This is a genomic window from Planomonospora sp. ID67723 (genome assembly GCF_015711605.1).
Taxonomy (GTDB): domain Bacteria; phylum Actinomycetota; class Actinomycetes; order Streptosporangiales; family Streptosporangiaceae; genus Planomonospora_A.
The window spans coordinates 850,829-899,634 of record NZ_JABTEZ010000004.1 but is presented as its reverse complement, the minus strand read 5'-3'; the positions used below and the strand labels follow the sequence as shown (position 1 = coordinate 899,634).

Below are 48,806 nucleotides of genomic sequence, written 5' to 3'. Positions count from 1 at the left end.
GGGAGAGTAGGTCGCCGCCGGACAATCTTTCATTGAGGGCCCTCGCCTTTTGGCGGGGGCCTTCGTGTTTTCCCGGGGACGTTTCCGGGTGTGTTTCCCGGGGGGGGGTCTCCTCTCCTCCGGCGGGGTGTGGGGTTCTTGCCGGGGCGGCAACCCTGCCCTCGGGAGGGGCTGACGCCCTCCCGAGCGGTGGGAATCCTGGCTCTGACCCACACTGTGTGGAGTGGTGACGGAAGATCATCGTATGGGCAGTCGGAGATGATCCCGTTTCCGTAACGTCGTGCTCATGGGAACGGCCGCGAGGCCAAGTGTGGCGTACTGCTGGGCAGGCGCGGATGCCAGCTGCTTACATCTGTTGTTGCCCTATCTGAATATCCGTGGAGGCGGCCTGTCGAAGCTGTGAGGTGATCTCGGGGCGGGTCAATGGCCGGTATCGCCGTCGTGTTCACGATGTGGCGGCCGCTGGTCGTTGGCGTGGTGGTTGAGCTGGACGTCGCCTGTTTCGTGTGCGGCATCTCGCCGTTTTCCTACTGATCTGAGGCATGATCATCGTCCTGGCTCAGAGAAGCTCGTCCAGGAGCCGGTAGTAGTGCATCCGCTCTTCATCGATGCGATCGACGAGGGCGTAGGCAGAAAGGAATCCCTCCCAGGCCGCCGGGCCGTGGTCCTCGGACAAGTCTCTGTGGGCGATGGCGAGGTCGCGGTACCGGTCGGCCACGCCCAGTGCCGGGACATCGATGATTATGGGTTCTCCCGAGGCGGGCACCAGCACGTTGGAGGAGGTGTAGTCTCCGTGCGCGACGACGAGGTCCTCGACGCGCGGGCGCGTGGCCAGCAGTCGTTCGTAGACCACCTCAGGAGTCAGCCCGAAATGGTCGGAGTCGAAGTCGTCCGGATCCACGAGGCCGTCACGGATATTGGCGCCGGCGTGTTCGAGAACCGCCGGCAGTCGGCCGTCGAAGGGGCACTCGGTGATGGGCAACTCGTGCAGCATGCGCAGCGTCCGGCCCAGCACGGCGCCTACGTCGGCGGGTGCGGCGGCTTCCAGGGACGGAGCGCCCACGTCGGCGGGTGCGGCGGCTTCCAGGGACGGAGCGCCCACGTCGGCGGGTGCGGCGGCTTCCAGGGACGGAGCGCCCACGTCGGCAAGAACGAGAACGGGGTCTTCGAAGGCGACCACCTCAGGGACGGGAACGCGTCCATGAAGCCAGCGCAGTCGCAGGTGCTCGGCTCTGGCGAGGGGGCCGTGCTTGACACCTCAGCCCCGATCAAGTTCGATGAGCCCTCAAGACCGCCCCCTGCACCACCCAAGACCCGCCACATCACGAGCTGGATCCGCCGCTGCCCCGGCAACCTCGACCCCGACGAACTACAGAAACTCGAGAACGTCCTGGCGGCATGCCCCCACCTGGAGGCCCTCTCCGGACACGTCAAGTCCTTCGCCGAGATGATGACCGGACGCCGCGACGACCGCCTCGACCGGGTGATCCACACCCTCCAACCACGATCCACCGCACTCGGGACACGTCACCAACGGGGCCGCCGACCCGTCCTTGATCACCGCTACCCGGGTTCGCGTCCGCACCCGCCACCATCGGTGCAGCGCACGGCAGCCGTCACTGCAGAAGATCGCATCTCGCCGCATCCACCCCGGCAGAGCGTTCCCGCACGTCGGGCAGCGGCGCCCATCGGTCACCGGCACCCCGCCACCATGACCCACCACAGCACCCCGCCAGCAACATCCGGACCGCCGCTCCCTTGAGATGTCTTTTCCACCTGTCGTCGAAGCTCGCCGGGGATCGGCGGACGGCGAAGAGCGCAGGACCGCGCCGACACACCGTAGCGACGGTATAACGATGCTGTCTGAGCGCATGGCCTGAGCGTCATTACGCTGAGGTCTATGGAAGACACGGAGCACGAGTCGTCTGACGGCTCCTACCGATTCTTCGACGAACAGGAGATGTTCGACGCGCTCGACCACGGCACGCCACCGCTTCCGGCGGTTCTCCCAGCCGGCTCGGCTGCGATCGCCGCAGTCGGCCAGTGGGGCCGCTACGGATCGTTGACCGTGGTGCTTCGCGACCCCGAGGACGGCGAACTCTACAGCGACGTCTACCTGCTGACACGCTCAGCGGCCGGACAGTGGCAATACCCCTCTGGTTCCTCGGGAGGCGGCATGCCGGAATGGGTGCTGCACCGGCCGGACGCGCCGCTGCCCGATTGGCACGGCAACAACTTGGTGAACCTGTCGAGCCAGCTCGCCCGTCCCGATACCGAGTGGGTGACCGAGCTGACGGTGATGGCGACGCGACGGATAGCGGCCGTGCAGGTGCACTACGCCGACGACGTCATCGACTTGTCCGTCCCGGCCAGTGGTCTGGTCACCGTGCCGCACGCCATTCGCCATGTCGACGACCGCGCAGAGTTCCGAGGCTTCGACGACTCCGGCGAACTCATCGCCGTTGCGCACTACCAGCCGCTGACCGACGACGACCGCAGATGCAACTGGCCCGATGCCTCGGTGTGGACCGACTGACATACAGATCAGCTCGTCAAAACGATTCTGATCCTTGTCCTTCGGGCCCGCGAATCAGGATGAGAAACGCTCCTTCATCCTCCGATTACCTCACTCAAGATCAACGGTTGTTCAACACCCACTGAAGCATCTCGCCTGGTCAAGGAACCGATCCGGCTGTGGTCACTGGCCGAGCCCATGGAGGAGGGTGTAGTCGGCGGTGGTGTAGTCACCACCCTGAAGCCGATCGTCGGCGAAGTAGCCAGCCGCTTCAGGGATCCGGCCCGCGTAGGCCTCGGCGTCATCGCGGGGACGGTAACCGAGCCGGTCGTCCAACTCCCAGAACCGGCGGGTGTTGGCCGAGACTGCGTACGCGGCCATGAAGGTGACATCCGGCTGCGTCAGCGCGGCCCAGACGAACCCGGCGCAGTCGTACGGACTCAGCCAAGTGGCCAGATGCCGTGGCTGGCTCGGTTCCGGTTCGAGACTCCCGATGCGCAGGCACACCACCTGAAGGCCGAACTTGTCGGCGTACAGGCGGCCCAGAGCCTCCACGGCGACCTTGCTGACGCCGTACAGCCCGTCGGGACGCGGAGGAGTCTCGGCCGAGACCGTCTGCGCGGCCGGATAACAGCCGGTCAACCGGTTGCTGCTGGCCAGCACCACGCGCCGGGTCCCGGTGCGCCGCGCCGCCTCCAGAACGTGGTGGGCGCCCAGGACGTTGGCCTCCAGGAGGTCGGCGAGCGGCGCCTCGTCCGGCACGCCGGCCAGGTGCACGACCGCATCGGCACCTTCGAGGAGCGGTGTCACGTCCTCCACGTCGGACAGGTCGGCTTGGCGGACCTCCTCGTCCGGCCCCAGAGCGGTCAGCGGCACGCGATCAATCGAGATCAGCCCCTGCAACCGACGCCGCAGGGGCTCGCGCAGCACAGACCCGACCAGCCCGGCGGCGCCGGTGAGAACAACCGTTTCCACTGTCATACGCCGGAGCGTGCCACGCCCCACCGACGATTCGGGTATGGGGCAGGCACAGGGAGCCGGCTCCCACGACAGGGGCTGCTGTCCCCATCGAGCGACCGCGATCGTGCAGACGGTCCTCGTCCTGCAGCTCGTCGAAGAGGACCGCTGCCCAAGACGAAAAGCACTCACGCATTCAGCTGACCGTGCTCAGGGTGAGGCACCATTGCATGCCTCACCCTGGCCCTGCAGGGTGTTACTTGTTGTAGTTCTTCCCGGGGGCCTTACCGGGGATCGGCTTGGCGATGAGGGCCACGGGGATGAAGAAGCAGATCTGGCCGATCGCCAGGATGAGCGTCCAGAGGGCCTTGTCGTCGTAGTGGGTGGACGCCCTGGCGTACAACTCGTCGGGGACGCGCTCCCCGAAGGGGTTCGGGGTGAGGACGGCCTCCACGAGCTCCAGCGCGATCCGTTCGGCGGCGCTGAAATAGGGGGCGTCCTGCCATGACGCCACGGCGGAGATGCGCTCCTCTGTTTCCCCGGCCTTGCGGAGGCTGCCGGTTTGCCGGACCGTGTGGTACGTGCTGCCGACGATCTGCCCGGCGCGGAGCTGCACCAGGCTGACGGTGGTCTGCGGAATCGAACCGTTCCGGGTGGCCTTGGTCATGGCTCCGGCGATTGCTGCCACCTCGGGAAAGAACTCGGCGGGGTCGGGCAGACGCGACTGAAGGCTGTCCTGCTCGGTCGTCGTGGGTGTGGACATCGCGGGGTCTTCCTTTCTCAATTTCAGTGGTGTTTTCGAGACTTGTGACCTGGCGAGGTCGGCCCTCCATCACGAAGTGGCCGGCCGCGCGGGGCGACCACACGCTCCGACGCGGGCTTTCCGACAGCGACCCGCATCCCGGCCGGAGTCGCTGAACTCTCCCGCATGCTGGATGGTGTCTCAGGAGTCCGACGACACAACCGCTGGGAATGTGAGGCGATGCGCCCACCTCACATTCCGAGGGGTTGTCTCGTCGAACGGGCGAGGACAACTGCATCGAGGGAGCCGACGACACGATGACCACCCCATCCGAGCCAGGACACACCCGGCCCGATCCGAGCCTGAGCGTGATCATCCGTGAGCGGCGTCAGCTGATCAATCTCGCCTACCGGCTCCTCGGCTCCCTGGCCGATGCCGAGGACGTCGTACAAGAGACGTACGCCCGCTGGTACACCATGTCCCGGCAGCAGCAGGAGGCCATCGAATCCCCCGGCGGCTGGCTGACGACGGTCGCCAGTCGCATCTGCCTCGATCTGCTCGGCTCGGCACGGGCCCGGCGCGAGCGCTACGTTGGCGAGTGGATCCCTGAGCCGCTGCCCGAGCGCACGGAGTGGATCAACACGCGGTCCGGCGGCGCCGCGGTCGACCCGGCTGACCGCGTCACTCTCGACGAGTCGATCAACATGGCCTTCCTCGTCGTACTCGAATCGATGACCCCGGCCGAGCGCGTCGCGTTCGTTCTCCACGATGTCTTCCGCTACTCCTTCGCCGAAGTGGCCGAGATCGTCGGCCGTACCCCGGCGGCCTGTCGTCAGCTGGCCTCCTCGGCCCGCCGCCGCATTCGCGCCTCGCAGACTCCCGCGACTCCCACAAGCCGGCGGGCCGACATCGTCAGGGACTTCAAGCAGGCCTGGGAAGCCAAGGACATCGACGCCCTCATCGGCCTCCTCGACCCCGGCGCCACAATGATCGCCGACGGCGGCGGCCTCGCCAGCACCGTGCTCCGCCCGATCGCGGGCGGCGAGCAGATCGCGCGCTACGCCCTGGCCCTCGCCGGCAGGGCGCCCGACCTGGCGATCCTGGAGCGAACGGTCAACGGTCAGCCCGGTCTGGTGGCTCAGCAGGACGGCGTCACCACGGCGGTGATGGCGTTCGACGTGGCAGGCGACCGGATCACGCGCATCTGGGCAGTGCGCAACCCCGAGAAGCTCCGGCCCTGGACGGCGGGTCAGCGGCTCTGAGAGACCCTCCGCATGGCCGTGTTCGCAAGGTGGGCGTCGTCGAGCCTTCGCCGGCGTACAGCTTGTCCGGGCGCCTCCGACGTGGTCCGCGTCGGGATCGGAGATATGCCCGTGACCGGGGGTCGGAGCTTGGCTGTCTCAGATTGATCACTGTAGCGGGACGACTCGGTACCCTCGGCGGGTGACGACGATCGGGCAGATCTCGCTGGGCGTTACGGATGACGTACGGGCCGGGACGTTCTGGCGTCAGGCCCTCGGATACGTGCGGCGGCCACCGCGTTTCGCGGGTGACGAGTGGGAGGCAGCGCGCCGAACTGTGAGGTCGGTGCGTCACCTCACATTCCCAGCGGTTGTGTCGTCGGACTTCTGAGACACCGTCCAGCACGCAGAGGAGCGTCCTGGTCGCCGTCTTCGCCCGTCCCGCAGCCGTCGAGGAGTCATCCGTGTTCTTGCGTGTCGCGATCATCCTGCAGACCTTGGCCCTCTTCGCCGCGCCGATCACCGCCGGACTGCTGTTGTCCTCGCCCCACGGGCGGGCTTTGCACAGCGCTGCGGCGTACGGGGTGTTCGCCGTGGCGCTGCTGCACCTGGTCGCCGCGATCTTGGTGTGGCGGCCGGGCGGTGGATCACCCAGGCCCATCCTGTACGCGGTCGGGTTCCTGGGGCTCACGCTGGCGCAGACAGCACTGGGCATCGCGCAGGTGAAGACCCTGCACGTCCCATTGGGCGTGCTGTTGTTCGGCATGAGCGTCCTTCAGCTGAGCCGGGTCTCAGTCAGGCCTCGGCCGGTCGCCGCGCTCACGTGACACCCGGCCACCTTGATCGCCTATGGGTTGCGGGCGGGCATCACCGGTCGCTCACCGGAGCAGGCGCAGCAGATCCCATTCGGTCTCGCAGACGCGACGGCCGATCGCGGCCAGCTCGACCGACCGGGCGCCTGCGCTCAGATGCCGCATGGCCTGCATGACGCAGATGACGCCCCACTTGAGCACGGAGAAGGCCTCCCACCAGCGCAGCGCCTCCGGATCCACCCGGTGTCCGCCTGCCTTCTCGTAGGCCCCGACGAGCTCGGCGTACTCGCCGAACCCGCCGACCGGCGGTAGCGACCCGAACCGCCACGGCTTCGCGCACAGCCATCCGAGATCCTCCATGGGATCTCCCGCGTGGGCCAGTTCCCAGTCCAGCACCGCCCTGACGCCTTCGGGACCGATGATGAGGTTGCCGTTGCGGAAGTCGCCGTGCACGACGGTGGTCCGCCCGCTCGCGGGCCGGGAGGCGGCCAGGCGGCGGAAGGCGAGCTCGAAGACCGGGTGCGGCTGCCCGGTCAGATCCAGCAGGTCACGCCATGTCGTCAGCGGGTCGTCCGGTACGGCCTGCGGGCCCGGACCCGGGGGCAGGCAGGAGAGCGGCATGCGGTGGATCGCGGCCAGGATCTCTCCGCACCGGGCCGCCAGCCGGGGGCGTGCGGCGGCGAACGCCTCATCCCGCAGGATCTTGCGGGGGATCGTCTCCCCGGCCACCCGGGCCATCAGGACGTGCGCATCACCGGCCGACAGGATCCGGGGCACCGGAACACCCGCCGTTGCGGCGGCCCGCATCAGCGCGGCCTCCCGGGCCAGCCCGATCCCCGCCCCCGGAGGGGAGCCGGGGGAGTCGAGGCGCAGGACCAGCTCGCGGGTGACCCCGGCGGAATCCACCGCGTCGAGGGCCCAGGTCTCGCGGGACGCTCCGCCCGGCAACCGCACGCTCGCGGTGATCACCGTCCCCTCGCCGAGGGCCCCGGCGACGATGACCGCCCTGCGCGCCGCTCCGGGCCCGTCCGCCGCTCCGGCGCCGGGACCGTCCACCGTCCTGGACCCATCCGTCACCGCAGGCCGAACTCCCAGTTGCCGCCGGCGGCGTACTCGCCGAGGATCCGGCGGCCGACCGAGTCGATGTGCACCTCGTCCGGGCCGTCGTAGACACGCGCGGCGCGGGCGTGCCGGTACATCCGGTCCAGGGGGGTGTCGGGCGTCAGGCCCGCGGCGCCGTACACCTGGACGGCCCGGTCGATCACGTTGTGCAGCATGCGCGCGCCGGCCACCTTGACCGCGCCGATCTCCACCCGCGCCTGCTCCCCCCGGTCGATCGCCTGGGCGGCGTGCAGGGTCAGCAACCGGGCCGACTGGATCTCGGTGTAGGAGTCGAACACGTGCTGGCGCATCAACTGCTTGTCCGCCAGCGGCCGGCCGAAGGCGCTGCGGTCGTGCAGGCGGCGGCACATCAGGTCGAAAGCCCGCTGGGCCTGGCCGAGCCAGCGCATGCAGTGGAAGATCCGGCCCGGGCCCAGCCGCCGCTGGGCGATGACGAACCCCTGACCGCGCGGGCCGAGCAGGTTGGCGGAGGGGACGCGGACGTTGTCGTAGCGGACCTCGCAGTGGCCGCCGTCCAGGCCCAGCACCGGAGTGTCGCGGACGATCGTGTATCCGGGCGTGTCGGTCGGCACGAGGATCATCGAGAAGGCCAGGTGCGGCGGGGCGTCCGGCTCGGTTCGGCACATGACGGTGGTGTAGGCGGCCCGGTTCGCGCCGGTGGTGAACCACTTGTGGCCGTTGATCACCCACTCGTCGCCGTCCAGCACGGCCGAGGTCCGCAACTGGGTGGGGTCGCTGCCGGAGACGGCGGGCTCGGTCATCGCGAAGCTCGGCCAGATCTCCGCCCGGACCAGCGGCGCCAGGAAGCGCTCGCGCTGCTCGGGACCGGCGAACTCGTGGAGCATCAGCGAGTCCTGCAGGGTGAACGTGCCCAGCGCGAGCTGGCCGAACTCGCTGCGCCCCTGGACCTCGTTGACGTAGACGTAGTCGAGGAAGGGCAGGCCTCCGCCGCCCAGTTCGGCCGGGTGGCCCAGAGCCCACAGGCCCTCTTTCCTCGCCTCCTCCTGGAGTGCGCGCAGGACCGTCCCGGCCCCGGGGCCGCCGCGGTGCAGGACGTCCTCGGCGGGTTCGACGCGTTCGGTCACGAAGGCGTGGACGGCGTCGCGGAGCGGGCGCACGCTGTCGGGGACGGCGAAGGTCATGCAAGGATCTCACCCGACATTCGTTGCAGGGTCAACGGGTAAGGAGTTCCTTATGTCGGAGGGAAGGGCGGCGCGGGATCACCGCGGCGCGGCGCGGCGGGAGCCGGCGGGCCCGGAGGACGGCACGCCGCCGGATCCGCGGAAGGCTCTGCGCCGGGACCCTCGGGACCCGTCCCCGCCCGCCGGTCCCCACGACGTCCCGTCGGCGGCCCGGCTCGTGGCCGCGGTCCGCGACTTCCTGGAGAGCGACGTGCTCCCCGCGGTCGAGGGCCGGGTCCGCTTCCACACCCGGGTCGCGGTCAACGTGCTCGGGATGGTCGAGCGGGAGCTCGAGCTCGGGCCGGAGCAGGCCGTCGCCCACGCGGACCGCCTGAGCGGGCTCGGTTTCGCCTCCGAAGCCGAGCTCGCCGCCGCCGTCCGCGAAGGGCTGGACCACCCCGCCCTGGTCGCCGCCCTGACCGAGGCCGTGCGCGACAAGCTCGCGGTGGCCAACCCCGCCTACCTCGACGGTGGATGACCGGACGGTGGATGACCGGCGGCCCCGGGGAGGCCGCTCCCTCGCCGTTCCTCACGACGTCCGGTACGGCCCTCGCACGCCGGTACGGCTCGCGCCGCCACCGTCAGGCGCGAGCCGTACCGGAGGATCTCAGTGGGCCTTGGGGGACCCGGGGGTGAGGTCGAGGTCCTTGATGCGGGGATCGCCCTCGTCGGCGAGGTAATGGTCGGGGCGGGTGGTGTCGCCGCCGTCGGCCATCTTCAGCGCGCGGGCGGCGACCGTGCCCAGAGCGGCGACGGCCAGGTTCACGGCCAGGGCCAGGACGCCCGCGTAGATGGTCATGCTGGTGTCGAAGCCGAGGTTCTTCAGCGGGAAGGCCGATCCGGCGAAGTGCAGTTTGCCGGTGACCGGGTTGCCGATGTTGTACAGCAGGACCATGCCCGCGGTCATGCCCGCGACCCAGCCGGCGATCAGGCCGCCGCGGTGGAACCAGCGGGTGTACAGGCCCAGCGCCACGGCCGGGAGCGTCTGCAGGATGATGACGCCGCCGATGAGCTGCAGGTCGATGGAGAAACCGGTGTCCAGGAACAGGATGCAGGCCACCGCGCCGACCTTGACCAGCAGCGAGGTGATCTTCGAGACGCGGGCCTCGTCGGCGTCGCTCGCATCCCGCTTGATGTACTCCTTGTAGATGTTGCGGGTGAACAGGTTCGCCGCGGCGATCGACATGATCGCGGCGGGGACCAGCGCGCCGATGCCGACCGCGGCGTAGGCGACGCCGGTGAACCAGTCGGGGAACATCTGGTCGAACAGCCGCGGCACGATCGTGTTGTTGTCCTTGCCGATCGGCGTGGTCCCGGCCGCGATGGCCATGTAGCCCAGCAGCGCGATCAGGCCGAGCAGCAGGCTGTAGGCCGGGAGCGCGGACATGTTCCGCTTGATCACGTCGCGGTTCCTGGAGGCCAGCACGCCGGTGACGCTGTGCGGGTAGAGGAACAGCGCCAGCGCCGAGCCGAAGGCCAGCGTGATGTACTGCAGCTGGTTGTTGGCGTTGAGCAGGATGCCGTCGCCCGGGGCGGGGGTCGCGGCGAACTTCTCCTGGGCCGCGTCGAAGATCGCACCCCAGCCGCCCAGTTTCGCCGGGATGACGATGATCGCGACCAGGATCACGATGTAGATCAGCGTGTCCTTGACGAAGGCGATCAGCGCCGGGGCGCGCAGGCCCGACTGGTAGGTGTAGGCGGCCAGGATCGCGAACGCGATGATGATCGGCAGGTGGCCGGTCACGCCCATCGCCTTCAGCACGGCCTCGATGCCGACGAGCTGCAGCGCGATGTACGGCATGGTCGCCACGATGCCGGTGACCGCCACCAGCAGTGCCAGGGTCGGGGAGCCGAACCGGGCGCGGACGAAGTCGGCCGGGGTGACGAAACCGTGGACGTGCGAGACCGACCAGAGCCGGATCAGCACCAGGAACACCATCGGATAGATCACGATCGTGTACGGCACCGCGAAGAAGCCCATCGCGCCCGCCCCCCAGAGCAGGGCGGGCACGGCCACGAATGTGTAGGCGGTGTAGAGGTCGCCGCCGATCAGGAACCAGGTGATCCACGAGCCGAAGTTCCGGCCGCCCAGGCCCCACTCGTCCAGGCTGGCCAGGTCCGTCGGCCGGCGCCAGCGTGCGGCCACGAATCCCATGCCGCTGACCAGCAGGAACAGGAAGGTGAAGACGATGATCTCGGTCAGGTGCTCCTGCACGGTGTCACCGCCCCCGCTTGGTCATCTGGTAGACGACCGTGGTGCAGGCGACGCCGACCGCGATGAAGGCGAGCTGGAGCCAGTAGAACAGCGGGAAACCGAACAGGCGCGGTTCGTCGGAGTTGAACAGGAAGGGCAGCAGGGGCAGGACGATCGGCACGACGAGCAGCCAGTTCCACGGGCTGCGGTCGCTCCGGTCGCCGTTCGGCACGGTCAACACGGTCTCCCAGGTCTGCGAGAGGGCCGGCCCGGGTGGGGCCGGCCCGTTCGGGTTGACCGGCAGAGTAATCACGGGCCTGTTTCATTGCGGTCACCGAGCGCCGAGCGGGCCCGTTGGCGCGACGAACGGTCGGTCAGCCGCCCGCGAGGACGTCGTCGACGATGTCGCGGGTGCCGTACCCCTCGGGTGCGTCCACTTCGACGACCGGTTCGGGCCGGTCGTCGAATTCCAGGCGCAGTGCCCTTGACATGGTCGCGTGCATTTCGTAGAGGCAGGTGATGTAGGTGAGCTCCAGGATCTCCTCGTCGGGCAGGCGGGCCTTCAACGCCGCGAAGACCTCGTCGTGCACCCGGCCGCCATCCAGCACCAGCCCGTCGGTGTAGGCCAGCACCGCCCGCTCCAGCTCGTCGAAGTGCGGGCTGACCTGCCAGTGGGCGACCGCCTGCACCTTCTCCTCCGGTACTCCGAGCGCCCGGAGCTGCTTGCAGTGCTGGGAGAAGACGAACCGGCTGCCCCGCGCCCACCCGGCCCGGCACTGGCCCAGCTCGCGCAGGACCGGGTCGAGCCGGGCCTCGCGGTAGAGCTGGAAACCCTTCACGCAGTGCTTGAGGATCACCGGGTGCAGGGCGAAGACCGTCCACCAGTCACCGGGGGAGCCGGTCGCGGTGCCCGGTTCGGCGACCGGGTCGCGGTCGGCGCCGAAGAGGCGGTCGTAGAAGAACAAGGTCAGCGGGTCGGTGACCTGGTCGCGGGGGACCTGGCGCAGGCGCGGCATCACAGGGTCCTGTCGGCGGCGGTCTTCGGCTCGTGCCGCACGTCTCCGGGCCGGTCGAGCGCGCGCGTCCACGCGGCGAACTCCACCAGGACGCCGTCGGGGTCCTTGAAATAGATCGACCGGACGAACACGCCCTCCTGCATCCCCGGCGCGATGCCGAACTCGCTGTCGTCGTGGTTGAGGATGACCCCGACGTCCACGCCCTTGGCGATGAGCTTGTCGCGGTACTCCTCGATCTTCTCCGGCGCCACGTCGAAGGCGATGTGGTTCATCGAGCCGACCGCCGAGAGCAGCTCGCCCCGGTCGGGCAGGTTCTTCGGCGCCGAGACCCCGGGGACCGGCTCGGGGGCGTCGGGGAACCAGAAGAACGCCAGCGCGTTGCCGCCTCCGCAGTCGAAGAAGAAGTGCTGGCCCCAGCCCATCGGCAGCTCGATCGTCTTGATCAGCGGCATGCCCAGGACGCCGGAGTAGAAGTCGACGGTCTGTTTCATGTCCGAGCACACCAGCGCGACGTGGTTGACCCCGCGCAGCTCGAACTCGCTGTTGTCGCCCATGGTCTCCTCGCTCCTCGAAGTAATGAACTACTTATCACACGGCGGCGGCTGCGGGGATGGGCCGTGACGGCTGATGCGGGTTCGGAGCTTCGGAAAACATGACATGAGGTGTCCTGTTTCCCCGGCAGCATCATGGCCATGGATACGACGCTGAAGGGAAAGATCGCCCTGGTCGCCGGGGCGACGCGCGGAACGGGACGGGCCATCGCCGTGGAGCTGGGCGCGGCCGGGGCGACGGTCTACTGCACCGGCCGCAGCACGCGCGAGGGGCGCTCGGAGATGGACCGGCCGGAGACCGTCGAGGAGACCGCCGAGCGGGTGACGGAGGCCGGCGGCGAGGGCATCGCCGTCCGGGTGGACCACCTGGACCCCGAGCAGGTCAGGACGCTGGTGGAGCGGATCGACCGCGAGCACGGGCGGCTCGACGTCCTGGTCAACGACATCTGGGGAGGCGACCATCTCACGGCCTGGAACACACCGATCTGGGAGCACCCCCTCGACGACGGCCTGCGCATGCTCCGCCTGGGGATCGACACCCACCTCATCACCAGCCACCACGCCCTGCCCCTGCTGATCAGGAACCCGGGCGGCCTGCTCGTCGAGATCACCGACGGCACCGTGGAGTACAACTCCGCCAACTACCGGCTGTGCACCTTCTTCGACCTGGCCAAGGTCGCGGTGAACCGGCTGGGCTTCTCGATGGCCCACGAACTGCGCCCGCACGGCTGCACCGCGCTCTCCCTCACCCCGGGATGGCTGCGCTCGGAGGCGATGCTGGAAGGCTTCGGCGTCACCGAGGAGAACTGGCGCGACGCCATCGCCAAGCAGCCGGACTTCGTGATCTCGGAGTCGCCCGCCTTCACCGGGCGCGCGGTGGCCGCCCTGGCCGCCGATCCGGAGCGGGAGCGCTGGTCGGGGCAGTCGCTCTCCAGCGGACAGCTCGCCCGGGAGTACGGCTTCACCGACATCGACGGCAGCCGCCCGGACGCCTGGGGCTACATCACGGCGAAGGAGTCCGGAGAGGGGCCCGTCGACGCCGCCGGCTACCGCTGACACCGGGCGGCCGCCCAGCCGTACGGGGAGGTCAGCCGTACAGGGAGTGCATGCGGACGGCGGCCTCGGCCAGGAGGGCGCGCAGCTCGGGCGGGTCCAGGACCTCCGCGTCCGGGCCGAAGCGCAGCACCTGGCCGTAGGCGACCTCACGGGACTCGACGGGCAGGCGGACCGTGACCCGGCCCTGCCCGTCGGGCGGCTGCGCGGAGGCCAGGGCCTCTTCCAGGGCGGCGGGGTCGGCGACGAAACGCAGCAGGCGCTGCCCGTACGGGCTGAGCCGCAGGGTGACGTGCTCCCTCAGCAGGGAGCGGGTGAACTCCACGGCCCGCTCGGCCCAGAAGGCCGCCAGGTCGAAGTCCCGGTCACGCTCGAAGCGCCGGTCGGGATGGGGGACGACGTCGCCGAAGCGGTCCACCCGGTAGATCGCCGTGCGGGTGGCTAGGTACCAGATCCCGCCCTTGAGCACCAGCCCGTACGGCTCCAGCGTGCGCTCGGCCTCACGGTAGCGGGCGGTCACAGGGTGGTCGCCCCACACCGCCCTGGCCAGCGGGGCCAGGGCCGGCGGCGGAGGGCGCTCGCTGGCGAACCAGCCGGGGGCGTCGAGGTGGAAGCGCTGCGCGGCCGTCGCGGGGGCGTCGCGCAGGCTGGGGGAGAGCGCCGCGGCGGCCTTCAGCCTGGCGGTGGCCGCGACCTCGCCCAGCCCCATCTCGCGCATCGCCCCGGGCACTCCGGACAGGAACAGCGCCTCGGCCTCGGCCCGGTCCAGGCCGGTCAGACGCGTGCGGTAGCCCTCCAGCAGCCGGTAGCCGCCGCCGCGCCCCCGCTCGGCGTAGACCGGGACGCCCGCCTCCGACAGGGCGAGCACGTCCCGGTGCACGGTCCGCTCCGAGACCTCCAGCTCCCGGGCCAGCGCGGCGGCGGTCATGCCGCCGCGCGACTGCAGCAGCAGGACCAACGACATCAACCTCGCCGCCCGCACCGGACGACCTTAACGCCCGGCCGGCCGGTAGCCTCTGACGTAGTCCACGGTGAACCGCTTGGGGTAGGGACGCCCGCGCTCGGGCGACCCGTCCTCCTCGGGGAACTCGTAGATGTTGAGCATGAGCTGCATGGGATAGGCGGGCGACTGGCGTACCGTCCTGACGTGCCGCCCGTCGACGAAGAAGGCGACATGGCGGGGGGTCCACTCGGCGGTGTAGACGTGGAACTCCCGGGCGTCGATGGGGAGGGTCTCCACCGTGAAGTCATCGGTGATCGCCGGGTCGTCGAAGGGGTGGACGCCCATGCCGATCCGGGCGCTGTCCGGGCCGACGTCGCGGCCGAAGATCTCGCAGACGCAGATCTCCGCCGAGCGCTCCGGCTCGTCCTCGTAACCGATCATCCACAGGGCGACCATGGACCGCGGGTCGTCGGTCGCCCTGGCGCGCAGCTCGACCAGGCCGTACTGGGGGGTGTAGAGCCGGACGTTGCGCTGCGCCTCGCGGACGACCGCCTCGGGGCTGCGCCCGTGCTGCCCGATGGAGCTGCCCACGGGCCCGGCGAAGACACCGGTCTGCAGGGACGAGACACGCAGCCCCCCGTCGAGCTCGGGGCACCAGGGTGCCTGGTCCTCCTCGATGAGCAGGTGCAGCAGGCCGTCGCCGATCTCGTACCGGGCGGCGGAGGCGGCACGGCTGCTCCACTGGGGCAGGTAGTGGGGGATCCAGCGGGTCTCGTCGAGCCGGTCGCCGTCGAAGCGGTCCTCGAACTCGAGCTCGTAGCCGGCCTTCGTGACCGGATCGAGCCCGTCCGCCCGGTCCTCTTCCGTCGCCGTCACGATCGGCCCGCCTCTCGTCCGCCCGGACCCATCCGCGTCCCGGCCCCGTCCACGTCACCCGGTCCGCTCACCCGCGGCCGCACGGGCACGCGGAGCCTTCGCCCTCCGGGAACGCCGATCCTCTCATGAGTCCTGAAAGTCATGAAAAGTAATGAATGGGGGAGGGGGACGACCCCGGTACGGCTCAGCGGGGGACGAGGGGCAGCACGACGGCCGAGGGGCGGGACGGGTCGTGGAAGATCTCCTGGTCGGCGGCGACCATGGCGCGGCCGGTGCCGAGCGGGTCGCCGGTGCCGAGGTTGCGGGCGATGCGGGGATAGGCTCCGCTCGTCACGTGGACCCGGATCCGGTGGCCGAGGCGGAAGCGGTGGCCGATCGGCCAGAGCTCCACCTCCACCCGGCGCACCCCGTCGGCGTCGGCCACGGACGCCCCGGGGGTGAGCCGTCGCACGCCCTCGCACACGTTGAGGGACGTCCCGTCCGGATGCACGTCGCAGACCCGCACGACCACGTCGGTGTGGCCGGTGCTGGAGCGCAGATAGATCTCGGCGGACACCGGGCCGACCATGTCGGTGTCCTGGCGCAGCTCGGGACCGGTGTAGACGAGCACGTCGCGCCGGGCCTCCAGCCGCCGGTTGTCGCGCGGCCGGGAGTCGCCCAGCAGCACCGGGCCGCCCAGCGCCGGGGTGGGATGCGCGGGGTCGTAGCGGTAGCGGTCCGGCTCCGACTCCACCGGGTTCTCCGGGGCGAGGGCGAAGTCCGGCCGCAGGTGCCAGCGCTGCTCCCGCATGCCGGGCACCGGCCAGTCCGGATAGTCGCGCCACTCCTCGGCGCCGGTGACGTAGAGCCGGACCGGCAGTTCCCGCAGCTTCGAGGGGTCGCCGAGCAGGTGGGCCCGGAACCAGGCCAGCGCGTCGGTGTTGGCCGCCCGCATCTGCCGCATGTCGGCGTGGTACCACGGCCCGATCGTCAGCTGCGGACGCCGTCCCGCGGCCCGCATCGCCGCATAGTCCTTCACCTGCCACGGCAGGAAGACGTCGTACCAGCCGCCGACCATGGTGACCTCGGCCTGGACCTCGCCCACCGAGGAGGAGAAGTCGCGCCTGCCCCAGTAGGCGGCAGGATCGGCGTGGTGGGCCAGCAGGTCCTGGAAGAACGGCATGCCCCGCCCCGCCGAGAGCACGTCCAGCTCGCCGAGGGGGCGTCCCGACAACGCCGCCCGCCGGGTCCTGCGCGGGGCCAGCAGCGCGCCGGCGCCGCCGAGCGGGCTGCCCATCGAGGCGGTCAACGTGGTCCAGATCAGTGACGACTCCAGCGCGAACGCCCCGCCCACGTAGGCGGCGTCGCGGAACTGCGAGGCGGTGACGGAGGTGGCCATGGCCTTGAGCTCCGGCCCGGCGAACGGGGCGACCGCCCACTGCGTGTAGCCGAGGTAGGAGGGGCCGTGCATGGCCAGGCTCCCGCCGTACCAAGGTTGCTCGCGCAGCCAGGCGAGGGTGGCCAGGCCGTCGTCGTGTTCGTCGCCGAGGGGGTCGAGCAGGCCTCCCGAGCCGAATCCGCCCCGGCAGCTCTGCATCACGACCTGGAAGCCCTGGCGGGCGAAGGCGCGGCCGTACATGAGCCCGAAGACCCCGCGCCTGCCGTACGGCGAGCGGACCAGGATCGTGGGCGGCCGGACCGCGCCGACCGGGATGTGGCGGTCGGCGAGCAGGACGACCCCGTCGGGCATGGGAACCGGCAGGTCGCGCTGGACCGCCACCCGGTGGGCGGTCCGCGGCCAGGTGATCGCCATGTGTCCTCCCGCGCCGGTACCTACTTACTGGTAACAGAACCGGGGTCGCTCTGGCCAGCACCCCTGGGTGTGATGAGTGTCATTTTTCCCTTTTGGTCAGGTCATATGGTCGGATTTCGCCGGTGTTCCGTTCCTGCGGAAGGCCCGGGATCGCGGGCCTACGGTCGCGTAGGGGGCGATCCGCGCGGCAGACTGTCGCGACATGTCAGTGATCACCTCGTATGTCGCTCTTGGGGACAGCTTCACCGAGGGCTTGAACGACCACCTTGACGGCGACCGCTACCGGGGCTGGGCCGACCGGCTGGCGGAAAGGCTGGCCGCCGACGCCCCGGAACTGCGCTACGCCAACCTCGCGATCCGGGGCCGCCTCATCCGGCAGATCCTGGCCGAGCAGGTGCCGCAGGCCGAGGCCCTCGCGCCCGACCTGATCTCCGTGTGCGCCGGCGGCAACGACATCCTGCGCCCGGGCAGCGACCCCGACGCGATCGCCGCGCTGCTGGATGCCGCCGTGGGCCGGCTGCGCGCCACCGGCGCCCGGGTGATGGTCTTCACCGGTTTCGACCTCCGGCAGGTGCCGGTGATGCGCCTCGTCCACCACAAGATCGCTGTCTACAACCTGCACATCCACGACATCGCCGCCCGGCACGGCTGCGCGCTCGTGGACCTGTGGGCGATGCACGTCCTGCGCGACCGCCGGGCCTGGAGCGAGGACCGTCTCCACCTGTCGGCCGACGGGCACCGCAGGATCGCGCTGCGCGCCGCCGAGGTCCTCGGGCTGGAGGCCGGGGAGGACTGGCGGGAGCCGTACCCGCCGCTGACCCCGGCCGTCTGGACCGAGGCCCGCCGGGAGGACCTGCGCTGGGCCCGGAGCTTCCTCGGGCCCTGGATCAACCGCCGTCTGCACGGCCGCTCCTCCGGCGACGGCCTGGACGCCAAGCGGCCAGATCTCGCCCCGCTGAGCTGAGGCCCGGCCGCAGCAGGACCCGTCTCGGCCTGCGCGGCCTCCTCGGCGGCCTGGCCCCGCTGACCGGGCGGGCCTGACGGCGCTCCCACCGTGCGGTGAGTCGCGTTGCACGGTCGTGCCCGGCGCCGGTACGCTGAACCACATGCGATCCTCCGATACCCTTCAGTGGTGGCGCCGCTTCTAGGCGGCGCGGGTTTCGCATACGCGAGCAGACGGACGGCCGCCCGGGGAGGCGGCCTTTTCTGCGTCCGTCCCCTGGGCATCAGGAAAACCGACAAGGGGCGAGACAGCAGTGGAGACGAGCGGATATACCACCGCCGGTGGCATCGGGGTCGAGGTCTCGACGGCCGACGTGCCGGAGACCGTGCTCGGCGACGTCGTCAGCACGCTCGGCGAGCGGCGCGGCGGCGTCCTCTCCTCCGGGATGGAATATCCCGGCCGCTACAGCCGATGGCACCTGGCCTACGTCGACCCCTGCCTGGAGATCGTGGCCAGGGGACGCAGGATCGCCGCCCGAGCGCTGAACGCCCGGGGCCGGGTCGTGCTGCCCGCCGTGACCTCCTGCCTGCTCGCCGCGGGCGAGCCCACCGCGGAGCCGACGGCCGACCACGTCGAGGTGTACGTCGCCGAGTCCGATGAGATCCTCCCGGAGGAGATGCGCAGCCGCCGCCCCACGGTCTTCACCGCGATCCGCGAGGTCATCGCCGCGTTCAAGGGCGACGACGAGCACCTGGGCCTGTACGGCGCCTTCGGCTACGACCTGGCCTTCCAGTTCGAGCCGATCCGGCAGGCGCTGACCCGGCCGGAGGACCAGCGCGACCTGCTACTGCACCTGCCCGACCGGATCATGGTGATCGACCGCAAGCGGGAGACCAGCAGGGAGTACCTCTACGAGTTCACCGTGAACGGCGTCTCCACCCGCGGCCTGCCCCGCGAGGGCGAGGTCGTCCCGCTCCCGTCGGCCCCCGCCGAGATTCCCGCCGATCCGGTCAAGGGCTCCTACGCCAAGGTCGTCGCCGCGGCCAAGGAGAAGTTCGTCCGCGGCGACCTGTTCGAGGTCGTCCCCGGCCAGGTCTTCCACGCGCCCTGCACCGACCCGGCCGCGTTCTACCGGGGCCTGCGCAAGGCCAACCCCGCTCCGTACGAGTTCCTGTTCAACCTCGGCGAGGGCGAGCACCTGGTCGGCGCCTCCCCGGAGATGTACGTCCGGGTCAGCGGCGACCGGGTGGAGACCTGCCCGATCTCCGGCACCATCGCCCGGGGCAGCAACCCGGTCGAGGACGCCGACGCCATCCGCACCCTCCTGTCCAGCGTCAAGGAGGAGTCGGAGCTGACCATGTGCACCGACGTGGACCGCAACGACAAGTCCCGCATCTGCGTGCCCGGCAGCGTCCAGGTCATCGGCCGCCGCCAGATCGAGATGTACTCGCGGCTGATCCACACCGTGGACCACATCGAGGGCCGTCTGCGCCCGGGGTTCGACGCGCTGGACGCCTTCCTCACCCACATGTGGGCCGTCACCGTCACCGGTGCGCCCAAGACCTGGGCCATGCAGTTCATCGAGGACCACGAGGACACCACCCGCCGCTGGTACGGCGGCGCGGTCGGCTACATCGGCTTCGACGGCTCGATGAACACCGGCCTGACCCTGCGCACCGCGCAGATCAAGAACGGCGTCGCCATCGTGCGGGCCGGAGCCACGCTCCTGTTCGACTCCGACCCCGACGCCGAGGAGCGGGAGACCGAGCTCAAGGCCAGCGCCCTGCTCGGCGCGCTCGCCGCCGTCGGCGCACAGGCCGCCGAGGCCGTCCCCGAGCCGGTGGCCGAGCGGCCGGGCGAGGGGATGAAGGTCCTGCTCGTCGACCACGAGGACTCCTTCGTCAACACCCTGGCCGACTACTTCCGCCAGCAGGGCGCCGAGGTCGTCACCCTCCGGCACGGCTTCCCGATCGAGCTGATCGACGAGATCGCGCCGTCGCTCGTGGTGCTCTCGCCCGGCCCCGGCTGGCCGTCGGACTTCGGCCTGCCCGCGCTGGTCGACGAGCTCTACGCCCGCGAGCTGCCGGTCTTCGGCGTCTGCCTGGGCCTGCAGGGCATGGTCGAGCAGGCGGGCGGCACGCTGGAGCTGCTGTCCTATCCCGAGCACGGCAAGCGCGGGCAGGTCAAGCGGCTGGGCGACAGCGCGCTGCTGGAGGGGCTCCCCGACGAGTTCACCGCGGCCCGGTACCACTCGCTGCACGCCAAGCAGCCGGGAGTGACCGGCTTCGCGGCCACCGCTCTCACGCCGGACGGCGCGGTCATGGCGATCGAGGACGTGGAACGGCGCCGCTTCGCCGTACAGTTCCACCCTGAGTCGATCCTCACCGCGGAGGGCGGGGCCGGGGAGAAGATCATCGCCAATGTGCTGCGGCTCTCCAAGGCGGCGGGCTGAAACGGCGGCACCATCGAAACCGCTGCCGATCGCGGGCCGGGGCACCGGCGGGGCCGGAGTGACACCGGTCCCGCCCGTCGATCCGAAACGGCGGCGTGATCACACCGGGTAGTCGTAGAGTGCTCCTGACGTGAACTGCGGGCGGGCCGGCGGACCGGCCCGCCCGCAGCCGTGTGAGAGGAGCCCGCGATGCGACCGGAAGACGTCCTGCCCGCCGAGCTGCCAGGCGGGCTGCCCGACCTGGTCATGGAGGCACTGCTGGCACCGCTCGTGGACCACCACTGCCACGGCGTGCGCCGGGACGACCTGGTCCGGGCCCAGTTCGAGCTGCTGATCACTCCGGCGGGCGCCCCGGCCCCGCCCGGCACCACCCACTTCGACACGCCCACCGGCGCCGCGATCCGCCGCTGGTGCGCCCCGGTCCTCGACCTGGAGCCGCACGCGCCTCCGACCGTCTATCTGACCCGCCGCGCCGAGCTCGGCCCGGCCGAGGTCAACCGGCGGCTGCTGCGCGAGGCCGGCGTCGTGACCTTCCTGGTCGACACCGGCTCGGGCGGCCCGGACCTGCTCTCGGCGGCCGAGTTGGGCAGGCTCGGCGGGGCGACGGCCGACGAGATCGTCCAGATCGAGCAGACCGAGGAGGAGGTCGCCGAGACCGCCGGCTCCGGCGTCGCCTACATCTCCACCCTGGAGACGGAACTCGCCGCCCGGGCGGCCAGGGCCGTCGCCCTCACGTCGGTCATCGCCCGCCGGCACGGGCTGGACTTCGACCCGGCCCGCCCGAGCAGGGGCTCGGTGATCGCGGCGGCCAACCGGCGGCTGACCGACCCCAAGGAATCGCTCACCGACCCGGTGCTCCTGCGCCACCTGCTCTGGACGGCCGTGGACGCGGCCAGGGAACGCAACCTGCCGCTGCGGTTCCACACGGGTCACGGCGGTCCCGACCTGGACCCGCACCGCGCCGACCCGGCGCTGATGACCGGCTTCATCCGGGCGCTCCAGCCGATCGGGGTGCCGGTCGTCCTGCTGCACTGCTACCCGTTCCACCGCCAGGCCGCCCATCTCGCCGCCGTCTTCCCGCACGTCTACGTGGACGTCGGCGTCGCGCTGACCGGGTCGGCCACCGTCATGGGCGAGTTGCTGGAGCTCGTCCCCTTCCACAAGCAGCTGTTCGGCTCCGGCGCCCGGGGCGTTGCCGAGACCTGCCACCTCGGCGCGCTCCACTACCGGCGCGGCCTGGCCAGGGCCCTGGCGGCACGGCTGGCGGCCGGCGAGTGGAACGCCTCCGACGCGGCCCGGGTGGCCCACATGGCGGGATCGGGCAACGCCCGCCGCGTCTATCGCGTGTGATCGCATTTCCTCCCTGAGAAGGAGGCACGGCCTGGGGGAGCGCGGGAATAATCCCGATCGATGACTGCCATCGAGATCCGAAATCTGTCCAAGACGTTCGGTCCGGTCAGAGCCGTCGACGACGTCTCCTTCTCCGTCGAATCCGGTACGGTCACCGGCTACCTGGGTCCGAACGGCGCGGGGAAGACCACGACCCTGCACTGCCTGCTCGGGCTGGTCACCGCCGACGGCGGCACCGCCCTCGTCAACGGCCGGCCGTACTCCGCCCTGGAGCGGCCGCTCGCCGAGGTGGGCGCGGTACTCGAGGCCACCAGTTTCCACCCCGGCCGCACCGCCCGCGACCACCTGCGGGTGATCTGCACCGCCGCGGGGCTGCCCGCGAGCCGCGCCGACGAGGCGCTGGAGCAGGTCGGGCTGGCGGGATCGGCGGGCAAGCGGGTGGCGGGCTTCTCACTCGGCATGCGTCAGCGCCTGGCCCTGGGCACCGCGACGCTCGGCCATCCCCGCGTGCTCATCCTCGACGAGCCGGCCAACGGGCTCGACCCCGCAGGGATCGAGTGGCTCCGCGGCTTCCTGCGCACCCTCGCGCACGAGCAGGGCGTGGCCGTGCTGGTCTCCAGCCACGTTCTGTCCGAGGTCCAGCAGACCGTGGACAACGTCGTCATCATCGCCCGGGGCAGGCTCGTCCACCAGGGCTCCCTGGAGGAGCTGACCGGCAACGGCGACCGCCCGGTGCGGGTCCACGCCGCCGATGCGGCGCGGCTGGTCCCGGCGCTGGAAGCCAGGGGCGCCCGGGTGGAGAGGCCGGCGGACGGGGTGCTGCGGGTGCACGGCGTCGGCGCCGAGGCGGTCGGCCAGGCCGTACTGGACGAAGGGGTGCTGGTCACCGAGCTCGTACGGGAGCGTTCCGACCTTCAGGAGATCTTCATGGAACTGACCAGGGAGAAGTGACCGATGGCACTGGTTCGTTCCGAGTTGCAGAAGCTGTTCACCACCCGGCTGTGGTGGATCATGCTCATCGTCATGCTTCTGTTCACCGGGCTCAACCTGGGCTTCCTGATCGGGTTCGCCGGGGTGGAGGGGACGCAGGGCGCCCCGGGGTTGCCCGGGCGGGAGACACTGGCGTTCCAGCAGTCGGCCTGGACCGCCGGCGCCGGATCGTCGATCTTCGTGATGGTCCTCGGCATCATCATGATGACCAGCGAGTACCGCTATCAGACGATCACCACCACCTTCCTGGCCACGCCCCGGCGCAGCCGGGTCGTGACGGCCAAACTGGTCGCAGGGCTGCTGGTGGGCCTGCTGTTCGGCGTCGCCGCGCTGCTGCTCACCGCCGCGGCGGTGATTCCGAGCGTGCTGATCGCCGGGGGAGAGGTCGCGCTGCTCGACGGGGGCATCCCCCGGATCATGCTCGGCGTGGTGGCCACCTCGGCGCTGTACACGCTGTTCGGCATCGGCCTCGGCGCGCTGGTCCGCAACCAGATCGCGGCCGTCGTCGGCGCGATCGTCTGGGTCTTCGTCGTCGAGTCGCTGCTCGCGGCCGTCCCCGCGCTCCAGACGGTCGGGAAGTTCACCCCCTCCGGGGCGGCGCGCAGCCTGATCGCGGTCCAGATCGACAGCGGCTTTGGCCAGGCCGACCTGCTGCCCTCCTGGGCGGGGGCGTCGGTGCTGGTGGCCTACGCCCTGATCTTCGCCCTCATCGCGTCCCTGACCACGGTCCGCCGCGACATCACCTGATCGCGGCCCGGGTCGTCACGCGGGCCGGGTCCGGTCGGCGGCGATGACCACCGCGACCCCCAGGACCGCCAGGCTCAGGTTCGCGAAGAGCTCGTAGCCGGCCAGGAAGTCCAGCCGGTTGACGATGACGCGGTTGAAGAAGTTGAGAATCGGGCCGAAGAAGGGCTGGACGATCATCCGGTCGACGGCCCCGCTGATCCCTTGGACGGCCATGACGATCCCGGCCAGTTGAATGAGCTTGCGCATGCTCCAAGGCTAGGAACCGCCGCCGCGGCGGGAATCGGCCATCGGACTCTCCTCCCCCGACCGAAGTCGAGGTTTCCGGATGTCCGGGCCGACGGAAGTGTCGGCTGCCGCGGTTCGGGCGCGTCCCGCCGTCCGTGACTCGTGCCATACCCGGAGGGTCTCCCGCCGGGACGTTGCGCGGTCGGGGAGGGGACGCGTCGGTGATCAGCGCTAGGCTTGCCCGCGGTCCCGATCCCGACACCGGAAGGTCCTTGCCGTGGACGAAAGCCAGCCGCGTTTCCTCGATGACGTGACCGTGGAGTTGGTCAAGCACAGCGCCTCGGACACCGACGTGCTCTGGGCGGCCCGGGTGTCCACCGCGGGGGAGCAGTCCCTGGACGAGATCGGCAAGGATCCCGAGCGGTCCACGGGCCTGATCAACTATCTGATGCGGGACCGGCACGGCAGCCCGTTCGAGCACAACTCGATGACCTTCTTCGTCAGCGCTCCGATCTTCGTCTTCCGTGAGTTCCACCGCCACAGGGTGGGCTGGTCGTACAACGAGGAAAGCGGGAGATATCGGGAGCTTCAGCCCAATTTCTACATCCCGGGTGTCGAGCGCAAGCTCGTCCAGGAGGGGCGGCCGGGCAAGTACGTCTTCGTCGAGGGAACCGAGGCGCAGCACAAGGTCGTCTCCGAGTCGATGGAGGCGGCCTACCGGCAGTCGTACGCCGCCTACCAGGAGATGCTGGAGGCCGGAGTCGCCCGGGAGGTGGCCAGGGCGGTGCTCCCGGTCGGGCTGTTCTCGTCGATGTACGCCACGTGCAACGCCCGCTCGCTGATGCACTTCCTGTCGCTGCGGACCAAGAGCGAGCAGGCGAGGGTGCCGTCGTTCCCGCAGCGCGAGATCGAGATGGTGGCCGAGAAGATGGAGGCCGCATGGGCGGAGCTGATGCCGCTCACCCACGCGGCCTTCGTCGCGAACGGCCGTGTCGCCCCCTGATCCGTGTCGCCTCCTGATCAGAGCGACACCGCGCGCACGGACAGCACGTCGGGCAGGTGCCGGGCGATGAGGAACCAGGTCTCCCCGTCGTCGCGGGAGCCGTACACCTCGCCGTCGCGGGTGCCGAAGAAGACGCCTGCGGGTGAGGCGCACATCGCGTCGCGCAGCACGCTGGAGTGGACCGGTCCCTCAGGCAGGCCGGTGCTCAGCTCCTGCCAGGACCCGCCCGCGTCGTCGCTGCGGAAGACCCGGCAGCGGTGGTCGACGGGAGTGCGGTCCATGTCGGCCTGGAGCGGGAAGACGTAGAGCGTGTCCGGCCTGTCGGGGTGCACGACCACGGGGAAGCCGAAGTCGGAGGGGAGCGAGTCGCCGATCGAGGTCCAGGAACCGCCGAAATCGTCGCTGCGGTAGACGCCGAAGTGGTGCTGGAGGAAGAGGCGCTCGGGACGGGCCGGATGCATGGCCACCTTGTGCACGCACTGGCCGAACTCGGGGTACTGAGAGCCCTCGGGCAGGAACGGCGCCCGGATGCCCTGGTTGGCGGCCTCCCACGAGGCGCCTCCGTCGGTGCTGCGGTAGAAGCCGCCGGTGGAGACGGCGATCGCGACGGTCTTCGGGTCGGTGGGGTGGGGCAGCACGGTGTGCAGGCAGAGCCCGCCGCCGCCCGGATGCCACTGTGCCCGGTGCGGGTGGTTCCACAGCCCTTCCACCAGGGAGAACGTGGCTCCGCGGTCTTCGGAGCGGAACAGCGCCCCCGGTTCGACCCCGGCCCAGACCACGTCGGGCTCGCTCGGGGAGGGCAGCAGCTGCCAGACGCGTTCCAGCGTGGCGCCGGTGTGCTCGGGGAAGGCAATGGGAGGCTTGTCGGCCTCCTGCCAGGTCGCGCCGAGGTCGTCCGACCACATCACAGACGGCCCGAAGTGACCGTATTCGATTCCGGCGAGGAGCCTGGGGGCCGGCCCCCGCGTGTCGATCGCGACTGAGGGGACCCCGATGGTGGAGAAGTGGACCGGTTCGACCTCGAACGGGCCGCCGCCGGTCGAACGGGCAAGGAACAGGCCTTTGCGCGTGCCGACCGCCAGGAGTGCGTCATGCATGGTCGTCTCCCTTCGATTCAGCTCCATGCTTTCACGCCGGCTCCTGATTCGCACGTGTTCCCTGATAGGCGTGTCGTCTTCGAACTGTTCTTCGGGAATCTTCGGGGGAGGGGGACCCGAAGCCCCTCAGAGCTCACCGAGTGCGATGTCCCTGTGGATGTTCGCCAGGGGCACTCCGCTCCACAGCAGCCGGCGGACCGTCTCGTTGACCATGGCGCTGGGCCCGCAGACGTAGACGTCGTGCTCGGCCCAGGAGTGGAACCGCTCGGTGACGTCCGGAACCTGCCCGCGCATCCCGCCGTAGTCGGGATCGTCGGAGACCACGGGGAGCACCCGGAGCCAGGGGAAACTCGACTCCATCCGGATCAGGTCCGGCAGGTCGTAGAGCTCGCGGGCGTGGCGGGCGCCGTACAGCAGGTGGATGTTGGGCCGCCTGCCCGAGGCGATCACGTGTTCCACGATGGCCTTGATCGGGGCCAGCCCGGTGCCCCCGGCGACGCACAGCATGTCGCGGCCCGAGTCGGAGGGGGTCATCGTGCCGACGGGGGGACCGAGCATGACGGTGTCGCCGATCCGGGTGTGGTCGACCAGCGCGGTGGAGACCCAGCCGCCCGGGACCGCCCGGACGTGCAGGCGGATGGTGTTGTCCTCGCGCGGTGCGTTGGCGATGGAGAAGGTGCGCCAGACCCGGGGCCAGCGCGCAGTCTGCACGTTGACGTACTGTCCCGGCAGGTACGGCATGCGCTGGCCGGGTCGCAGGGTGATCACCGCGATGTCCCGGGTGCGGCGCTCGTGGTCGATCACCTCGGCCAGCCACCAGGCGGGGGAGACCCCCGCGTCGGACTCGGCCGCCTCGATCATGACGTTGGCGGCGGCGGTGTAGGCGGTCACCCACGCGGCCTCGATCTCGGTGTTCCAGACCTCGGCGGCGAAGCGCCTGACCGTGGCCAGCAACGCGTTGCCGACGGCGGTGTAGTGCTCGGCGACCACCCCGTACTTGCGGTGGTCGCGGCCGAGTTGACCGAGGAACGAGCTCATGCTGTCCGGGCTGTCGAGGCTCCAGACGATCCTGGTCAGCGCGCTGAACAGGCGGTCGCGCTGTATGTCCATGGCCGGCGGGAACATCCCCCGCAGGTGGGGACTCTCCGCGAACAGGCGGCCGTAGAAGTATGCCGCGGCCTTGTCCGCGACGGGCTCGATGACGGCGAAGCTCTCCTTGACGAGATGCGGATTCAAAGACATGGAACGGAACCCACCCTAATTGACCGGATCGATGTCCGATCTTGAAGATCCACCTCCCTGACGGCTCCGGGTTATGAGCGTCCGGCGGCCCCGGCGCACCTGAACGCTCGAATTTAAGTCTTCCATCACCATCTGGACGTCACAACCGATTCACTCCAATATGGTGCAGGGTTCAACTCTCCGTAATCAAATGGTTATTAATGGCAACGGCTCGGTCGTCCAATGCGTAATAAGCGAATAAGAATCACATTCAGTTGAACCTCATGATTTACCTCACGTGAAAACCGTTGTCACCGCGGCCGGAGCACCTCGGGGAGACCGCAGCCGGCCTTCGGCGCGGCGGGCAGACGGTCCCCGGCGAGACGACACTGATACCTGGGATACGTGACATGGGGGAAATGGTGTACGCCATGATGGGAGTGCTGCTGGAGATGGGATGGGTACCGCAGTCACAGGCGGTACGACTCTGCGCTTGGCCCCTGGAGATCGCATGTCCCGACCTTTGATCGGTATCACCTCCTACCTCGAAGCCGCCCGCTGGGGCACCTGGGTCCGGGAGGCCGTCCTGTCCCCGCAGTCCTACGCGCGGGCGGTCGAGAAGGCGGGCGGGGCCCCGGTCCTGCTGCCGCCGCTGACCCTCACCACCGTCGACGACTACGTGCGCGGGCTGTCCGGGCTGATCCTGGCCGGCGGGGCCGAGCTCGACCCCGGCCTGTACGGCGCCGCCCGCGACGAGGGGGGCGAGGAGCCCCAGCCCCACCGCGACCGCTTCGAGCTGGCCCTGGCCCGCGCCGCCGTGGCGGCCGACCTGCCGCTGCTGGCCGTCGCCCGGGGCATGCACGTCCTCAACGTCGCCCAGGGCGGTTCCCTGATCCCGCGCCTGCCCGACGTGGTCGACCACGACCGGCACGGGGAGAGCGGCCGCGTGCACACCATCCAGATCAGCGTCTCCAGCAAGCTGGGCAAGGCGGTCGGCGACCGCGCCGAGGTGACCGCACCGCACCGACAGGCCGTCAAGCGGCTCGGCGCCGGCCTGCTCGCCGTGGCCTGGGCCGACGACCAGATCGTGGAGGGCGTCGAGCTCCAGGGCCACCGGTTCGGCGTCGGCGTCCAGTGGCACCCCGAGCGCGGAACGGACAACCGTCTGGTCGAGGCGCTGGTCGAGGCGGCCGCCTTCTGACGGAGCCGCCGGGCGACGCGCCGTGAGGTAGGGGGCCGGCGGCCGCACGCCCGCCGGGCCCGCGGGAGCTGCGCCGGGTAAGGTGCGATCATGGCACTGCACCCCCAGGCTGAGGCCTACCTGAAGCTGTTCCCCTCCGACCTCGGCGTGCCCCTGGCCGAGCTCACCCCCGAGGCGATCGTCCAGATGCGGACCCTGGACGGGTTCGCCGAGCAGCGGGGGCCGATCGTGCCGCTGCCGATCGTGCGCGACGAGATCGTGACCGCTGTGACCGCCGGGACTCCGGACGGGAGCGCGACCGGCGTGCCGGTCCGGGTCTACCGGCCCGTCGAGGACGGCCGCCCGCTGCCCGCGATCGTCTACTTCCACGGCGGCGGATGGGTGTTCGGCAGCGTGGCCCGCAACGACGCGCTCGCCCGCGACCTGGCCGTGCGCAACGGCGCGGTGGTGATCTCGGTGGACTACCGGCTCGCTCCCGAGCACCCCTTCCCCGCCGCGGCCGACGACGCGTGGACCGTGCTGCGGGACGTCTTCGCCCGGCCCGGGGCGTACGGGGCCGACCCGGCGCGGATCGCGGTCTGCGGAGACAGCGCCGGGGGGAACGTCGCCGCCGTGGCCGCCTGGCAGGCCAGGGACGCCGGGCTCCGCCTGGCCCACCAGGTGCTGGTCTACCCCGTGATCGACGTGGCGATGGACACCCCGAGCTACCGGGCCTACGCCACCGGCTTCGGGCTCGGCGCCGACGAGATGGCCTGGTTCATCGCGCAGTACGCCGGGGATCCGGCCGACCCCCGGCTGGCCCCGATCCGGCTGTCCGACAAGTCGGGCCTGGCTCCTGCGACGGTGATCGTCGCCGAGTGCGACCCGCTGTGCGACGAGGGCGAGGCCTACGCCGCCCAGCTCGCGGCGGCCGGGGTCCCGGTGGAACTGCGGCGCTACGAGGGGGCGATCCACGGCTTCTTCGGCCTGCCCGGCTTCTTCGACCAGGCGGTCGAAGCGCGGGAGTACGCCGCCGCACGACTCGGGGAGGCGTTCGCGTGAAGCACTACGAGAAACTCAAGGTCGACTGGGCGGCCGACGGGGTGCTCCGCATCGTGATCAGCGAGCCGCGCAGGCTCAACGCGGTGGACATGACCGGTCATCGGGAGCTGGCCGAGATCTGGCGAGACGTGGACCGCGACGACGACGTGCGCGCCGTGGTCGTCCGCGGCGAGGGAGAGGCGTTCTCCGCGGGCGGCGACCTGTCCATGATCGAAGAGATGATGCGCGACCACGCCACGCGGATGCGGATCTTCACGGAGGCCCGCGACATCGTCTACAACGTGGTCAACTGCTCCAAGCCGGTCGTCTCTGCCATCCAGGGGCCGGCGGTCGGCGCCGGGCTCGCGGTCGCGCTGCTGGCCGACGTCTCGGTCGCCGGACGGAGCGCGAAGATCATCGACGGTCACACCCGGCTGGGCGTGGCGGCGGGCGACCACGCGGCGATCGTCTGGCCGCTCCTGTGCGGCCTGGCCAAGGCCAAGTACCACCTGCTGCTGTGCGAGCCGGTCACCGGCGAGCAGGCCGAGGCGATGGGCCTGGTCAGCCTCTGCGTCGACGACGACCGGGTGCACGAGAAGGCGCTGGAGATCGCCTCGCGCCTGGCCGCGGGCTCGGCCGAGGCCATCCGCCTGACCAAGTACGCGCTGAACAACTGGCTCCGCCTGGCCGGGCCGTCCTTCGACGCCTCCCTGGCCATGGAGTTCCTCGGCTTCACCGGGCCGGACGTGGCCGAGGGGGTGCAGGCCGTACGGGACAAGCGCCCGCCGCGTTTCACCTGACCCGTCCAGGCGGCCGTCCCCCTGGACGGGATGTCAGGGGGACGGCAGACGGCTGATCACGGTGTTCTGCACCCGCTGGAAGATGACCGAGGTGCGGAATCCGGCGATCTCGCGGCGCTGGCTGAGCTGGTCGAGCAGGAAGCCGTGCAGGTGGTCCAGGTCCTGCACGGCGACGTGCAGCAGGAAGTCGTCACCGCCCGCCAGCACGAAGACGCTCAGCACCTGGGGCAGCCGGCTGACGGAGTCCTTGAAACTCTCGATCACGGCCCGGCTGAGCGGGCGGACCTGGACCGAGACCATGGCCTGGACGCTCCGGTTGAGCGCGGCGTGGTCGATGTCGGCGTGATAGCCGCGGATCACCCCGCGCCGGGTGAGCGCGCGGACCCGCTCCAGGCAGGTCGAGGGGGCGACGCCGAGCGTGCGGGCGAGCTCCCGGTTCGACTGCCGCGCATCTGTCTGGAGAAGGCGGATGATTTCCGCATCAAGTTCGTCCATTTCAGTGATTCTGCCCTTATTCCGATCATTCGTCCGGTCAATCGCCGCCACAGTCGCCCGACTGGCTACCTTCCTCCCGGATCACCGATCGATGGGAAGGCGGGATGGAAGGTGCCGAAGACAGGGCGAAGGGGCGGGGCGGGTCCTCGGGAGAGGCTCCCCGCGGGGACCGGCCGGGAGACCGCGGCGGGCTCGGGAACCGGAGGGCCGCGGACCGGGAGCGTGGGCGCAGGGGGACCGGGCGGCCGGCTCGGGACGGGGCAGGGGACGGCGCTGCTGCTCGGCGCGGTGCTGGGGCCCGGAGTGCTCGCCCTGCCGCATCTGGCCGCGGCCGCCGCCGGTCCCGCCTCGATCCTGGCCTGGGCCGCGCTGCTGGCGCTCAGCGTGCCGGTCGCGCTGACCTTCGCCGCACTGGGCGGCCGGTTCCCCGACGGCGGCGGGGTGGCGACGTTCGCCGCGCGGGCCTTCGGCGCGCGGACGGCGGCGGTGACCGGCTGGTGGTTCTACTTCGCGATACCGGTGGGGGTGCCGGCCGGTGCCATGATCGGCGCGGGGTACGTCGCCCCGGCCCTGGGCCTCGGCACGGCCGGGGCCGCGGCGGTGACCTTCGGGCTGCTGGCGGCGGCGTTCGCCGCCAACCACGCCGGTCTGCGCCTGGCCGGAGGGGTGCAGCTGCTCCTGGCCGCCCTGCTCACCGTCCTCCTGGTCGCCGCCGTCGTGACGGCCCTGCCCGCCGTACGGCCGGGCAGCTTCACCCCCTTCGCCCCGCACGGCCCGGGCGGGGTCGCCCGGGCGGCCGGGGTGCTGTTCTTCGCCTTCGTCGGCTGGGAGGCGGCCAGCCATCTGTCGGCCGAGTTCGCCGACCCCCGCCGCCACCTGGTGCGGGCCACGGCGCTCACCCTGGCGGTCGTCGGCGTGCTCTACCTGGGGCTGGCCGTGACCGTGATCGGCGTGCTCGGCGACGGGGCGGCCACTTCGCCGGTCCCGCTCGCCCTGCTGCTCCGGGAGGGCGCCGGAAGCCTGGCCGGGCCGGTCACCGCCGTCGCGGCCGTCCTGTTGAGCTTCGGCGCGATCAACACCTACATCGCCGGGGGCGCCCGTCTCGGCGCCGCACTCGCCCGTGACGGGGCCCTGCCCGCGCCCCTGGCCAAGGGGGCGGTCCCGGGCCGGGTGCCGCATCGCAGCCTGGTGCTGCTGGCCGCCCTGACCGGTGCGCTCACCGCCGTGGCGGTGGGTTCCGGGATCGGGCTCGACCCGCTCATGCGCGCCACCTCGGCCTGCCTGGCCGCGGTCACCGCGGTCGGCGTCGCCGCGGCGACCCGCCTGCTGGCCGGGGCCGGGCGGCGGGTCGCCGCGGTGGCCACGGCCTTCACCCTGGTGCTGCTGGCCTCCTGCGGGCCGTACCTGCTGGTGCCCGCCGCAATCGCGGCGGCGGGCCTGGCGATCCGGCGGGGAGGACGGGGGGCGAGATGACCGGCTCGCCGCACGCCCGTCGTGCGGCGGGCCGGGAGTCAGAAACGCTTGTGCAGGGAGGCCAGGCCCGGCTCGAAGACGCCCCGGGTGAGGATCTTGGTCATCTTCGGCTCGTCGTCGGAGTCGAAGACGGCCGACCACTCGACGAAGGCCCGGCCACTGTCGGTGACCGGGGCGACCCGGTAGACGCCACGGTAGTTCCGGACCGGCAGCGGGCATTCGAGGATCTCGTAGGTCGCCGAGCGGGAGGCGTCGTCGAGGGTGAGCAGCCGCTCCCGGAACAGCCCGCCCGCTCCCTCGACCCGGCGGACCGCGCCGGGCTCGGAGGGTGTGCCCTCCTCGATCTCACAGCTGGTGATCCCGGGCAGCCACTCGGCCAGGTTTCCGAACTCCCGCAGGTAGTTCCAGACCTCGTCGGCCGACGCGTCGATCACGGTGCTGGCGTAGGCGGTCATGGGCGCTCCTTTGCGCTCGCTGACGGACCAGCCCATGGTCCGTCAGCCGGGCGCGCGCCGCAATCGCTCAGAAGCTCCGGGGAAGCCCGAGCACCTGGGTGGCGAGGTAGTTGAGCAGCAGTTCCTCGGTGACCGGGGCGACCTTGCCGATCCTGGCGTCGGCCAGCAGGCGGGCGACTGGATACTCCAGCGAGTAGGCCATGCCGCCGTGGGTCTGGAAGGCGTGGTCGGCCGCCTCCCAGGCCGCCTGGGAGGCGGTCAGCTTGGCGATGTTGGCCTCGGTGCCGCACGGCTGCTGGTCGTCGAAGAGCCAGGCCGCCTTGTACAGCATCAGCCTGGCCAGCTCGATCTTGGCCTTGACCTGGGCGAGGGGGAAGGCGATGGCCTGGTTGGCGCCGATCGGGCGGCCAAAGACCTCACGCTCCTTGGCGTACCGCACCGCGACCCGCAGCGCCACCTCCGCGCCGCCGAGGGCGGAGGCGGCCAGCAGGATGCGCTCGGGGTTGAGGATGTCCCACAGCACCAGCGCGCCCTGGTCGACCTCGCCGACGACGTTCGCGGCCGGGACGCGCAGGTCGTCGATGAAGACCATGTTGGACGGGGTGGTGTTGGCGCCCATCTTGGGGATCGGCTGGAAGGAGAGCCGTCCCGCGGCGACGGCCTCGGGCACGTTCACCAGGAAGACGGTCATGCCGTGGGTGCGGGGTTTCGCCTCGGTGGCCGGGACGGTCCGGGTGACCAGCAGCATCCAGGTGGCGCGCTGCACGCCGGTGATCCAGATCTTCTGGCCGTTGACCACGAACTCGTCGCCGTCGCGGCGGGCGGAGGTGGAGATGCCCAGCGCGTTGGAGCCGGCGTCCGGCTCGGTCAGGGCGAAGCAGGTCTCGATCTCGCCGGTGGCGAGTCCGGGCAGCAACTGCTCGCGCTGCCACCGGCTGCCGTGCCGGGCCAGGGTCATCGCACCGAAGCCTGGGGTGAGGACGTAGGTGAACGCCGAGCCTCCCGCGGAGCCGGAGGCCGAGAGGGTCTCGGTGGCCACGGCCAGCTCCAGCAGCCCCTGCCCCCCGCCGCCGTACTCCTCGGGTACGGCCAGGCCCAGCCAGCCCCCCTTGGCGAGCTCCGCCCAGACCTCCTCCGGCCAGCGCTTCTCGGTCTCGCAGCGCTGCCAGTAGTCCAGGTCGTAGCGCGAGCAGATGTCGGCGATGCCGCGCTGGACGGCGAGGGCGCTCTCCGGGAGCGTGAAGTCCACCGTGATCAACTCCGTTCTGGTTGCGTGCGCAATGGTAGAACGAAGTTCGGTCGTGAGGCGAGGGTTTCCGGTGAGCTCCCGGAGGGATCCGTGCGGTCTACGAGCGCGGGCGGCGCGCGTGGTAGACGAAGGCGGGCGGGAGGTTGCCCCACACGGTCCGGCCCATCACGACCTCCTCGAAGGTGTCGTGCAGGCGCCGCCGGAAGCGGCGCGCGGGCGGCAGCGGCTTGGCGAAGCTGTAGGCGAAGGTGGTGAAGGCCGTGTTCGGCCCCATGATCGCGGCGACGGCCTCCAGCAGGCTCGTCTGCGTCTCCTCGGAGAACGCGGCCCAGGGCAGTCCGCTCACGACGACGTCGGCATGGGTCAGACCGCGCTCCTGGAGCAGCTGCGGCAGCTTCGCCGCGTCGGCGACCATGACGTCCACCGCCGGGTGCCGGGCGGCGAGAAACTCCGCCAGCCTCGGGTTGATCTCCACCGCCAGGTGGTGCCCCCGCCCTTCCAGACGCCGCTGGATCTCGGCGGTGAACGCGCCCGTGCCGGGGCCGAGCTCGACGATCACCGGCTCGCCCCGCCGGGGGACCGGCGCGGTCACGGTCTCGGCGAGCTTGCGCGAGCTCGGTGCCACGGCCCCGGTGGTTCCCGGGGAGCGCATCCACTGACCCAGGAAGAGCGTGGTGTCATTGGTCATGGACTGAAGATTAAGGGCTCTTTTGCCGTACTTGACCAGCCGTTCGGCCGATCTTCCGGCCACTAGGAGGAGACGCGGCCCTCCCAGAGGATGAGAGGGCACCGGCCGGATCCGGATACCTTTTGCCCATGAGACCCCGCGATCCGGCCGTCGATGGGAGAGCCCGCGGCCCGGCGCTCGACGTCCTGCTGTCGGTCGCCGGAGTCGCCTTCGGGTTGTTCGTCTCGGGCAAGACCGGCCAGCCCGTGTCCTGGTCGGCGACCCTGGTGCTCGCGGCGCTGGCCGGGATCCCGATGGGCCTCGTCCGGAGGTGGCCGCTGGCCGTCTGCGTCTACCAGTCGGCCTTCCTGGTCGTCTGCGACCGGTTCTCCACCTTCACCACCGACACCGTGCAGACCCTCATCCCGGTCGCCGTGGGCGTCCTCGCCTACCGCTGCGCCTGGCGGCAGATCGTGCCCGGCGCCGTCCTGGCCGCAGTCGCCACCTCGGTCAACCTCGCCGATCCCGGTCTCGCCCTCACCGCCACCACCTGGTACTTCTCGGCCGGGATGAGCGCCGTCCCCGTGGTCGTCGGCCGCTACCTGCGCAGCCCCATCGAGGCGGTGGCCAAGGTGGAGCGCCGTCCCGGCCTCGACCTGCTGCTGTCGGGCGGCGGCGTGGCCTTCATGGTCCTGGACACCTGGACCGACTGGCACGACGGGCCCTGGCCGGTCTGGGGGGTCGGCTGGTTCGTGATCGGCTGCGGGCTCACCGCGGGCCTGGCCCGGGTGCTCCCGGGCACGGCGTTCGCGCTTCAGGCCGTACTGGTCCTCGTGGCCGACCAGTACGCCGGGTTCGCCGCCAACTCGCTGCAGGGCCTCTTCCTGGTCACGCTCGGCGCGTTCGCGATGCGCGCCTCGTGGTCCTGGACCGCCGTCGCCTACCTCCTGGCCGCCGGGGTGACGGCGCTGAACATCGTGGAGGAGGAGTGGGCGGGGGTGACCCCGGCCCGGGTGGCCGCGCTGCTGGCCATGGTGGCCGCGCCGATCATCATCGGCCGCTACCTCGGCGTCCGCCGCGACGCCGCCGACCTGCAGCTGGCCATGGCAGAGGAGGCCAGACAACTGGCCGCCGAGCGGGCCCGGGCCGACCTGCTGGCCGAGCGCGAGCGCATCGCCCGCGACGTGCACGACATCGTGGCCCACCACGTCGGCGCGATGGTGCTGCGGGCGGGCGCCGCCCAGTACGCCGCGCCGTCGGGGCCGGTCGCCGAAGCCCTCTCGGACATCCGCACCACCGGTCACCAGGTGCTGGAGGATCTGCGCGGCCTGCTCAACGTGCTGCGCGACCCCGATCTCGCCCATCTTCCCGTCGCCGCCCCGGAGGAGGTGGTGCGCGACGCGGTGGAGCGGATGAACGCCGCGGGGCTGAAGGTCGAGCTCCGCTCCGGCCTCGAGGCCGGCCTCGTCCCCCTGGTGACCCGGGCCTCGGCCGCCAGGATCGTGCAGGAGGGCCTGACCAACGTGCTCAAGCACGCCGGGCCGGGCACCGCGGCGGTCGTGGAGCTGAAGGTGACCGAGAACGCCCTGGAGGTGAACGTGGCCAGCGGCCCTTCCCCGCAGGACGCGCCCCCGCCCGGTCCCCGCGACGCGCTGCCCTCCTCGGGACAGGGCATCGCGGGCATGCGCGAGCGGGCGCGGGCCCTGGGCGGTGACCTGTCCGCCGCGCCCGACGGGGACGGCGGCTGGCGGCTGGCGGCGACGCTCCCGCTGGATCGTGACGGATACTCATGCGGGATGACGCCGCAGCGCAGGATCCTGCCCTGGCGGCGGGAGGAAGGGAAGACGGACGGCATGGGCGGCAACGACGGCGTGGCAGGCGTGCGACAGGCGGAGCGGCTCCGGTGATCCGGGTCGTCGTCGCCGACGACCAGGCGCTCGTGCGCGCGGGCGTGCGGATGCTGCTGGAGGCCGCGGGGGAGATGGAGGTCTGCGGCGAGGCGGTCGACGGGACGCAGGCCGTGCAGCACGCCGAGCGGCTCCGCCCCGACGTGCTGCTGATGGACCTGCGCATGCCCAGGATGGACGGGCTGGAGGCCACCCGGCGGATCCTGGGGGCATGGCCCGCGGCCAGGATCGTGATCCTCACGACCTTCGCCGAGGACGAGAACATCTACGCCGCCCTGCGCGCCGGGGCCATCGGTTTCCTGGTCAAGGACGACGAGCCGGAGCGGATGGTCGACGCCGTGCGCCGGGCGGCCGCCGGGGAGCCGCTGCTGGCCCCCTCGGTGCTGCGCCGCGTGGTGGAGCGGGCGCTGGCGGCCGAGGAGCGGGTCGGCCCGCGCGTCCTGGCCGGCCTCACCGACCGGGAGCTGGACGTGCTGGCCCTGGTCGGCACGGGACTGTCCAACGCGGAGATCGCCGACACCCTGCACGTGGGCGTCACCACCGTGAAGACCCACGTCTCCACCGCCATGGACAAGCTCGGCCTGCGCAACCGCATCCAGGCGGCGGTGGTGGCCCACCGGATCGGGCTGGTCGACGCGGACTTCCGGCCGGTGCGGAATCCGCCCCGCGGAGGATCGGGGGGTCAGCCCGCAGGCTGACGACGCGGCAGGTCCCTGCGAGCACGATGTGTCCTGAACCACTCATCCCAGGAAGGACACATCTCATGCAGGAGGTCATCACCCAGGGACCGGCGGCCCAGGGCCGGCAGGTCTCCGCGGGCCTGCTGTACGGCCTGCGCATCCTGGTCGTCGCCCAGGCGGCCGGCCTGATCGTCGCGGCCTCGTTCGCCGGGCAGGCCGTCAACGGGGACCAGGCCCTGGCCGACACCCACGTGTGGGCGGGAATGGTGGTGCACCTGATCGCCCTGCTGCAGATCGTGGCGGCCGTGCTGGTCTGGCGGCCGGGCCGCGGCGCGGGCTGGCCCGCGCTGGCCAGCCTCGGCCTCTTCCTCATCGGCATGGGCCAGCACTTCACGTGGGAGATGCTCGGCACCCACGTGCCCAGCGGCCTGACCCTGTTCGGGCTGACCGTGGCCGTGCTCGTCTGGTCCTGGTCGCCCCGCGCCGCCGTACGGTGTTCCTGAGCCCGAAGGGGCACGGGCGCTGATCCCGTCCCCTCCGGGCCCGCGCGGCGGTGTCCGGACGCGCCCCCGCGCCGCCGGACACCGCCGGGCGTCCGGCGCCGCCTCAGGCCGTGCTCAGACGCCTTCGACGGGCAGGTAGACCCGGCCGCCCTCGCGGGAGAACTCCTCGGCCTTCTCCCGCATCCCCTCCCGCAAGGCCTCGTCGTCGGTCAGCCCGCGCTCCTCGGCGAACCGCCGCACGTCGTGGCTGATGCGCATGGAGCAGAACTTCGGCCCGCACATGGAGCAGAAGTGGGCGGTCTTGGCCGGGGCGGCGGGCAGGGTCTCGTCGTGGAAGGAACGGGCGGTGTCCGGGTCCAGGGAGAGGTCGAACTGGTCCTCCCAGCGGAACTCGAACCGGGCGTCGGACAGCGCGTCGTCCCAGGCCTGCGCGCCCGGGTGGCCCTTGGCCAGGTCGGCCGCGTGTGCCGCGATCTTGTAGGTGATCACGCCGGTCTTCACGTCGTCCTTGTTCGGCAGGCCGAGGTGCTCCTTGGGGGTGACGTAGCAGAGCATGGCCGTGCCGTACCAGCCGATCATCGCCGCACCGATGGCCGAGGTGATGTGGTCGTAGCCGGGGGCGACGTCGGTGGTCAGCGGGCCGAGGGTGTAGAACGGCGCGTCGTCGCAGAGTTCGCGCTGGAGGTCCACGTTCTCCTTGATCTTGTGCATGGGGACGTGGCCCGGCCCCTCGATCATCACCTGGACGTCGTGCGCGTGCGCGATCTTCGTGAGCTCGCCCAGCGTCCGCAGTTCGGCGAACTGGGCCTCGTCGTTGGCGTCGGCGATCGAGCCCGGACGCAACCCGTCGCCCAGCGAGAACGCCACGTCGTAGGCGGCCAGGATCTCGCAGATGTCGGCGAAGTGCTCGTACAGGAAGCTCTCGCGGTGGTGGGCCAGGCACCAGGCCGCCATGATCGAGCCGCCTCGCGAGACGATGCCGGTCTTGCGTCCCGCGGTCAGCGGCACGTGGGCCAGGCGCACGCCGGCGTGCACGGTGAAGTAGTCCACGCCCTGCTCGCACTGCTCGATCAGGGTGTCGCGGTAGACCTCCCAGGAGAGCTCCTCGGGGCGGCCGTCCACCTTCTCCAGGGCCTGGTAGAGCGGGACGGTCCCGATCGGCACCGGGGAGTTGCGGATGATCCACTCGCGGGTGGTGTGGATGTTGCGCCCGGTGGACAGGTCCATGACGGTGTCGGCGCCCCATCGGGTCGCCCAGGTCATCTTGTCCACCTCCTCCTCGATGGTGGAGGTCACGGCGGAGTTGCCGATGTTGGCGTTGATCTTCACCAGGAAGTTGCGGCCGATGATCATCGGTTCGCTCTCCGGGTGGTTGACGTTGGCCGGGATGATCGCCCGTCCGGCGGCGACCTCGTCGCGGACGAACTCCGGCGCCACGCCCTCGCGGACGGCGACGAACCCCATCTCCCGGGTGATCTGGCCGCGCCGGGCGTAGGCGAGCTGGGTCACCGGCGCCCCCGCGGCCCGCAGCGGCCGGCGGTCCTGTCCCGATCGCGCCGGGTCCGCGCCGTCGCCGGCGAAGACCGCGTCCAGGGAGCGCAGGTCGCGGCTCCAGGACTCGGAGTCCCGGTAGCCGTCGTCGGCGGGCCTGGCCGGGCGGCCGCCGTACCGGGCCACATCGCCGCGGTCGAGGATCCAGTCCTCGCGCAGGCGCGGCAGGCCGCGGGTGATGTCGACGGTCACGTCCGGGTCGGTGTACGGGCCCGAGGTGTCGTAGAGCGTGACCGTCTCACCGTTGGTCAGCCGCACCTGACGCATGGGGACGCGGAGGTCGCCCTGGTAGATCTTGGAGCTGGAAAGGCGCGCATCGCTCATCGCGCAAACTCCCTTCGCCGGCATTATCCGGAGCAGGTTCTGGCGGTCGGCGGCCGTCACAGCCGTCCTCTCAGCCCGGTTCTCCGGGCTCCCGCGTTGGTCGGCGGAAACCCTAGCGCGTCCCCCCGCCGATCACCACCCCTCCCCGCCACGGCGCCGCCAACCCGCGAGGGGGTGCCGGTGGGCTGGACTGAGGAGCGAAGGAGGCTGCGAGGGGGCGCCGGTTGCCAGCCCCCGAGCCGCGACGCGCAGCGTCGTCACAAACACGGCGTCGCATCGACGCAGTAGTGTCACTATCAGGTACGGGGAGGGAGATAAACGGGTGAATTCGGAAGTATCGGGAACCGAAGATCGAATCTGGACGGTTCCCAACGCGCTGAGCCTGGCCAGGCTCCTCGGCGTGCCGGTCTTCCTCTGGCTCGTGCTGGGTCCGAAGGCCGACGGCTGGGCCGTCGCGTTGCTGATGCTCGCCGGATTCTCCGACTGGCTGGACGGCAAGATCGCCCGGGCGTGGAACCAGACCAGCAGGCTCGGCCGGCTGCTCGACCCGCTGGCCGACCGGCTCTACATCCTGGCGACCCTGCTCGGCCTGGCCCTGCGGGACATCATCCCCTGGTGGCTGGCGCTGGTCATCCCGCTGCGGGACGTGATGCTCCTGGGCATCCCGCCGATCCTGCGCCGGCTCGGGTACGGCCCGGCGCTGCCGGTGCACTTCCTGGGCAAGGCCGCCACGGCCAACCTGCTCTACTCCTTCCCGCTCCTCTTCCTGGCCCACCACGACACGTGGTACGCCGATCCCGCGCGGATCGTCGGCTGGTCGCTGGCGATCTGGGGCGTGGGGCTGTACTGGTGGTCGGGGGTGCTGTATTGGGTACAGGTGCGGCAGCTCCTCAAAGGAGTTAAAACGCCGTAAGGGGTGATGTGTGAAGGCCGTCGTGATGGCGGGTGGTGAGGGGACGCGGCTCCGGCCGATGACCGCGAACCAGCCCAAGCCCCTGCTCCCCGTGGTCAACAGGCCGATCATGGAGCACGTGCTGCGCCTGCTGAAACGGCACGGGCTCACCGAGACCGTGGTGACCGTGCAGTTCCTGGCCGCGCTGGTCCGCAACTACTTCGGCGACGGCGACGAGCTCGGCATGAGCCTGTACTACGCGACCGAGGAGAGGCCGCTCGGCACCGCCGGGAGCGTCAAGAACGCCGCCGACAAGCTCCGCGACGAGCGCTTCCTGGTCATCTCGGGCGACGCGCTCACCGACATCGACCTGACCGACATGATCCGGTTCCACCGGGAGAACGACGCCCTGGTCACCATCGGGCTCAAACGCGTGCCGAACCCGCTGGAGTTCGGCATCGTCATCGTGGACGACCAGGGCCGGGTGGAACGGTTCCTGGAGAAGCCCACCTGGGGCCAGGTCTTCTCCGACACCGTCAACACCGGTGTCTACGTGATGGAGCCGGAGGTCCTCGACGAGGTCGTCGGAGACGGGCCGGTCGACTGGTCGGAGGACGTCTTCCCCAAGCTGCTGGAGCGCGGCGCCGCCCTCTTCGGCTACGTGGCCGACGGCTACTGGGAGGACATCGGCACCCACGAGAGCTACCTGCGGGCCCAGGCCGACGTGCTCTCCGGCCGGGTCAAGGTGGACATCGGAGCCTTCGAGCTCTCACCCGGGGTCTGGGTGGCCGAGGGCGCCGTGGTGGACCCCGACGCCATCCTCAAGGGCCCTCTCTACATCGGCGACTACGCCAAGGTCGAGGCGGGGGCCGAGCTGCGCGAGTACACCGTGCTCGGCAGCAACGTGGTGGTCCGCGAGGGAGCCTTCCTGCACCGCGCGGTCGTCCACGACAACGTCTACGTGGGGCCCAGCACCAACCTGCGCGGCTGCGTCATCGGCAAGAACACCGATCTGATGGCGGGCGCCAGGGTGGAGGAGAACGCCGTCGTCGGGGACGAGTGCATCATCGAGGCCGAGGCGTACGTCTCCTCCGGGGTCAAGGTCTACCCGTTCAAGACCGTCGAGGCCGGAGCCCTGGTCAACACCAGCGTCATCTGGGAGTCCAGGGGCCAGCGCAACCTGTTCGGCCCGCGCGGGGTCTCCGGGCTGGTCAACGTGGAGATCACCCCTGAGCTGTGCGTACGGCTGGCCAGCGCCTACGCCACCACCCTGAGGAAGGGCACCTCGGTCGTCACCTCCCGCGACTCCTCCCGGGCCGCCCGGACTCTGAAGCGGGCCGTGATCAGCGCCCTGAACGCCAGCGCCATCGACGTGCTCGACCTGGAGGCCGTCCCGCTGCCGGTCTCCCGCTTCCACACCGCCAAGGAGAACGCCGTGGGCGGGATCGCTCTGCGGACCACCCCCGGCGACCCGCAGAGCGTGGACATCGTCTTCATGGACGAGACCGGCGCCGACCTGTCCCAGTCGGCCCAGCGCAGGCTGGAGCGGGTCTTCTCGCGCCAGGAGTTCCGCCGCGCCTTCCCCGGGGAGATCGCCGAGCTGGGCTTCCCGCCGAGGGTGATCGAGGACTACGCGCACGAGCTGCTGCGCTGCGTGAACATGAACGGGGTGCGCGACGCCGACATGAAGGTCGTGGTCGACTGCGCGGGCGGCACCTCATCACTGGTGCTGCCCAACCTCCTCGGCCGGGTCGGGGTGGACGTGCTGACCGTCAACAACCGGCTGGACGAGGCCTCGCCCACCGAGACCTTCGCCGAGCGCCGCCGCGACCTGCAGCGCCTGTCGGAGCTGGTCAGCTCCTCCCGGGCCGCCTTCGGCGTGCGGTTCGACCCGGTGGGGGAGCGGGTCGCGCTGGTCAACGAGACCGGCCAGCTGATCAGCGAGGAGCGCGCCCTGCTCGTCGTGCTGGACCTGATCGCGGCCGAGCGGCGCGGCGGCCGGGTGGCGCTGCCGGTGACCACCACCCGCGTGGCCGAGCAGGTCTGCCGTTTCCACGGGGTGCAGGTCGAGTGGACCTCCACCGCGATCGACGCGCTCACCTCGGCCTCGCGGGGGCACGACATGGTGTTCGCCGGGGACGGGCGCGGCGGGTTCATCGTGCCGGAGTTCGGGCCCGCGGTGGACGGGCTGGCGGTCTTCCTGCGCCTGCTCGGCCTGGTCGCCAGGACCCGGCTCTCACTCAGCCAGATCGACGCCAGGATCCCCGTGGCCCGGCTGCTGCGCCGTACGGTGCCCACGCCCTGGGCGGTCAAGGGGGTGGTGATGCGCTCGGTCATCGAGGCCGCCGAGGACTACCGGATCGACACCACCGACGGCGTGCGGGTCGTCGCCGACGACGGGAGCTGGGCGCTGGTCCTGCCCGATCCGGCAGAGGCCGTCACCCACCTGTGGGCCGAGGGCGCCGACGTGGACTCGGCGCAGGCGCTCCTCGAGCACTGGGCCCGGGTCGTCGAGGACGCCGCCGGCTGCTGACCCGCCCCCGGTCTGCGGGGGGCGCCGGTGCACTGGACTGAGGAGCGAGGGAGCGCAGCGGATGAGCGGCGAGGAAAGGCGCCGGTCACCGGCCCCCGAGCCGGCTGCGCGGAGCACGGTCCGTCAACACAACGACGCGCCAGCCTGGCCCGAGATATAGACCGTGGACCGTACCCGGCTGTAGTTTTGACACCGACCGAACCCGCGGTCCACCGCTCGTCTTGACCTTTGCGCCTCATCAGCGTAAGTTTCGGCATTCGCAGTCTGAACACACTTGAGAAGCGAAGAAGCGAGGCGCGCATCCCCGAGCACCGTTGCCGCGTCTTCGCGGTAGGAGGCCGAGCCGATCGATGCCGAGCGTCTACTGCACGCAGTGCGGTCATGCCAACCCCGAGGACGCGCGTTTCTGTTCTCGATGCGGGTCACCGCTGACCAGAGCTGAGATTCCCGGAGACAGCACGTCGACGATCTCCCTCTCCGGGATCGAGGCCTACGAGGCGGAGACAGGGGAGACGCTTCTCGCCGAGCGGCAGGCCGTCGAGCAGTTGCTCCCGGGCACGGCTCTGCTGGTGGCCATGCGCGGCCCCAACGCAGGCAGCCGCTTCCTCCTGGACAGCGACCTCACCACCGTGGGCCGCCACCCCGAGAGCGACATCTTCCTCGACGACGTCACCGTCTCCCGCCGCCACGTGGAGTTCTACCGGCGCGGCGGTGGCATGTTCACCGTCCGTGACGTCGGAAGCCTCAACGGCACTTACGTCAACCGCGAGCGGATCGAGGAGGTTCCGCTCTACGGTGGGGACGAGGTGCAGATCGGCAAGTTCCGCCTGGTGTTCCTCACCCGCGGCGCCGCTGGAGGATGATGAGCTCGCAGGCCGCTCGTGCGCACATGAGCATCGGGGAGGTCCTCGCCCTCCTGCAGGGCGAGTTCCCCGACGTCAGCATCTCCAAGATCCGTTTCCTGGAGGGTGAGGGGCTGATCGAGCCGGAGCGCAGTCCCTCCGGCTACCGCAAGTTCACCTACGCCGACGTCGAACGGCTGCGTTACATCCTCAGCGAGCAGCGCGACCGCTACCTCCCGCTGCGCGTGATCAAGGACAGGCTGGAGGCGGCGGACCGCGAGGAGCGGCCCGTCGCCCGGCCGCGCGCGGTACCCGGCGAGGCCGTCCCCGAAGTCCGCCTCAGCCGGGAGGAGCTCCTCGCCGCCGCCGAGCTCGACGAGGAGACCCTGGCCGAGCTCGAGGACTACGGCCTGCTGTCCGCGGTGGCCCGCCACTACGACGCCGAGGCGCTGGCCGTGGCCCGCAGCGTCGGCGCGCTGGCCGCCTTCGGCCTGCACGCCCGCCATCTGCGGGCGGTCCGTGCCGCAGCCGAGCGGGAGGCCGGGCTCGTGGAGCAGGCCGTCGCCCCGCTGCTGCGCCGCCGGGCGCCCGGTGCCATCGACCGGGCCGACGAGACCGCCCGGGAGATCTCCGGTCTCCTGCTGGACCTGCACGCCTCTCTCCTGCGTTCTGGAGTCCGCGACGCCCTGGGGAGGTGAGGACCTGCCGGGGCGCTCGTCGCCCTCCGGGTGTTACGTTGAAGAAACCGGTCGAAACCCAGCGAAAAGACGGAGCAGCCCGTGTTGCAGATGGAGGTCGTGGGCGTTCGGGTTGAAATGCCCTCAAACCAGCCGATCGTTCTGCTGAAGGAGGCGCACGGGGAGCGTTACCTGCCCATCTGGATCGGCATGACGGAGGCGACGGCGATCGCCATGGCCCAGGCGGAGGAGCCGCCGCCCCGGCCGCTCACCCATGACCTGTTCCGGGACGTGCTCGACGCCCTCGGTGTGGGACTGCGCACGGTGAACATCGTCGCGCTCCGCGAGGGCATCTTCTTCGCCGACCTGGTGTTCTCCAACGGGGTCGAGGTGAGCGCCCGGCCCTCGGACTCCATCGCCTTGGCACTGCGCACCGGCGCGCGTATCTTCGCCAGTGAGGACGTGGTTCGCGAGGCCGGAGTGATCATTCCGGACGACCAGGAGGGCCAGGAGGAGGAGCTGGAAAGGTTCAGGGAGTTCCTTGACCAGATCTCGCCGGAGGACTTCGGCCGCGCGGGGTAGGAATTTCGGTGCATTTACGCTTCACGACGCGCCGAGTGGGGTCGTTGACTGAGCTGGATCCCAGTCTTACGGTGCGAGTGAACCTGTGGCCGTGTGCAAACCCCCAGATCAGGCCATGGGATGAGAGAAAGCCGGAGGTCCGCAGTGGCGGTCAGCAGCGGCGAAGGAAAGGCGGCCGGCCAGGATGATCCGGGGCGGCGCCGGTCGGCGCGGCAGCGTGCCGGAGAAGAGGGCCTGCTGTTCGAGGGGCAGCCGGTGAGCCTGCCCGCCGACGTCGGCTATCGAGGCCCCACGGCCTGTGCCGCTGCCGGGATCACCTACCGGCAACTGGACTACTGGGCCCGCACCGGACTGGTCGAGCCCACGGTCAGGGCCGCGCACGGCTCCGGCTCCCAGCGGCTGTACGGCTTCCGCGACGTCCTCGTGCTCAAGGTCGTCAAACGGCTTCTCGACACCGGCGTCTCCTTGCAGCAGATCCGCATCGCCGTGCACCACCTGCGGGCCCGCGGGGTCGGCGACCTCGCCCAGATCACCCTCATGAGCGACGGGGTGAGCGTCTACGAGTGCACCTCCCCCGACGAGGTGATCGATCTCCTCCAGGGCGGCCAGGGCGTGTTCGGCATCGCGCTGGGCCGGGTGTGGCAGGAGGTGGAGGGTTCCTTGGCGCAGCTGCCCGGCGAGCGCGCCGAGGCCGGCGAGGGCCCTTTAGCCGAGCACCACGCCGATGAGCTGGCCCGCCGTCGCAGGGCGCGCCGCACAGGGTAAAGTTGACCTCGCTGACGACCCTGTGCGGGAGAGACCCCGGCACGACCGGGGCGCCGAAGGAGCAACCTCCCCGGAATCTCTCAGGCACCCTGTACCGCACGGACGAGGCAACTCTGGAAAGCAGGTGCGTCCGCCAGGCGCGTCTCACCGACGGTGAAAGCCTCCCCGAAAGGGGTAGGTGAAGCTCTCAGGTCGAGATGACAGAGGGGGAGATCCGGCACCCATGCCCGCGCCCAGCGCCGGTCTCCACCGCCTCGGGAGGCTTTCCATGACCGATCTGTCACCCCTCAGCGAGCTCAGCTCCCCGCCGTTCGCGACCCGCCACATCGGGCCCGGCGAGGCCGACCGGGACCGCATGCTGGAGGCGGTCGGATTCGGCTCCGTCGACGACCTGATCGCGGTCGCGGTGCCCGAGACGATCCGGGCCAAGGACCGGCTCGAGCTGCCCGCCGCGGCGAGCGAGGCCGAGGCCATCGGCGAGCTGCGCGCCCTGGCCTCCCGCAACACCGTCCTCACCTCGATGATCGGCCTCGGCTACCACGACACGATCACGCCCGCGGTCATCCGCCGCAACCTGCTGGAGAACCCCGGCTGGTACACCGCGTACACGCCCTACCAGCCGGAGATCTCCCAGGGCCGGCTGGAGGCCCTGATCAACTTCCAGACGGTCGTCTCCGACCTGACCGGCCTCGACGTCGCCGGTGCCTCCCTGCTGGACGAGGCGACCGCCGCGGCCGAGGCGATGACCCTGGCCCGCCGCGCAGGCCGGGCGAAGTCGAACGTGTTCGTGGTGGACGCCGACGCGATGCCGCAGACCAAGGCCGTGCTGCGCACCCGAGCCGAGCCGCTCGGCATCGAGCTGGCCGAGAGCGACCTCGCCGGAGAACTGCCCGAGTGCTTCGGCGTCCTGGTGCAGTACCCCGGAGCCGGCGGCCGCCTGCGCGACTTCCGCGCGGTCGCCGAGGCCGCCCACGCACACGGCGCCCAGGTGGTCGCCGCGGCCGACCTGCTCGCCCTCACCCTGCTGGCCGCCCCCGGCGAGCTCGGCGCCGACATCGCGATCGGCTCCTCGCAGCGCTTCGGCGTGCCGCTGGGCTTCGGCGGCCCGCACGCGGCCTACATGGCGGTCCGCGAGGGCCTGCAGCGGCAGATGCCCGGCCGTCTGGTCGGCGTCTCCCAGGACGCCGACCGCCGCCCCGCCTACCGGCTGGCCCTGCAGACCCGCGAGCAGCACATCCGCCGGGAGAAGGCGACCAGCAACATCTGCACCGCGCAGGTGCTGCTCGCCGTGATCGCCGGCATGTACGCCGTCTACCACGGCCCCGAGGGCCTGCGGCGGATCGCCCAGCGCGTCCACCGGCACGCCGTCGTGCTCGCCGAGGGGCTGCGCCACGGCGGTGTCGAGGTCGTGCACGAGGCCTTCTTCGACACCGTGCTCGCCCGGGTCCCCGGTCGCGCCGCCCAGGTCGTGGCCGCCGCCCGTGACAACGGCGTCAACCTGCGCCTGGTCGACGCCGACCACGTCGGCGTCACCTGCGACGAGAAGACCGAGCTGCTCCACCTGGAGCAGGTCCTGGCCGCCTTCGAGGTCAGCGGCGCCGTCCTGACCGACCTGGACGCCGCCACGCACGACGCTCTCCCCGCCGAGCTGCTGCGCACGAGCGAATACCTGACCCACCCGGTCTTCCACAGCCACCGCTCCGAGACCGCGATGCTGCGCTACCTGCGCCGCCTGCAGGACAAGGACATCGCGCTCGACCGGTCGATGATCCCGCTGGGCTCCTGCACGATGAAGCTCAACGCGACCACCGAGATGGAGCCCATCACCTGGCCGGAGTTCGCCGGGCTGCACCCCTACGCCCCCGAGGACCAGGCCGAGGGCTTCATCGAGCTGATCAAGGGGCTGGAGGGCTGGCTGGCCGAGGTGACCGGCTATGACGCCGTCTCGATCCAGCCCAACGCCGGCTCCCAGGGCGAGTTCGCCGGTCTGCTGGCCATCCGCGCCTATCACCGGGCCCGGGGCGAGGCCGGGAGAGAGGTCTGCCTGATCCCGTCCTCGGCACATGGCACCAACGCGGCCAGCGCCGTCATGGCGGGCATGAAGGTCGTCGTGGTCGCCTGCGACGACAACGGCAACGTCGACCTCGCCGACCTCACCGACAAGATCGAGAAGAACCGCGACCGGCTCGCTGCGATCATGGTGACCTACCCGTCCACGCACGGCGTGTACGAGGAGACCATCACCCGGATCTGCGAGCAGGTCCACGAGGCCGGCGGCCAGGTCTACGTCGACGGCGCCAACCTCAACGCCCTGGTCGGCCTGGCCAAGCTGGGCGAGTTCGGGGCCGACGTCTCCCACCTGAACCTGCACAAGACCTTCTGCATCCCGCACGGCGGCGGCGGCCCCGGCGTCGGCCCGGTCGCGGTCCGCGCCCACCTGGCCGGCTACCTGCCGGGCCACCCGCTGCACGGGGGTTCGGAGGTCGGCGCGGTCTCGGCGGCGCCGTACGGCTCGGCGGGCATCCTGCCCATCTCCTGGGCATACATCCGGATGATGGGCGGCGAGGGCCTCAAGGCCGCCACCGAGCAGGCCATCCTGTCGGCCAACTACCTGGCCCGCAGGCTCGCCCCGCACTACCCGGTCCTCTACACCGGCCGCGGCGGCCTGGTGGCCCACGAGTGCATCGTCGACCTGCGCCAGATCACCAAGGAGACCGGCGTCACCGTGGACGACGTGGCCAAGCGCCTGGTCGACTACGGCTTCCACGCCCCGACCATGTCCTTCCCGGTGGCCGGCACGCTGATGATCGAGCCCACCGAGAGTGAGGACCTGGCCGAGCTCGACCGGTTCTGCGACGCGATGATCGCGATCCGGGAGGAGATCGCGAAGGTCGCCTCGGGCGCCTACGACAAGGTCGACAACCCGCTGCGGAACGCGCCGCACACCGCCGACTGCGTCGTCGCCGACGCGTGGGACCACGCCTACACCCGCACCGAGGCGGCCTACCCGCTGCCCTCGCTGCGCGAGGGCAAGTACTGGTCGCCGGTGCGCCGCATCGACCAGGCCTACGGCGACCGCAACCTGGTCTGCTCCTGCCCGCCTCTGTCGGCCTACGAGGACTGACCCGCCACGGCCCGCGCCCCCGCCGGGGGCGCGGGCCGCGCAT

At 71.0% G+C, this 48,806-nt stretch carries 44 protein-coding genes, 1 pseudogene and 2 riboswitches; of the genes and pseudogenes, 25 read left to right on the top strand and 20 right to left on the bottom strand.

The window, feature by feature from the left end:
• Positions 1 to 559 precede the first annotated feature (559 nt).
• A pseudogene (locus tag HS041_RS30875) lies at positions 560 to 1,225 on the bottom strand (aminoglycoside 3'-phosphotransferase); the annotation flags it as partial.
• Positions 1,226 to 1,900: 675 nt separating this feature from the next.
• Here HS041_RS30875 and HS041_RS30870 point away from each other — a divergent pair.
• Positions 1,901 to 2,536 (top strand): hypothetical protein, encoded by a 636-nt coding sequence (locus tag HS041_RS30870; RefSeq protein ID WP_196444329.1) that lies wholly within the window; start codon positions 1,901 to 1,903, stop codon positions 2,534 to 2,536.
• 162 nt (positions 2,537 to 2,698) lie between these two features.
• Here the strand turns inward: HS041_RS30870 and HS041_RS30865 are convergent, their stop codons facing one another.
• Both HS041_RS30865 and HS041_RS30860 read right to left on the bottom strand, forming a co-directional pair.
• Positions 2,699 to 3,496 (bottom strand): NAD-dependent epimerase/dehydratase family protein, encoded by a 798-nt coding sequence (locus tag HS041_RS30865; protein ID WP_196444328.1) that lies wholly within the window; start codon positions 3,494 to 3,496, stop codon positions 2,699 to 2,701.
• Positions 3,497 to 3,728: 232 nt separating this feature from the next.
• Positions 3,729 to 4,235 (bottom strand): carboxymuconolactone decarboxylase family protein, encoded by a 507-nt coding sequence (locus tag HS041_RS30860; protein WP_196444327.1) that lies wholly within the window; start codon positions 4,233 to 4,235, stop codon positions 3,729 to 3,731.
• A 296-nt stretch (positions 4,236 to 4,531) separates the two neighbouring features.
• Here HS041_RS30860 and sigJ point away from each other — a divergent pair, with 296 nt between their 5' ends.
• A complete protein-coding gene (sigJ, locus tag HS041_RS30855) occupies positions 4,532 to 5,476 on the top strand; it encodes an RNA polymerase sigma factor SigJ (RefSeq protein WP_196444326.1) in 945 nt (314 codons plus the stop codon).
• Between the two features lie 443 nt (positions 5,477 to 5,919).
• A complete protein-coding gene (locus tag HS041_RS30850; RefSeq protein WP_196444325.1) occupies positions 5,920 to 6,282 on the top strand; it encodes a hypothetical protein in 363 nt (120 codons plus the stop codon).
• Between the two features lie 51 nt (positions 6,283 to 6,333).
• On the opposite strand, the gene HS041_RS30845 is transcribed toward HS041_RS30850, so the two are convergent.
• On the bottom strand, positions 6,334 to 7,344 hold the full coding sequence (locus HS041_RS30845) for a phosphotransferase family protein (RefSeq protein ID WP_307845524.1): 1,011 nt from the start codon (positions 7,342 to 7,344) through the stop codon (positions 6,334 to 6,336).
• Positions 7,341 to 8,531, bottom strand: coding sequence for an acyl-CoA dehydrogenase family protein (locus HS041_RS30840; protein WP_196444324.1), 1,191 nt, complete (start codon positions 8,529 to 8,531; stop codon positions 7,341 to 7,343). Before HS041_RS30840 ends, HS041_RS30845 begins: the two co-directional genes overlap by 4 nt.
• A gap of 52 nt (positions 8,532 to 8,583) precedes the next feature.
• On the opposite strand from HS041_RS30840, the gene HS041_RS30835 reads away from it, so the two are divergent.
• Positions 8,584 to 9,048, top strand: coding sequence for a DUF6285 domain-containing protein (locus HS041_RS30835; protein WP_230879873.1), 465 nt, complete (start codon positions 8,584 to 8,586; stop codon positions 9,046 to 9,048).
• A 129-nt stretch (positions 9,049 to 9,177) separates the two neighbouring features.
• Here HS041_RS30835 and mctP read toward each other — a convergent pair whose 3' ends face one another.
• From mctP to HS041_RS30815, 4 genes are all read right to left on the bottom strand, one after another.
• A complete protein-coding gene (gene mctP, locus HS041_RS30830) occupies positions 9,178 to 10,785 on the bottom strand; it encodes a monocarboxylate uptake permease MctP (RefSeq protein ID WP_307845523.1) in 1,608 nt (535 codons plus the stop codon).
• Positions 10,786 to 10,789: 4 nt separating this feature from the next.
• Entirely contained in the window at positions 10,790 to 11,077 is a 288-nt protein-coding gene (locus HS041_RS30825; RefSeq protein WP_307845522.1) for a DUF3311 domain-containing protein, read from the bottom strand.
• 61 nt (positions 11,078 to 11,138) lie between these two features.
• Positions 11,139 to 11,780, bottom strand: a complete 642-nt coding sequence (locus HS041_RS30820; RefSeq protein ID WP_196444323.1) for a carboxymuconolactone decarboxylase family protein — start codon at positions 11,778 to 11,780, stop codon at positions 11,139 to 11,141.
• On the bottom strand, positions 11,780 to 12,334 hold the full coding sequence (locus tag HS041_RS30815; RefSeq protein WP_196444322.1) for a VOC family protein: 555 nt from the start codon (positions 12,332 to 12,334) through the stop codon (positions 11,780 to 11,782). The genes HS041_RS30820 and HS041_RS30815 overlap by 1 nt, the downstream gene beginning before the upstream one ends.
• Positions 12,335 to 12,472: 138 nt before the next feature.
• Between HS041_RS30815 and HS041_RS30810 the strand changes: the two genes are divergently transcribed.
• Complete coding sequence (locus HS041_RS30810) at positions 12,473 to 13,387, top strand: SDR family oxidoreductase (RefSeq protein ID WP_196444321.1); 915 nt, start codon at positions 12,473 to 12,475, stop codon at positions 13,385 to 13,387.
• A 31-nt stretch (positions 13,388 to 13,418) separates the two neighbouring features.
• Here the strand turns inward: HS041_RS30810 and HS041_RS30805 are convergent, their stop codons facing one another.
• The 3 genes from HS041_RS30805 to HS041_RS30795 all read right to left on the bottom strand — a co-directional run bounded on the left by HS041_RS30805 (position 13,419) and on the right by HS041_RS30795 (position 16,995).
• On the bottom strand, positions 13,419 to 14,366 hold the full coding sequence (locus tag HS041_RS30805; RefSeq protein ID WP_196444320.1) for a helix-turn-helix transcriptional regulator: 948 nt from the start codon (positions 14,364 to 14,366) through the stop codon (positions 13,419 to 13,421).
• Between the two features lie 9 nt (positions 14,367 to 14,375).
• Complete coding sequence (locus HS041_RS40250; protein ID WP_307845521.1) at positions 14,376 to 15,203, bottom strand: glycoside hydrolase family 16 protein; 828 nt, start codon at positions 15,201 to 15,203, stop codon at positions 14,376 to 14,378.
• A 184-nt stretch (positions 15,204 to 15,387) separates the two neighbouring features.
• The gene (locus HS041_RS30795; protein WP_196444319.1) at positions 15,388 to 16,995 is read right to left on the bottom strand and encodes a CocE/NonD family hydrolase; all 1,608 of its coding nucleotides are present in this window, start codon (positions 16,993 to 16,995) and stop codon (positions 15,388 to 15,390) included.
• Between the two features lie 202 nt (positions 16,996 to 17,197).
• Here HS041_RS30795 and HS041_RS30790 point away from each other — a divergent pair, with 202 nt between their 5' ends.
• The 5 genes from HS041_RS30790 to HS041_RS30770 all read left to right on the top strand — a co-directional run bounded on the left by HS041_RS30790 (position 17,198) and on the right by HS041_RS30770 (position 23,477).
• Positions 17,198 to 17,959 carry an SGNH/GDSL hydrolase family protein gene (locus tag HS041_RS30790; protein WP_196444318.1) on the top strand — a complete coding sequence of 254 codons (762 nt, stop codon included), beginning with the start codon at positions 17,198 to 17,200 and terminating at the stop codon, positions 17,957 to 17,959.
• A gap of 292 nt (positions 17,960 to 18,251) precedes the next feature.
• Positions 18,252 to 20,390 carry an anthranilate synthase component I gene (locus HS041_RS30785; protein WP_196444317.1) on the top strand — a complete coding sequence of 713 codons (2,139 nt, stop codon included), beginning with the start codon at positions 18,252 to 18,254 and terminating at the stop codon, positions 20,388 to 20,390.
• A gap of 189 nt (positions 20,391 to 20,579) precedes the next feature.
• Positions 20,580 to 21,740 carry an amidohydrolase family protein gene (locus HS041_RS30780; RefSeq protein ID WP_196444316.1) on the top strand — a complete coding sequence of 387 codons (1,161 nt, stop codon included), beginning with the start codon at positions 20,580 to 20,582 and terminating at the stop codon, positions 21,738 to 21,740.
• 60 nt (positions 21,741 to 21,800) lie between these two features.
• Complete coding sequence (locus tag HS041_RS30775) at positions 21,801 to 22,691, top strand: ATP-binding cassette domain-containing protein (protein WP_196444315.1); 891 nt, start codon at positions 21,801 to 21,803, stop codon at positions 22,689 to 22,691.
• A gap of 3 nt (positions 22,692 to 22,694) precedes the next feature.
• Positions 22,695 to 23,477, top strand: coding sequence for an ABC transporter permease (locus HS041_RS30770; protein WP_196444314.1), 783 nt, complete (start codon positions 22,695 to 22,697; stop codon positions 23,475 to 23,477).
• A gap of 15 nt (positions 23,478 to 23,492) precedes the next feature.
• On the opposite strand, the gene HS041_RS30765 is transcribed toward HS041_RS30770, so the two are convergent.
• Positions 23,493 to 23,723: a hypothetical protein gene (locus HS041_RS30765; RefSeq protein ID WP_196444313.1), complete on the bottom strand. Its 231-nt coding sequence runs from the start codon at positions 23,721 to 23,723 to the stop codon at positions 23,493 to 23,495.
• A gap of 256 nt (positions 23,724 to 23,979) precedes the next feature.
• Here HS041_RS30765 and thyX point away from each other — a divergent pair, with 256 nt between their 5' ends.
• Positions 23,980 to 24,705 (top strand): FAD-dependent thymidylate synthase, encoded by a 726-nt coding sequence (thyX, locus tag HS041_RS30760; protein WP_196444312.1) that lies wholly within the window; start codon positions 23,980 to 23,982, stop codon positions 24,703 to 24,705.
• Positions 24,706 to 24,722: 17 nt separating this feature from the next.
• On the opposite strand, the gene HS041_RS30755 is transcribed toward thyX, so the two are convergent.
• Positions 24,723 to 25,802, bottom strand: coding sequence for a WD40/YVTN/BNR-like repeat-containing protein (locus tag HS041_RS30755; protein ID WP_196444311.1), 1,080 nt, complete (start codon positions 25,800 to 25,802; stop codon positions 24,723 to 24,725).
• Between the two features lie 126 nt (positions 25,803 to 25,928).
• The gene (locus tag HS041_RS30750) at positions 25,929 to 27,044 is read right to left on the bottom strand and encodes a globin domain-containing protein (protein WP_196444310.1); all 1,116 of its coding nucleotides are present in this window, start codon (positions 27,042 to 27,044) and stop codon (positions 25,929 to 25,931) included.
• Between the two features lie 490 nt (positions 27,045 to 27,534).
• Between HS041_RS30750 and HS041_RS30745 the strand changes: the two genes are divergently transcribed.
• The 3 genes from HS041_RS30745 (at position 27,535) to HS041_RS30735 (ending at position 30,044) form a co-directional block, all read left to right on the top strand.
• Positions 27,535 to 28,224: a gamma-glutamyl-gamma-aminobutyrate hydrolase family protein gene (locus tag HS041_RS30745; protein WP_196444309.1), complete on the top strand. Its 690-nt coding sequence runs from the start codon at positions 27,535 to 27,537 to the stop codon at positions 28,222 to 28,224.
• Between the two features lie 90 nt (positions 28,225 to 28,314).
• Positions 28,315 to 29,265: an alpha/beta hydrolase gene (locus HS041_RS30740; RefSeq protein WP_196444308.1), complete on the top strand. Its 951-nt coding sequence runs from the start codon at positions 28,315 to 28,317 to the stop codon at positions 29,263 to 29,265.
• On the top strand, positions 29,262 to 30,044 hold the full coding sequence (locus HS041_RS30735; protein ID WP_196444307.1) for an enoyl-CoA hydratase/isomerase family protein: 783 nt from the start codon (positions 29,262 to 29,264) through the stop codon (positions 30,042 to 30,044). Before HS041_RS30740 ends, HS041_RS30735 begins: the two co-directional genes overlap by 4 nt.
• A gap of 33 nt (positions 30,045 to 30,077) precedes the next feature.
• Here the strand turns inward: HS041_RS30735 and HS041_RS30730 are convergent, their stop codons facing one another.
• The gene (locus HS041_RS30730; RefSeq protein WP_196444306.1) at positions 30,078 to 30,539 is read right to left on the bottom strand and encodes an Lrp/AsnC family transcriptional regulator; all 462 of its coding nucleotides are present in this window, start codon (positions 30,537 to 30,539) and stop codon (positions 30,078 to 30,080) included.
• A gap of 222 nt (positions 30,540 to 30,761) precedes the next feature.
• Between HS041_RS30730 and HS041_RS30725 the strand changes: the two genes are divergently transcribed.
• Positions 30,762 to 32,012: an APC family permease gene (locus HS041_RS30725; protein WP_196444305.1), complete on the top strand. Its 1,251-nt coding sequence runs from the start codon at positions 30,762 to 30,764 to the stop codon at positions 32,010 to 32,012.
• Between the two features lie 38 nt (positions 32,013 to 32,050).
• On the opposite strand, the gene HS041_RS30720 is transcribed toward HS041_RS30725, so the two are convergent.
• From HS041_RS30720 to HS041_RS30710, 3 genes are all read right to left on the bottom strand, one after another.
• Positions 32,051 to 32,467, bottom strand: a complete 417-nt coding sequence (locus HS041_RS30720; protein WP_196444304.1) for an SRPBCC family protein — start codon at positions 32,465 to 32,467, stop codon at positions 32,051 to 32,053.
• A 67-nt stretch (positions 32,468 to 32,534) separates the two neighbouring features.
• The gene (locus HS041_RS30715; RefSeq protein ID WP_196444303.1) at positions 32,535 to 33,716 is read right to left on the bottom strand and encodes an acyl-CoA dehydrogenase family protein; all 1,182 of its coding nucleotides are present in this window, start codon (positions 33,714 to 33,716) and stop codon (positions 32,535 to 32,537) included.
• Between the two features lie 97 nt (positions 33,717 to 33,813).
• A complete protein-coding gene (locus HS041_RS30710) occupies positions 33,814 to 34,404 on the bottom strand; it encodes a class I SAM-dependent methyltransferase (protein ID WP_196444302.1) in 591 nt (196 codons plus the stop codon).
• A 128-nt stretch (positions 34,405 to 34,532) separates the two neighbouring features.
• Here HS041_RS30710 and HS041_RS30705 point away from each other — a divergent pair, with 128 nt between their 5' ends.
• From HS041_RS30705 to HS041_RS30695, 3 genes are all read left to right on the top strand, one after another.
• A complete protein-coding gene (locus HS041_RS30705; protein ID WP_230879870.1) occupies positions 34,533 to 36,290 on the top strand; it encodes a sensor histidine kinase in 1,758 nt (585 codons plus the stop codon).
• On the top strand, positions 36,287 to 36,988 hold the full coding sequence (locus HS041_RS30700; protein ID WP_196444301.1) for a response regulator: 702 nt from the start codon (positions 36,287 to 36,289) through the stop codon (positions 36,986 to 36,988). Before HS041_RS30705 ends, HS041_RS30700 begins: the two co-directional genes overlap by 4 nt.
• Before the next feature lie 65 nt (positions 36,989 to 37,053).
• Positions 37,054 to 37,473: a hypothetical protein gene (locus tag HS041_RS30695; RefSeq protein ID WP_196444300.1), complete on the top strand. Its 420-nt coding sequence runs from the start codon at positions 37,054 to 37,056 to the stop codon at positions 37,471 to 37,473.
• 114 nt (positions 37,474 to 37,587) lie between these two features.
• On the opposite strand, the gene thiC is transcribed toward HS041_RS30695, so the two are convergent.
• Complete coding sequence (gene thiC / locus HS041_RS30690; RefSeq protein WP_304609554.1) at positions 37,588 to 39,348, bottom strand: phosphomethylpyrimidine synthase ThiC; 1,761 nt, start codon at positions 39,346 to 39,348, stop codon at positions 37,588 to 37,590.
• Positions 39,341 to 39,453: riboswitch (TPP riboswitch) on the bottom strand. It overlaps the preceding gene by 8 nt.
• A gap of 217 nt (positions 39,454 to 39,670) precedes the next feature.
• Between thiC and clsA the strand changes: the two genes are divergently transcribed.
• The 7 genes from clsA (at position 39,671) to gcvP (ending at position 48,763) form a co-directional block, all read left to right on the top strand.
• Positions 39,671 to 40,261, top strand: a complete 591-nt coding sequence (gene clsA, locus HS041_RS30685; RefSeq protein ID WP_196444298.1) for a cardiolipin synthase ClsA — start codon at positions 39,671 to 39,673, stop codon at positions 40,259 to 40,261.
• Between the two features lie 10 nt (positions 40,262 to 40,271).
• Complete coding sequence (locus HS041_RS30680; protein WP_196444297.1) at positions 40,272 to 42,773, top strand: mannose-1-phosphate guanyltransferase; 2,502 nt, start codon at positions 40,272 to 40,274, stop codon at positions 42,771 to 42,773.
• A gap of 350 nt (positions 42,774 to 43,123) precedes the next feature.
• Positions 43,124 to 43,636: a double zinc ribbon and FHA domain-containing protein gene (locus tag HS041_RS30675; RefSeq protein ID WP_196444296.1), complete on the top strand. Its 513-nt coding sequence runs from the start codon at positions 43,124 to 43,126 to the stop codon at positions 43,634 to 43,636.
• Positions 43,637 to 43,662: 26 nt separating this feature from the next.
• Positions 43,663 to 44,313, top strand: a complete 651-nt coding sequence (gene ftsR / locus HS041_RS30670) for a transcriptional regulator FtsR (RefSeq protein WP_374058887.1) — start codon at positions 43,663 to 43,665, stop codon at positions 44,311 to 44,313.
• Positions 44,314 to 44,394: 81 nt separating this feature from the next.
• A complete protein-coding gene (locus HS041_RS30665; protein ID WP_184947661.1) occupies positions 44,395 to 44,874 on the top strand; it encodes a bifunctional nuclease family protein in 480 nt (159 codons plus the stop codon).
• Positions 44,875 to 45,018: 144 nt separating this feature from the next.
• On the top strand, positions 45,019 to 45,639 hold the full coding sequence (locus tag HS041_RS30660; protein WP_196444295.1) for a MerR family transcriptional regulator: 621 nt from the start codon (positions 45,019 to 45,021) through the stop codon (positions 45,637 to 45,639).
• Between the two features lie 15 nt (positions 45,640 to 45,654).
• A riboswitch (glycine riboswitch) is annotated at positions 45,655 to 45,746 on the top strand.
• A 161-nt stretch (positions 45,747 to 45,907) separates the two neighbouring features.
• A complete protein-coding gene (gene gcvP / locus HS041_RS30655; protein ID WP_196444294.1) occupies positions 45,908 to 48,763 on the top strand; it encodes an aminomethyl-transferring glycine dehydrogenase in 2,856 nt (951 codons plus the stop codon).
• Positions 48,764 to 48,806 lie beyond the last annotated feature (43 nt).

What these genes read in the sequence shown, in the direction of transcription:
- HS041_RS30870 (WP_196444329.1), top strand. Translation starts at nt 1,901, where the DNA reads ATGGAAGACACGGAGCACGAGTCGTCTGACGGCTCCTACCGATTCTTC.
- HS041_RS30865 (WP_196444328.1), bottom strand. Translation starts at nt 3,496, where the DNA reads ATGACAGTGGAAACGGTTGTTCTCACCGGCGCCGCCGGGCTGGTCGGG.
- HS041_RS30860 (WP_196444327.1), bottom strand. Translation starts at nt 4,235, where the DNA reads ATGTCCACACCCACGACGACCGAGCAGGACAGCCTTCAGTCGCGTCTG.
- sigJ (WP_196444326.1), top strand. Translation starts at nt 4,532, where the DNA reads ATGACCACCCCATCCGAGCCAGGACACACCCGGCCCGATCCGAGCCTG.
- HS041_RS30840 (WP_196444324.1), bottom strand. Translation starts at nt 8,531, where the DNA reads ATGACCTTCGCCGTCCCCGACAGCGTGCGCCCGCTCCGCGACGCCGTC.
- HS041_RS30835 (WP_230879873.1), top strand. Translation starts at nt 8,584, where the DNA reads ATGTCGGAGGGAAGGGCGGCGCGGGATCACCGCGGCGCGGCGCGGCGG.
- HS041_RS30820 (WP_196444323.1), bottom strand. Translation starts at nt 11,780, where the DNA reads ATGCCGCGCCTGCGCCAGGTCCCCCGCGACCAGGTCACCGACCCGCTG.
- HS041_RS30815 (WP_196444322.1), bottom strand. Translation starts at nt 12,334, where the DNA reads ATGGGCGACAACAGCGAGTTCGAGCTGCGCGGGGTCAACCACGTCGCG.
- HS041_RS30810 (WP_196444321.1), top strand. Translation starts at nt 12,473, where the DNA reads ATGGATACGACGCTGAAGGGAAAGATCGCCCTGGTCGCCGGGGCGACG.
- HS041_RS30795 (WP_196444319.1), bottom strand. Translation starts at nt 16,995, where the DNA reads ATGGCGATCACCTGGCCGCGGACCGCCCACCGGGTGGCGGTCCAGCGC.
- HS041_RS30790 (WP_196444318.1), top strand. Translation starts at nt 17,198, where the DNA reads ATGTCAGTGATCACCTCGTATGTCGCTCTTGGGGACAGCTTCACCGAG.
- HS041_RS30780 (WP_196444316.1), top strand. Translation starts at nt 20,580, where the DNA reads ATGCGACCGGAAGACGTCCTGCCCGCCGAGCTGCCAGGCGGGCTGCCC.
- HS041_RS30775 (WP_196444315.1), top strand. Translation starts at nt 21,801, where the DNA reads ATGACTGCCATCGAGATCCGAAATCTGTCCAAGACGTTCGGTCCGGTC.
- HS041_RS30770 (WP_196444314.1), top strand. Translation starts at nt 22,695, where the DNA reads ATGGCACTGGTTCGTTCCGAGTTGCAGAAGCTGTTCACCACCCGGCTG.
- HS041_RS30765 (WP_196444313.1), bottom strand. Translation starts at nt 23,723, where the DNA reads ATGCGCAAGCTCATTCAACTGGCCGGGATCGTCATGGCCGTCCAAGGG.
- HS041_RS30755 (WP_196444311.1), bottom strand. Translation starts at nt 25,802, where the DNA reads ATGCATGACGCACTCCTGGCGGTCGGCACGCGCAAAGGCCTGTTCCTT.
- HS041_RS30750 (WP_196444310.1), bottom strand. Translation starts at nt 27,044, where the DNA reads ATGTCTTTGAATCCGCATCTCGTCAAGGAGAGCTTCGCCGTCATCGAG.
- HS041_RS30745 (WP_196444309.1), top strand. Translation starts at nt 27,535, where the DNA reads ATGTCCCGACCTTTGATCGGTATCACCTCCTACCTCGAAGCCGCCCGC.
- HS041_RS30740 (WP_196444308.1), top strand. Translation starts at nt 28,315, where the DNA reads ATGGCACTGCACCCCCAGGCTGAGGCCTACCTGAAGCTGTTCCCCTCC.
- HS041_RS30730 (WP_196444306.1), bottom strand. Translation starts at nt 30,539, where the DNA reads ATGGACGAACTTGATGCGGAAATCATCCGCCTTCTCCAGACAGATGCG.
- HS041_RS30720 (WP_196444304.1), bottom strand. Translation starts at nt 32,467, where the DNA reads ATGACCGCCTACGCCAGCACCGTGATCGACGCGTCGGCCGACGAGGTC.
- HS041_RS30710 (WP_196444302.1), bottom strand. Translation starts at nt 34,404, where the DNA reads ATGACCAATGACACCACGCTCTTCCTGGGTCAGTGGATGCGCTCCCCG.
- HS041_RS30705 (WP_230879870.1), top strand. Translation starts at nt 34,533, where the DNA reads ATGAGACCCCGCGATCCGGCCGTCGATGGGAGAGCCCGCGGCCCGGCG.
- HS041_RS30695 (WP_196444300.1), top strand. Translation starts at nt 37,054, where the DNA reads ATGCAGGAGGTCATCACCCAGGGACCGGCGGCCCAGGGCCGGCAGGTC.
- thiC (WP_304609554.1), bottom strand. Translation starts at nt 39,348, where the DNA reads ATGAGCGATGCGCGCCTTTCCAGCTCCAAGATCTACCAGGGCGACCTC.
- HS041_RS30675 (WP_196444296.1), top strand. Translation starts at nt 43,124, where the DNA reads ATGCCGAGCGTCTACTGCACGCAGTGCGGTCATGCCAACCCCGAGGAC.
- ftsR (WP_374058887.1), top strand. Translation starts at nt 43,663, where the DNA reads ATGAGCATCGGGGAGGTCCTCGCCCTCCTGCAGGGCGAGTTCCCCGAC.
- gcvP (WP_196444294.1), top strand. Translation starts at nt 45,908, where the DNA reads ATGACCGATCTGTCACCCCTCAGCGAGCTCAGCTCCCCGCCGTTCGCG.